This window comes from Lentzea sokolovensis (assembly GCF_033949975.1).
GTDB lineage: Bacteria > Actinomycetota > Actinomycetes > Mycobacteriales > Pseudonocardiaceae > Lentzea > Lentzea sokolovensis.
Window position 1 is genome coordinate 563,633 of record NZ_JAXAVU010000009.1, and the last position, 55,832, is coordinate 619,464.

The 55,832-nt window shown below is 68.8% G+C and carries 58 protein-coding genes (2 of these 58 running past the window's edge); 28 read left to right on the forward strand and 30 right to left on the reverse strand.

The genetic code is table 11. The annotated features are described in order from the left end of the window. On the forward strand, positions 1–381 hold the 3' portion of the coding sequence (gene arfB, locus SK854_RS20175; protein WP_319976647.1) for an alternative ribosome rescue aminoacyl-tRNA hydrolase ArfB. It extends 48 nt beyond the left edge of the window; 381 of the gene's 429 nt are visible here — the last part of the coding sequence; the start codon falls outside the window, past its left edge; the stop codon is at positions 379–381. Here the strand turns inward: arfB and SK854_RS20180 are convergent. Then, positions 364–1,035 (reverse strand): response regulator, encoded by a 672-nt coding sequence (locus SK854_RS20180; RefSeq protein WP_319976648.1) that lies wholly within the window; start codon positions 1,033–1,035, stop codon positions 364–366. The two genes, arfB and SK854_RS20180, sit on opposite strands and share 18 nt — an antisense overlap. Further along, positions 1,032–2,567, reverse strand: a complete 1,536-nt coding sequence (locus SK854_RS20185; protein WP_319976649.1) for a sensor histidine kinase — start codon at positions 2,565–2,567, stop codon at positions 1,032–1,034. Before SK854_RS20185 ends, SK854_RS20180 begins: the two co-directional genes overlap by 4 nt. Positions 2,568–2,697: 130 nt before the next feature. Here SK854_RS20185 and SK854_RS20190 point away from each other — a divergent pair, with 130 nt between their 5' ends. From SK854_RS20190 to SK854_RS20200, 3 genes are read left to right on the forward strand one after another with little or no spacing between them, the layout of a single operon-like run. After that, complete coding sequence (locus SK854_RS20190; protein ID WP_319976950.1) at positions 2,698–3,666, forward strand: Bug family tripartite tricarboxylate transporter substrate binding protein; 969 nt, start codon at positions 2,698–2,700, stop codon at positions 3,664–3,666. After that, positions 3,663–4,181: a tripartite tricarboxylate transporter TctB family protein gene (locus SK854_RS20195; RefSeq protein WP_319976650.1), complete on the forward strand. Its 519-nt coding sequence runs from the start codon at positions 3,663–3,665 to the stop codon at positions 4,179–4,181. The genes SK854_RS20190 and SK854_RS20195 overlap by 4 nt, the downstream gene beginning before the upstream one ends. Further along, positions 4,182–5,693, forward strand: a complete 1,512-nt coding sequence (locus tag SK854_RS20200) for a tripartite tricarboxylate transporter permease (RefSeq protein ID WP_319976651.1) — start codon at positions 4,182–4,184, stop codon at positions 5,691–5,693. It begins immediately after the preceding gene. A 51-nt stretch (positions 5,694–5,744) separates the two neighbouring features. On the opposite strand, the gene SK854_RS20205 is transcribed toward SK854_RS20200, so the two are convergent. Further along, positions 5,745–7,238, reverse strand: a complete 1,494-nt coding sequence (locus SK854_RS20205; protein ID WP_319976652.1) for a CoA-acylating methylmalonate-semialdehyde dehydrogenase — start codon at positions 7,236–7,238, stop codon at positions 5,745–5,747. Beyond that, positions 7,235–8,236 (reverse strand): LacI family DNA-binding transcriptional regulator, encoded by a 1,002-nt coding sequence (locus SK854_RS20210; protein ID WP_319976653.1) that lies wholly within the window; start codon positions 8,234–8,236, stop codon positions 7,235–7,237. The genes SK854_RS20205 and SK854_RS20210 overlap by 4 nt, the downstream gene beginning before the upstream one ends. 134 nt (positions 8,237–8,370) lie before the next feature. Between SK854_RS20210 and SK854_RS20215 the strand changes: the two genes are divergently transcribed. The 11 genes from SK854_RS20215 to SK854_RS20265 all read left to right on the forward strand — a co-directional run bounded on the left by SK854_RS20215 (position 8,371) and on the right by SK854_RS20265 (position 19,550). Next, entirely contained in the window at positions 8,371–9,366 is a 996-nt protein-coding gene (locus SK854_RS20215) for a Gfo/Idh/MocA family protein (protein ID WP_319976654.1), read from the forward strand. 2 nt (positions 9,367–9,368) lie between these two features. Beyond that, positions 9,369–10,229: a TIM barrel protein gene (locus SK854_RS20220; protein WP_319976655.1), complete on the forward strand. Its 861-nt coding sequence runs from the start codon at positions 9,369–9,371 to the stop codon at positions 10,227–10,229. Positions 10,230–10,243: 14 nt separating this feature from the next. Then, a complete protein-coding gene (locus SK854_RS20225; RefSeq protein WP_319976656.1) occupies positions 10,244–11,227 on the forward strand; it encodes a sugar ABC transporter substrate-binding protein in 984 nt (327 codons plus the stop codon). A gap of 75 nt (positions 11,228–11,302) precedes the next feature. Then, entirely contained in the window at positions 11,303–12,292 is a 990-nt protein-coding gene (locus SK854_RS20230; protein WP_406601805.1) for an ABC transporter permease, read from the forward strand. Then, positions 12,289–13,059 (forward strand): ATP-binding cassette domain-containing protein, encoded by a 771-nt coding sequence (locus SK854_RS20235; RefSeq protein ID WP_319976658.1) that lies wholly within the window; start codon positions 12,289–12,291, stop codon positions 13,057–13,059. The genes SK854_RS20230 and SK854_RS20235 overlap by 4 nt, the downstream gene beginning before the upstream one ends. Next, entirely contained in the window at positions 13,056–13,988 is a 933-nt protein-coding gene (iolC, locus tag SK854_RS20240; RefSeq protein ID WP_319976659.1) for a 5-dehydro-2-deoxygluconokinase, read from the forward strand. The genes SK854_RS20235 and iolC overlap by 4 nt, the downstream gene beginning before the upstream one ends. Further along, the gene (locus SK854_RS20245) at positions 13,985–14,890 is read left to right on the forward strand and encodes a Cgl0159 family (beta/alpha)8-fold protein (protein WP_319976660.1); all 906 of its coding nucleotides are present in this window, start codon (positions 13,985–13,987) and stop codon (positions 14,888–14,890) included. The genes iolC and SK854_RS20245 overlap by 4 nt, the downstream gene beginning before the upstream one ends. Then, positions 14,887–15,774, forward strand: a complete 888-nt coding sequence (gene iolB, locus SK854_RS20250; RefSeq protein ID WP_319976661.1) for a 5-deoxy-glucuronate isomerase — start codon at positions 14,887–14,889, stop codon at positions 15,772–15,774. The genes SK854_RS20245 and iolB overlap by 4 nt, the downstream gene beginning before the upstream one ends. Next, a complete protein-coding gene (gene iolD / locus SK854_RS20255) occupies positions 15,771–17,624 on the forward strand; it encodes a 3D-(3,5/4)-trihydroxycyclohexane-1,2-dione acylhydrolase (decyclizing) (RefSeq protein WP_319976662.1) in 1,854 nt (617 codons plus the stop codon). Before iolB ends, iolD begins: the two co-directional genes overlap by 4 nt. Positions 17,625–17,675: 51 nt before the next feature. Next, positions 17,676–18,470, forward strand: coding sequence for a pentapeptide repeat-containing protein (locus SK854_RS20260; RefSeq protein ID WP_319976663.1), 795 nt, complete (start codon positions 17,676–17,678; stop codon positions 18,468–18,470). Positions 18,471–18,554: 84 nt separating this feature from the next. Next, positions 18,555–19,550, forward strand: coding sequence for an NADH:flavin oxidoreductase/NADH oxidase (locus tag SK854_RS20265; RefSeq protein ID WP_319976664.1), 996 nt, complete (start codon positions 18,555–18,557; stop codon positions 19,548–19,550). A 72-nt stretch (positions 19,551–19,622) separates the two neighbouring features. On the opposite strand, the gene SK854_RS20270 is transcribed toward SK854_RS20265, so the two are convergent. Beyond that, positions 19,623–19,811 (reverse strand): DUF3073 domain-containing protein, encoded by a 189-nt coding sequence (locus tag SK854_RS20270; RefSeq protein ID WP_030477845.1) that lies wholly within the window; start codon positions 19,809–19,811, stop codon positions 19,623–19,625. A 173-nt stretch (positions 19,812–19,984) separates the two neighbouring features. Here SK854_RS20270 and SK854_RS20275 point away from each other — a divergent pair, with 173 nt between their 5' ends. Beyond that, complete coding sequence (locus SK854_RS20275) at positions 19,985–20,845, forward strand: hypothetical protein (protein ID WP_319976665.1); 861 nt, start codon at positions 19,985–19,987, stop codon at positions 20,843–20,845. On the opposite strand, the gene SK854_RS20280 is transcribed toward SK854_RS20275, so the two are convergent. From SK854_RS20280 to SK854_RS20300, 5 genes are read right to left on the reverse strand one after another with little or no spacing between them, the layout of a single operon-like run. Further along, entirely contained in the window at positions 20,788–21,969 is a 1,182-nt protein-coding gene (locus tag SK854_RS20280) for an MFS transporter (protein WP_319976666.1), read from the reverse strand. The genes SK854_RS20275 and SK854_RS20280 overlap by 58 nt on opposite strands. A gap of 43 nt (positions 21,970–22,012) precedes the next feature. Further along, entirely contained in the window at positions 22,013–22,582 is a 570-nt protein-coding gene (locus SK854_RS20285; RefSeq protein ID WP_093595856.1) for an RsiG family protein, read from the reverse strand. Positions 22,583–22,642: 60 nt separating this feature from the next. Further along, positions 22,643–23,467: a BKACE family enzyme gene (locus SK854_RS20290; RefSeq protein WP_319976667.1), complete on the reverse strand. Its 825-nt coding sequence runs from the start codon at positions 23,465–23,467 to the stop codon at positions 22,643–22,645. A gap of 18 nt (positions 23,468–23,485) precedes the next feature. Next, positions 23,486–24,547, reverse strand: a complete 1,062-nt coding sequence (gene ygfZ / locus SK854_RS20295) for a CAF17-like 4Fe-4S cluster assembly/insertion protein YgfZ (RefSeq protein WP_319976668.1) — start codon at positions 24,545–24,547, stop codon at positions 23,486–23,488. Then, the gene (locus SK854_RS20300) at positions 24,544–24,933 is read right to left on the reverse strand and encodes a Fur family transcriptional regulator (protein WP_177320500.1); all 390 of its coding nucleotides are present in this window, start codon (positions 24,931–24,933) and stop codon (positions 24,544–24,546) included. Before SK854_RS20300 ends, ygfZ begins: the two co-directional genes overlap by 4 nt. Positions 24,934–25,004: 71 nt before the next feature. Between SK854_RS20300 and SK854_RS20305 the strand changes: the two genes are divergently transcribed. After that, the gene (locus SK854_RS20305; RefSeq protein WP_319976669.1) at positions 25,005–25,847 is read left to right on the forward strand and encodes an aminodeoxychorismate lyase; all 843 of its coding nucleotides are present in this window, start codon (positions 25,005–25,007) and stop codon (positions 25,845–25,847) included. A gap of 1 nt (position 25,848) precedes the next feature. On the opposite strand, the gene SK854_RS20310 is transcribed toward SK854_RS20305, so the two are convergent. From SK854_RS20310 to SK854_RS20355, 11 genes are all read right to left on the reverse strand, one after another. Then, the gene (locus SK854_RS20310) at positions 25,849–28,383 is read right to left on the reverse strand and encodes a glycosyl hydrolase family 18 protein (RefSeq protein WP_319976670.1); all 2,535 of its coding nucleotides are present in this window, start codon (positions 28,381–28,383) and stop codon (positions 25,849–25,851) included. A gap of 84 nt (positions 28,384–28,467) precedes the next feature. Further along, on the reverse strand, positions 28,468–29,334 hold the full coding sequence (locus tag SK854_RS20315; protein ID WP_319976671.1) for a 5-oxoprolinase subunit C family protein: 867 nt from the start codon (positions 29,332–29,334) through the stop codon (positions 28,468–28,470). Further along, on the reverse strand, positions 29,331–29,918 hold the full coding sequence (pxpB, locus tag SK854_RS20320) for a 5-oxoprolinase subunit PxpB (protein WP_319976672.1): 588 nt from the start codon (positions 29,916–29,918) through the stop codon (positions 29,331–29,333). Before pxpB ends, SK854_RS20315 begins: the two co-directional genes overlap by 4 nt. A gap of 215 nt (positions 29,919–30,133) precedes the next feature. Beyond that, on the reverse strand, positions 30,134–30,745 hold the full coding sequence (locus SK854_RS20325; protein ID WP_319976673.1) for an FABP family protein: 612 nt from the start codon (positions 30,743–30,745) through the stop codon (positions 30,134–30,136). A gap of 934 nt (positions 30,746–31,679) precedes the next feature. Next, on the reverse strand, positions 31,680–31,979 hold the full coding sequence (locus SK854_RS20330) for a DUF1416 domain-containing protein (protein ID WP_319976674.1): 300 nt from the start codon (positions 31,977–31,979) through the stop codon (positions 31,680–31,682). 4 nt (positions 31,980–31,983) lie between these two features. After that, the gene (locus SK854_RS20335) at positions 31,984–32,829 is read right to left on the reverse strand and encodes a sulfurtransferase (RefSeq protein ID WP_319976675.1); all 846 of its coding nucleotides are present in this window, start codon (positions 32,827–32,829) and stop codon (positions 31,984–31,986) included. Between the two features lie 30 nt (positions 32,830–32,859). Further along, the gene (locus SK854_RS20340) at positions 32,860–33,297 is read right to left on the reverse strand and encodes a DUF4395 domain-containing protein (protein ID WP_319976676.1); all 438 of its coding nucleotides are present in this window, start codon (positions 33,295–33,297) and stop codon (positions 32,860–32,862) included. Positions 33,298–33,369: 72 nt separating this feature from the next. Next, positions 33,370–33,447, reverse strand: a complete 78-nt coding sequence (locus SK854_RS48250) for a putative leader peptide (protein WP_360045477.1) — start codon at positions 33,445–33,447, stop codon at positions 33,370–33,372. Positions 33,448–33,526: 79 nt separating this feature from the next. Next, complete coding sequence (locus tag SK854_RS20345; protein WP_319976677.1) at positions 33,527–33,934, reverse strand: thioredoxin domain-containing protein; 408 nt, start codon at positions 33,932–33,934, stop codon at positions 33,527–33,529. Further along, positions 33,931–34,764, reverse strand: coding sequence for an LmeA family phospholipid-binding protein (locus SK854_RS20350; RefSeq protein WP_319976678.1), 834 nt, complete (start codon positions 34,762–34,764; stop codon positions 33,931–33,933). The genes SK854_RS20345 and SK854_RS20350 overlap by 4 nt, the downstream gene beginning before the upstream one ends. Further along, positions 34,761–35,468, reverse strand: coding sequence for an alpha/beta hydrolase (locus SK854_RS20355; RefSeq protein ID WP_319976679.1), 708 nt, complete (start codon positions 35,466–35,468; stop codon positions 34,761–34,763). The genes SK854_RS20350 and SK854_RS20355 overlap by 4 nt, the downstream gene beginning before the upstream one ends. 189 nt (positions 35,469–35,657) lie before the next feature. On the opposite strand from SK854_RS20355, the gene SK854_RS20360 reads away from it, so the two are divergent. The 7 genes from SK854_RS20360 (at position 35,658) to SK854_RS20390 (ending at position 42,600) form a co-directional block, all read left to right on the forward strand. Continuing rightward, positions 35,658–36,419: a response regulator transcription factor gene (locus tag SK854_RS20360; RefSeq protein ID WP_319976680.1), complete on the forward strand. Its 762-nt coding sequence runs from the start codon at positions 35,658–35,660 to the stop codon at positions 36,417–36,419. Between the two features lie 10 nt (positions 36,420–36,429). After that, the gene (mshD, locus tag SK854_RS20365) at positions 36,430–37,305 is read left to right on the forward strand and encodes a mycothiol synthase (RefSeq protein WP_319976681.1); all 876 of its coding nucleotides are present in this window, start codon (positions 36,430–36,432) and stop codon (positions 37,303–37,305) included. A gap of 196 nt (positions 37,306–37,501) precedes the next feature. Continuing rightward, a complete protein-coding gene (gene pstS, locus SK854_RS20370) occupies positions 37,502–38,614 on the forward strand; it encodes a phosphate ABC transporter substrate-binding protein PstS (protein WP_319976682.1) in 1,113 nt (370 codons plus the stop codon). Between the two features lie 35 nt (positions 38,615–38,649). Next, entirely contained in the window at positions 38,650–39,714 is a 1,065-nt protein-coding gene (gene pstC, locus SK854_RS20375; RefSeq protein WP_319976683.1) for a phosphate ABC transporter permease subunit PstC, read from the forward strand. Continuing rightward, on the forward strand, positions 39,711–40,625 hold the full coding sequence (gene pstA / locus SK854_RS20380; RefSeq protein WP_319976684.1) for a phosphate ABC transporter permease PstA: 915 nt from the start codon (positions 39,711–39,713) through the stop codon (positions 40,623–40,625). Before pstC ends, pstA begins: the two co-directional genes overlap by 4 nt. 10 nt (positions 40,626–40,635) lie before the next feature. Beyond that, positions 40,636–41,412: a phosphate ABC transporter ATP-binding protein PstB gene (pstB, locus tag SK854_RS20385; RefSeq protein WP_319976685.1), complete on the forward strand. Its 777-nt coding sequence runs from the start codon at positions 40,636–40,638 to the stop codon at positions 41,410–41,412. 27 nt (positions 41,413–41,439) lie between these two features. After that, positions 41,440–42,600, forward strand: coding sequence for a hypothetical protein (locus SK854_RS20390; RefSeq protein ID WP_319976686.1), 1,161 nt, complete (start codon positions 41,440–41,442; stop codon positions 42,598–42,600). A gap of 21 nt (positions 42,601–42,621) precedes the next feature. On the opposite strand, the gene phoU is transcribed toward SK854_RS20390, so the two are convergent. The 6 genes from phoU to SK854_RS20420 all read right to left on the reverse strand — a co-directional run bounded on the left by phoU (position 42,622) and on the right by SK854_RS20420 (position 50,094). Further along, positions 42,622–43,287: a phosphate signaling complex protein PhoU gene (phoU, locus tag SK854_RS20395; RefSeq protein ID WP_319976687.1), complete on the reverse strand. Its 666-nt coding sequence runs from the start codon at positions 43,285–43,287 to the stop codon at positions 42,622–42,624. A 72-nt stretch (positions 43,288–43,359) separates the two neighbouring features. Then, on the reverse strand, positions 43,360–46,461 hold the full coding sequence (locus tag SK854_RS20400) for an LCP family glycopolymer transferase (protein ID WP_319976688.1): 3,102 nt from the start codon (positions 46,459–46,461) through the stop codon (positions 43,360–43,362). A gap of 298 nt (positions 46,462–46,759) precedes the next feature. Next, positions 46,760–47,608: a GGDEF domain-containing protein gene (locus SK854_RS20405; RefSeq protein ID WP_319976689.1), complete on the reverse strand. Its 849-nt coding sequence runs from the start codon at positions 47,606–47,608 to the stop codon at positions 46,760–46,762. Between the two features lie 141 nt (positions 47,609–47,749). Continuing rightward, the gene (locus tag SK854_RS20410; RefSeq protein WP_319976690.1) at positions 47,750–48,202 is read right to left on the reverse strand and encodes a hypothetical protein; all 453 of its coding nucleotides are present in this window, start codon (positions 48,200–48,202) and stop codon (positions 47,750–47,752) included. After that, complete coding sequence (gene dusB / locus SK854_RS20415; protein ID WP_319976691.1) at positions 48,195–49,319, reverse strand: tRNA dihydrouridine synthase DusB; 1,125 nt, start codon at positions 49,317–49,319, stop codon at positions 48,195–48,197. The genes SK854_RS20410 and dusB overlap by 8 nt, the downstream gene beginning before the upstream one ends. Positions 49,320–49,329: 10 nt before the next feature. Further along, on the reverse strand, positions 49,330–50,094 hold the full coding sequence (locus SK854_RS20420) for a macro domain-containing protein (protein WP_319976692.1): 765 nt from the start codon (positions 50,092–50,094) through the stop codon (positions 49,330–49,332). A 122-nt stretch (positions 50,095–50,216) separates the two neighbouring features. Between SK854_RS20420 and SK854_RS20425 the strand changes: the two genes are divergently transcribed. Beyond that, a complete protein-coding gene (locus tag SK854_RS20425) occupies positions 50,217–50,897 on the forward strand; it encodes a DUF4241 domain-containing protein (RefSeq protein WP_319976693.1) in 681 nt (226 codons plus the stop codon). Here SK854_RS20425 and SK854_RS20430 read toward each other — a convergent pair. Continuing rightward, positions 50,894–51,439 (reverse strand): superoxide dismutase, encoded by a 546-nt coding sequence (locus SK854_RS20430; protein ID WP_319976694.1) that lies wholly within the window; start codon positions 51,437–51,439, stop codon positions 50,894–50,896. The two genes, SK854_RS20425 and SK854_RS20430, sit on opposite strands and share 4 nt — an antisense overlap. A gap of 80 nt (positions 51,440–51,519) precedes the next feature. On the opposite strand from SK854_RS20430, the gene SK854_RS20435 reads away from it, so the two are divergent. Continuing rightward, positions 51,520–51,996 carry a DUF6328 family protein gene (locus SK854_RS20435; protein ID WP_319976695.1) on the forward strand — a complete coding sequence of 159 codons (477 nt, stop codon included), beginning with the start codon at positions 51,520–51,522 and terminating at the stop codon, positions 51,994–51,996. Here SK854_RS20435 and SK854_RS20440 read toward each other — a convergent pair. Further along, positions 51,961–52,656 carry a hypothetical protein gene (locus tag SK854_RS20440; protein WP_319976696.1) on the reverse strand — a complete coding sequence of 232 codons (696 nt, stop codon included), beginning with the start codon at positions 52,654–52,656 and terminating at the stop codon, positions 51,961–51,963. The two genes, SK854_RS20435 and SK854_RS20440, sit on opposite strands and share 36 nt — an antisense overlap. A 60-nt stretch (positions 52,657–52,716) precedes the next feature. Next, positions 52,717–53,679, reverse strand: coding sequence for a serine hydrolase domain-containing protein (locus SK854_RS20445; RefSeq protein ID WP_319976697.1), 963 nt, complete (start codon positions 53,677–53,679; stop codon positions 52,717–52,719). 192 nt (positions 53,680–53,871) lie between these two features. Here SK854_RS20445 and SK854_RS20450 point away from each other — a divergent pair, with 192 nt between their 5' ends. Both SK854_RS20450 and SK854_RS20455 read left to right on the forward strand, forming a co-directional pair. Further along, positions 53,872–55,317, forward strand: coding sequence for a DHA2 family efflux MFS transporter permease subunit (locus tag SK854_RS20450; RefSeq protein ID WP_319976698.1), 1,446 nt, complete (start codon positions 53,872–53,874; stop codon positions 55,315–55,317). After that, positions 55,301–55,832, forward strand: the 5' portion of a protein-coding gene (locus tag SK854_RS20455) for an acyl-CoA thioester hydrolase/BAAT C-terminal domain-containing protein (protein WP_319976699.1). 344 nt of this gene lie beyond the right edge of the window; 532 of the gene's 876 nt are visible here — the first part of the coding sequence; it begins with the start codon at positions 55,301–55,303; its stop codon lies off the right edge, out of view. The genes SK854_RS20450 and SK854_RS20455 overlap by 17 nt, the downstream gene beginning before the upstream one ends.

Sequence of the window (55,832 nt, forward strand, 5' to 3'; positions counted from 1 at the left end):
CTGCGCGAACGTTTTTCCAGGTCAGGTGGGCCGGGCGGGCAGGGAGTGAACACGGCGGACAGCCGTGTGGAGCTCTCGTTCGACCTGGCTGCCTCGCCGTCGATCCCCGCTCACCTCAAGCAGCGGATGCTCGACCGGCTGGCCGGCAGGCTCGTCGACGGCGTGCTCACGATCGCCGCCTCCGAGCACCGCGCGCAGCTGCAGAACCGCGCCGCCGCCCGCGAACGCCTCGCCGTGATCCTGCGTGAGGCCGCTGCGCCACCGCCTCCGATGCGCAGGGCGACCAAGCCCACCAGGGGTTCGCAGGAACGCCGCATCGCCTCGAAGAAGCGCCGTGCGGACACCAAGCGCGGCCGCGGCCGTTCAGGCTCCTGGGACTAGCGCGTAGATCCGTTCGGGCCGGCCGGTTCCGCCGTACCGCAACCGGACCTCGGCCCGTCCCGTCGACACGAAGTGCTCCAGGTACCGGCGCGCGCTGACCCTCGCGACACCGGTCGAGGAAGCGCATTCCGACGCCGACAGCCCTTCCGGGTGCGACCGCAGCGCGGTGTCCACGAGCCGCGCGGTCTCCGGTGTCAAACCCTTGGGCAGCAACGGTTTCGAGGTGGGTCGCGCGCCGAAGACCTGGTCCACGTCCGCCTGCCCGGCCGAGTCGAGCCGGTGCAGCTTGTCCCGCAACGACGCGAAGTGCGCGAGCTGGTCGCGCAGGGCCGAGTAGTCGAACGGCTTGATCAGGTAGTGCAGCACGCCTCCGCGCATCGCGCTGCGCACGGTCTCGACGTCGGTCGCCGCCGTGATCACGATGACGTCCACGTCCTCGTTGGCGCGCAACGACTTCAGCACGTCCAGCCCGCTCTGATCCGGCAGGTAGATGTCGAGCAGAACGAGGTCCGGCTTCAGCGAGGCGGCCAGTCGCAACGCGTCCCCGCCGGTGTGCGCGACCCCGACGACCTCGAACCCTTCGGTGCGCGCGACATAGCCGCTGTGCACCTTGGCCACCATGAAGTCGTCGTCGACGACCAGCACCCGGATCACCAGGGCAGCCTTGCCGTGAACACCGAACCGGACACGCTCACCGAACCGCCGCGCCGCAGGCACGCCCGCCTGATCAGCGCGAGCCCGATGCCGCGTTCGCCGTGCGATGCCGCCTTGGTCGTGAACCCGTGCCGGAACACCTCTTCCGCGAGTTCCGGCGCCACACCGGGACCGGAGTCGCGCACCACGACCTGGACCTCGTCGTCCAACTGCATCACACCCACCTCGATCCACTTCCCCGCGCCGTTCGTGTGCAGCGAACTCAGCGCGTCCAACGCGTTGTCGACGAGATTTCCCAGCACCATCACCAGATCCGCCGACAGCGCCTCGTCGACCCTGCCCAGCACGCTGTCCGGGCCCAGCCGCAGCGCCGTGCCGCGTTCGGCCGCGAGCGACGCCTTGGCGATCAGCAGCGCGGCCACGGCGGGGTCGCCGATCGACTCGCCGACCTCGGTCCGCCACTGGTCCTGCGCCGAGCTGATCTGGTGAATGTAGTTGGTGACCTCGTCGTACTCCTTCAACGAGATCAGCCCGGCGATGGTGTGCAGCCGGTTCGCGAACTCGTGCGCCTGCGCCCGCAGCGTGTCCGTCGCGTGCTGCGAGGCGTCGAGTTCGTGTTGCAGCGCAAGGAGTTCCGTGCGGTCTCGCAACGTCACGACCGCGCCCGCGCCGTCGATCGGCATGCGGTTCAGGGTCAGCACCACGCCCTGCCGCAGCACCAGCTGGTCGACACCGGTCGCGCGGCCGGTCAGCACGTCGCGCAGCCGGTCGTTGAGCTCCAGCTCCTCGACCGAGCGGCCGACCGCGTCCTCCGGCAACGCCAGCAGGTCGCTCGCGTGGTCGTTGACCAGCGTGATCCGGTTCTGCCCGTCGAGACCGACGACGCCCTCGCGGATGCCGTGCAGCAACGCCTCGCGGTTCTCGACCAGTGCGGTGATCTCGTGCGGCTCCAGCCCGAGTGTCTGGTTCTTCACCCTGCGGGCGAGCAGCAACGACCCGGTGACGCCGATGAGCAGCGCGATCGCCAGGTAGCGCAGCACGTCGACCGGCTGCTCCAGCGCGCCCGCGAAGATCCCCGGTTCCTCGGCGCCCGCGATCACCATGCCGTTGACCTGGCGGCTCGTCGGGTCGAACACCGGCACGTGCGCCTCGATCGAGTCGCCGATGGTGCCCGTCCAGGACCGGCCTTCCAGCGCGGTCCCGCGGGTGTCCAGAGTGGACCCGATCTGGGCCGGGTCCGGTGAGGCGATCACGAGCCGGTTCTCGTTGAGGATCAGCACGTAGGAGGCGCCGGACAGGCTGCGGGCCGTCTCCGCGGGCGCGGACAGCAGGCGCCAGTTGCCCATCTCCTCCTGGACCAGCGAGTTCGCGGCGACGGTCTCGGCGACCGAGAGCATCCGCCGTTCCTCGTTGGAGCGAAAGTTGCTGCCCGTCTGGACGACAGTCAGCGCGCCCACCGCGCCCAGTAGCAGGGTGACGACTACGAGTTGCCATGCGAGGAGCTGACTGGCCAGGGAACGGCGGCGACGCATGTGACCTCCCGTGACCAGAAAGACCGAAAGAAACCTTAGAAGCGCAAGAGCGACATCAAGGTTTACACGAGAGCAACATGTCCAACCACGCGGACGAGAGGCGGGGATCACAGTGTCGGTGAAGGTGTGGGTGGCGGTGGCGACGGCGTTGCTCGCCGTCCTGCTCGTGCCGCCGCTGCTGACGCCGGGTGCGGACAGCGGCGAGACGAGCCAGGTACGAGCACTGCGGGTGCTGGTGCCGAACGCTCCTGGCGGCGGTTACGACATCACGGCACGCACGGCGGCGAAGGCCATGGAGGACGCTGACCTGCTGCGCAACGCCGAGGTGTTCAACCTCCCCGGCGCGGGCGGCACGGTCGGACTCGGGCGCACGGTCGGTGAGCGCGGCAACGGCAAGCTGATCATGTCGATGGGTCTGGGCGTCGTGGGCGCGGTGTACACGAACAAGTCGCCGAACTCGCTGCTCGACACCACCCCGATCGCGAAGCTGATCGAGGAACCGGACATCGTCGTGGTCGCGAAGGACTCGCCGTACACGTCGATGCAACAACTCGTCGACGCCTGGAAGGCCAACCCCGGCACGGTGACGGTCGGCGGCGGCTCGGCTCCCGGTGGCCCCGATCACCTCGCGCCGATGCTGATCGCGAAGGCCGTCGGGCTCCAGCCCAAGACCGTCAACTACATCCCGTTCGACGGCGGTGGCGAGCTGCTCGCCTCCGTGCTCGGCGGCAAGGTCGCGTTCGGCGTCTCCGGCGTCGGCGAGTACCGCGACCAGATCCAGGCCGGCACGTTGCGGGTGCTCGCGGTGACGAGCAAGGACCGCATCCAGGGCATCGACGCGCCGACGTTGCGGCAGTCCGGTGTGGACGTCGAGTTCACCAACTGGCGCGGCATCGTCGCTCCTCCCGGCATCTCGGCGACCGACAAGGCGAAGCTGGTCGAGGTGTTCCAGAACCTCCAGAAGACGCCGCAGTGGAAGGAAGCGTTGCAGCGCAACGGCTGGACGGACGCCTTCGCGCCGGGAGACGAGTTCAGGACCTTCCTGGAGAACGAGAACAAGCGGGTGGCAACGGTGCTCAAGGACTTGGGGCTGGCATGACGACCGTGACGAAACCGGAGCGGAAGAACTGGCTCCGCGAACACTCCGAGCTGGGCATCTGCGCCCTGCTGGTCGTGCTCGGCGTGCTGGTGCTCACCGACGCGCTGCGCATCCCCACGGACTTCGCCCAGCGCGGCCCCGTCGGCCCGAAGGCGGTGCCGATCCTGGTCGGCTCGCTGCTGCTGATCGTCGCCGCGCTGCTGGCCCGTGACGTGTTGCGCGGCGGTAAGGGAGAAGCGGAGGCCGGCGAGGACGTCGACCTGTCCGCACCCGCCGACTGGCGCACGGTTCTCCTGCTGTGCGGCGCTTTCCTCGCGAACGCCGCGCTGATCGGCGTGGTCGGGTTCCCGATCTCCGGCGCGATCCTGTTCTGGGGTGCGGCCTACGCGCTCGGCAGCCGCAACCTGGTGCGCGACCCGTTGATCGCGGCCGGCCTGTCGATCTTCACCTTCGTCGTGTTCAACAACCTGCTCGGTGTCCCGCTCCCCGGTGGCCCGTTGATGGAGGTGTTCTAGGTGGAACAACTGCTCGACGGCTTCGCGACCGCGCTGACGCCGACACACCTGCTGCTCGCCGCGATCGGCGTCCTCCTGGGCACCGCGATCGGCGTCCTGCCGGGCATCGGCCCGGCCATGGCGGTGGCCCTGCTGCTGCCCGTCACCTACGGCATGGAGCCGACCGGCGCGTTCATCATGTTCGCGGGCATCTACTACGGCGGCATGTTCGGCGGTTCGACCACGTCGATCCTGCTGAACACACCGGGTGAGAGCGCCGCGGTCGTGGCCGCCTTCGAAGGCAATCCCATGGCCCGCAAGGGACGCGGTGCGCAAGCGCTTGCCGCCGCCGCCATCGGCCACTTCACCGGCGGCATCATCGGCACGATCCTGATCGTCCTGCTGGCGCCGTTCGTGGCCAAGCACGCCGTCGACATCGGCGCGCCCGACCTGTTCGCGATCATGGTCCTGGCGTTCATCGCCGTGACCTCGGTGCTCGGCGCGTCCCGGATCCGCGGGGTCGCCTCGCTGCTCATCGGTTTGACCCTGGGGTTGGTCGGCCTGGACGAGATGACCGGCCAGCAGCGCCTGACGTTCGGCTCGCTGCACCTCGCAGACGGCATCGACATCGTCATCGTCGCGGTCGCCCTGTTCGCGGTCGGCGAGGCCCTGTGGGTAGCGGCCCACCTGCGCCGCAAGCCGTTCGAACCGATCCCGGTCGGCCGCCCGTGGCTGTCGCGCGCCGACCTCAAGCGCACCTGGAAGCCGTGGCTGCGCGGCCCGGTGATCGGGTTCCCGTTCGGCGCGATCCCGGCCGGCGGCGCGGAGATCCCGACGTTCCTGTCGTACGTGACGGAGAAGCGGCTCTCCAAGCACAAGGACGAGTTCGGCAAGGGCGCCATCGAAGGCGTGGCTGGCCCGGAGTCCACGGCCTCCGCCTCCGCCGCGGGCACCCTGGTCACGATGCTGACGCTGGGCCTGCCGACCACGGCCGTCGCGGCGGTCATGCTCGCGGCGTTCCAGCAGTACGGCATCCAGCCGGGCCCGCTGCTGTTCCAACGCGAGTCCGGCCTGGTGTGGGCGCTGATCGCGTCGCTGTTCATCGGCCTGACCCTGCTGCTGGTGCTGAACCTGCCGCTGGCACCGCTGTGGGCGAAGCTGCTGCGCATCCCCAGGCCGTACCTCTACGCGGGCATCCTGTTCTTCGCCTCGGTGGGCGCCTACGCGGTCAACGCGGACATCTTAGACCTGCTGCTGATGTTCGTGATCGGCCTGCTGGGCTTCGGCATGCGCCGCTACGGCCTGCCGGTGCTGCCCGCGATCATCGGCGTGATCCTCGGCCCGGCCGCGGAACAGCAGATGCGCCGCTCGCTGCAGCTCTCCGACGGCTCGCTGACGGGCCTGGTGAACAGCCCGATGGCGATCGTGGTCTACGTGATCATCGTGGTGATCCTGTTCTTCCCGCTGATCAAGCGCTTCCTGCCGAAGCCGCCCGCCGCGGCGGAGCCGGAACGCGAGAAGGTCGACGCCTGATCGCACGCGAAAGCCCCCGCTCTCCCGGCGGGGGCTTTCGCGTTTCCCGGCTCAGCCGTGGGTGGGGAAGCCCAGGTTCACGCCGTGCTGCTGCGGCCACCGTGCCGTGACGGCCTTGGCGCGCGTGTAGAACTTCACGCCCTCAGCTCCGTGCACGTGCGTGTCGCCGAACAGCGAGTCCTTCCAGCCACCGAACGAGTAGTAGGCCATCGGCACGGGGATCGGCACGTTGATGCCGACCATGCCGACGTGCACACGCCGCTGGTACTCGCGGGCAGCGAGGCCGTCACCGGTGTAGATCGCGGTGCCGTTGCCATAAGGATTGGCGTTCACCAGTTCCAGCGCGTCCTCGAACGTGTCGGCGCGCACGACCGTCAGCACCGGCCCGAAGATCTCGTCGGTGTAGATCGTCATGTCGCGGGTGACGTGGTCGAACAACGTCGGAGCGAGCCAGAAGCCATCCGAGTGTCCTTCGGGCGCGTGGCCGCGGCCGTCCACGACCAGCGACGCACCGGCCGCCTCGCCCGCGTCCACATAGGACCGGACGCGGTCCCGGTGCACGCCGGTGACGAGCGGGCCCATCTGGGCGGCGGGATCGGTGCCCGGCAGCACGGACGGGTGCAGGTCGCGGGTCCGCGAGGCGATCTTCTCCACGAGCGCGTCGCCGGTCTCGCCCACGGCGACGACGACCGAGATCGCCATGCAACGCTCGCCGGCAGAGCCATAGCCGGCCGAGACAGCGGCGTCGGCGGCCACGTCGAGGTCGGCGTCGGGCAGCACGACCATGTGGTTCTTGGCGCCGCCGAGGGCCTGCACGCGCTTGCCTGCCGCGGTGCCGCGCGAGTAGACGTGCCGTGCGATCGGGGTCGAGCCGACGAACGACGCGGCGGCGACGTCCGGGTGGTCCAGCAGCGCGTTGACCGCGAAGGCGTCGCCCTGCAGCACGTTCAGCACGCCGTCGGGCAGCCCGGCCTCCTTGAACAGCTCGGCGAGCCGGAGAGAAGCCGACGGGTCGCGTTCGGAAGGCTTCAGCACGAAGGTGTTTCCGCAGGCGATGGCGATGGGGAACATCCACATCGGCACCATCACGGGGAAGTTGAACGGCGTGATGCCTGCGACGACACCCAGAGGCTGCCGGAACGAGTACGCGTCGACTCCGCGTGAGACCTGCTCGGAGTGCTCGCCCTTCAGCAGTTGCGGGATGCCGCACGCGAACTCGACGACCTCAAGGCCGCGCTGCACCTCACCGGCCGCGTCCGACAGCACCTTGCCGTGCTCGGACGTGATGATCGCGGCGAGCTCGTCGCGGTGCGTGTGGAGCAGGTGGCGGTACTCGAAGAGGATGCGCGACCGCGTCGACAGCGACGACTCCGACCAGGACTGCGCTGCCTTCGACGAAGAAGCGACAGCGAGGTCGACGTCGGCCTGCTCCGCCAGCACGACCTGCGCGGCAACGGAGCCGGTAGCCGGGTTGAAGACGTCGGACTTGCGAGACGACACCCCCGTGGTGCGGGCGCCGTCGATCCAGTGGGGGATGGTGCTCAACGCGTGCCTCCTGGTGGGGCGGTCGTGTTCCGAACGACGAGCGAGGGATTGAGGAGATGGCGCACGGGTTCGGTGCGCTCTTCACGAACGCGCTGCAGAAGCGCGTCAGCGGCCAACCGGCCGAACTCGGCACGGGGCTGGTCGATCGTGGTCAGCGAGACGTGGCGCAACGCTGCCAGTGAGGTGTTGTCGTACCCCACAACGGAAACATCGTCGGGAACGCGCAGTCCGGCGTCTTCCAGAGCCGAGATGGCGCCGACGGCGTTGAAGTCGTTGCAGGACAAGATGGCTGTGGGCAAAGCATCGTCGTCGATCAACGAACGGATCGCGCGCGCTCCAGCCGCGTCGGTGTACTCGGACGGCACGACCTGCGGCACGAGCCCGTGGGCTTCCATCGCGGCGACGTATCCGCGCCGGCGAGGTCCGGACTGACTGCCTTCGCCGCCGTCCAGATGCGCGATGCGCTTGTGTCCCAAGGAAACCAGGTGGTCAACGGCCAGTCGTGCGCCCTGCTCGCCGTCGTCGTTCACTGTATCCACAGTGGACACACGAGACGACCGGGCGACCAGCACCACAGGAAGTTGTTCGGCTGCTTTGCCGATAGCGGTCGCCGGCACGACGGGCGACAGCAGGATCAACCCGGCAGGGCGGAAGGACAGCAGCGATTCCAGGGCACGGCGTTCGCGAGCGGGCGAGCGGCCGCCGGTGTTGATGATGATGTCGAACCCCTGCTCGCGCGCCACCTCGTCGATGCCGTCGACGACCTCCGCGAAGAACGCGTTGTGCAGGTCGGACACCATCACGCCGAGCACCGTCGACGTGCGCGAGGCCAGCGATCGCGCCATGGCGTGCGGGGAGTACCCCAGCTCCTCCGCGGCCTTCAGAACAGCGGTGCGTCGCAGCTCGCTCACCTTGGGTGAACCGCGCATCACCAGTGACACCAGTGCGCGGGACACGCCCGCCCGCAGAGCGACGTCTTCCATCGTCGGCCTGACCACCTGGAACCACCTCCCCTCACGTCACGGAGTGGAAACCCACCCTTGACACCCGTGTGATGGAAGCTACAGGGTTAGAGCGCTCCAACCAATAGAGCGCTCTAACACATCTCGGCGATGAACAGGGGAAACCTGCGATGCGGATCGGAGTAGCGGGTGTCGGCAGGATCGGCACCATGCATGCGACCAACCTCGCCGCACTGGATCGAGTCGACGAGGTGCTTCTCTTCGACCCGGTACCCGGCAGGGCAGCGCAGGCGTCGGCCGAACTCGCCGGGACCAAGGCGGTGGACGACCTCGACACCCTCCTGGGCAACGTCGACGGCGTACTGCTCGCCACCCCGACGAACACCCACCCGGACATGCTCCGCGCGGCCATCGCGCAGGGCGTCCCCACGCTGTGCGAGAAGCCGATCGCGAGCGACGTCGCCGAGATGGCCGCGCTGATCGCGGACGTCGAGAAGTCCGGCGTCGAGGTGCTCGTGGGCTTCCAGCGCCGGTTCGACCCGGCCGTCTACGAGCTCCACCGCCGCATCCGCGCGGGCGAGGTCGGCGACATCTACCTGGTCAGGGCCGTCGGCAACGACGCGAACCCGCCGGACTTCTCCTACCTGCCCGCCTCCGGTGGCATCTTCCGCGACTTGCTGATCCACGACCTGGACTGCGTGCCGTGGCTGGTCGGCCAGCCGGTGGTCGAGGTCTACGCGAGCGGCTCGGTCCTGGTGCACCAGGCGTTCGCGGACGCCGACGACGTGGACAACGCCGTCGTGATGCTGAAGTTCGAGGGCGGCGCGCACGCCACGCTGGCCGGCGGACGGCACGACCCGGTCGGCTACGACCACCGCATCGAGGTCCTGGGCAGCAAGGACTCCCTGGTCGCGGGCGTCGACGCGCGCACACCGCTGAACTCGCTGGAGCCCGGCGGTCACGTGGCCGGACCGGACGCCTACCCCGGCTTTCCCGAGCGCTTCCACCGCGCGTACGTCAACGAGATGAACCTGTTCACGCAGGTCATCAAGGGCGAGGTCGCGAACCCGTCGCCGGCGCGAGAGAGTTTGATCAGCCTCCGCCTGGCAGAAGCTTGTGAGCAGTCGCGCCGCAGTGGCGCACCGGTGAGGATCGAGGGGAACTAGGCATGGCGAAGATCGCTGGGGCACCGATCTCCTGGGGCGTGTGCGAGGTTCCCGGCTGGGGCGAAGTGCTGCCCTCGGACACGGTTCTCGCCGAGATGCACTCCCTGGGCCTCACCGCCACCGAACTCGGCCCGCCCGACTACCTGCCGGCCGACCCCGAAGCGTTGAAGACCCTGCTGGCGGGCCATGAGCTCACACTGGTCGGCGGCTTCCTCGCGGTCACCCTGCACACCGGCGTCCAGTCCACTCTGGACGAAGCCGATCGCGTCGCCGCGATCCTCAAGGCCGGTGGCGCCGAGGTCCTGGTGCTCGCCGCCGCGACCGGGCTCGACGGTTACGACGAGACACCGAAGCTCACCGACGACGAGTGGAACACCCTCGTCGCCACCTGCGCGAAGATCCGGGAGATCGCCGCCGGGCACGGCCTCAAAACCGTGCTGCACCCGCACGTGGGCACCCACGTCGAGCGGGAGGCGGAGGTCGACAGGTTCCTCGCGGACTCCGATCTCCAGCTCTGCCTGGACACCGGCCACCTCCTCATCGGTGGCACGGACCCGGTCGAGCTGGCGCGCCGCTACCCGGACCGGATCGGTCACGTGCACCTCAAGGACGTGCGTGACGAGATCGCGGCGAAGGTGCGCAGCGGCGAACTCAGTTACACCGATGCCGTGGAACAGGGCATCTACGTGCCGCTCGGGGACGGCGACGTGGACGTGGAAGCGCTGGTGAAGCTCGTTCAAGAGGCGGGTTACACCGGTTGGTTCGTCCTGGAGCAGGACACCCAGCTCAAGGACGGAAGTCCAGTGGACAAGCCACTGAAGGACACCGGGCGCAGTCTCGCGCACCTCAGCAAGATCCTCTGAAGGGACTGGAGACGATGAAGTCTCGTCTGGTCATCCGCGCGGGCGTTGCTCTCGCCGGTGTTGCTCTACTCGCCGCCTGCAGCGGTCCCACGGGAACCAACACCTCAAACACGCAGAACAACAGCGCACCGGCCACCGGGGACCTCAAGGTCGCCGTCATCACGCACGGCACCGCGGGTGACGCGTTCTGGAGCGTCGTGAAGGTCGGTGCCGAGGACGCGGCCAAGCAGCTCAGCGTCGGCGTCACCTACAACTCCGACGGCGACCCCGGCGCCCAGGCCAAGCTGATCGACAACGCCGTGTCGCAGAAGGTCGGCGGCATCGTGGTGTCGATGGCGAACCCGGACGCGCTCAAGACCTCCATCGAGAACGCGGTGAAGGCCGGCATCCCGGTCATCACGATCAACTCCGGCAGTGCGAAGAGCGCGGAGTTCGGCGCCATGGCGCACGTCGGTCAGGAGGAGTCGATCGCCGGTGAGGAAGCCGGCAAGAAGCTCAAGGCCGCGGGCAAGACCAAGCTCCTCTGCGTGATCCACGAGGCCGGCAACTCGGGCCTCAACCAGCGCTGCGACGGTGCCCGCACCGGCTTCGGCGGCGCGGTGGAGAACCTCCAGGTCGACATCTCCAACCCGACCGACATCGAAGCCCGCATCAAGGCCAAGCTGCAGTCCGACACCGCTGTCGACGGCGTGCTGGCGCTCAACCCGCAGGTCGCCGTGAACGCGGCCTCCGCGATCAAGGGCGCGGGCTCGAAGGCGCAGGTCGCGACGTTCGACCTGAATGCCGACGTGGTCAGCTCGATCAAGGCCGGCGAGGTGCTGTTCGCCGTCGACCAGCAGCAGTACCAGCAGGGCTACCTGCCGATCGTGATGCTGAAGCTCTTCAAGGACAACGCCAACACCCTCGGTGGCGGCAAGCCCGTCCTCACCGGTCCCGGCTTCGTCGACAAGTCCAACGTGGACAAGGTCGCGGAGTACGCCAAGAACGGCAAGAGGTAAGGGAGAGGCGGGGAGATGACCGTGACGGCCACAGCTCCACCGGCTGCAGACGAACGGCTGAGCAAACCCAGGGCGATGGATCAGCTGATCAAACGCCCGGAGATCGGCGCCATGCTCGGCGCACTGCTCGTGTTCCTGTTCTTCTCCGTGGTCACCGAGCAGTTCCTGAGCGTGGGTGGTGCGGCCACCTGGCTGGACGACGCCTCCATGCTCGGCATCATGGCGGTCGCGGTGGCGATGCTCATGATCGGCGGCGAGTTCGACCTGTCCGCCGGTGTCATGACCGCGTCCACCGCGCTCGTCACGGCTCTCCTCGCCACCCAGCTGGGACTCAACGTCTGGCTGGCGTTGCTGGTGTCGCTCGCCTTCGCACTGGCGGTGGGCGCGCTGAACGGCTGGCTCGTGATGCGCACGGGTCTGCCGAGTTTCATCGTGACGCTGGGAAGTTTCCTGGCGTTGCAGGGCCTCAACCTGGGCATCACGCGCCTGGTGACGGGAAGCGTGCAGGTGTCGGGCATGCGGGAGGCGGCCGGCTACGAGTCGGCCGGCTTCCTGTTCGCCTCGACGTTCCAGATCGGCGGACAGAGCTTCTACGTGTCGATCATTTGGTGGGTCCTGTTCACCGTGATCGCGTCAACGGTGTTGATGCGCACCAAGTTCGGCAACTGGATCTTCGCGATCGGCGGTGCCGCGGTGAGCTCACGCGCGGTCGGTGTGCCGGTCGTGCGGTCGAAGATCCTGCTGTTCATGACGACGGCGTTCGCCGCGTGGCTCGTGGGCTCGATCAACATCCTGCGGTACGCGAGCGTGCAGGCGAACCAGGGCATCGGCCTGGAGTTCCAGTACATCATCGCGGCGGTGATCGGCGGGTGCCTGCTCACCGGTGGCTTCGGTTCCGCGGTGGGTGCGGCGATCGGCGCGCTGATCTTCGGCATGGCCCGGCAGGGCATCGTCTACGCCGGCTGGAACAGCGACTGGTTCCAGCTGTTCCTCGGCGTGATGCTGCTGGCCGCCGTGCTGGTGAACAACATGCTGCGCCGCCGAGCGGAAAGGGTCAGGCGATGACGTCCCTCATCGAGACCGAGAACATCGGCAAGACCTACGGCAGCGTCATCGCGCTGAGCGATGTGTCCACCGTGGTCAACGCGGGTGAGGTCACCTGCGTGCTCGGCGACAACGGTGCCGGCAAGTCGACCCTGATCAAGATCCTGGCCGGTGTCCATCAGCACGACCAGGGCTCGTTCAAGGTCGAGGGCGAGGAGATCCGCTTCTCGTCGCCCCGTGAGGCCCTGGACCACGGCATCGCGACCGTGTACCAGGACCTCGCGGTGGTGCCGCTGATGTCGGTGTGGCGCAACTTCTTCCTGGGCTCGGAACCGACGACCCGCTTCGGTTTCCTGGACCGCAAGAAGGGCAAGGAGATCACCAAGAAGGCGTTGTCCGACATGGGCATCGACCTCCGTGACGTCGAACAGCCGGTCGGCACGCTGTCCGGTGGCGAACGGCAGTGCGTCGCCATCGCCCGCGCCGTGCACTTCGGCGCCAAGGTGCTGATCCTGGACGAACCGACGGCCGCGTTGGGCGTGAAGCAGGCCGGAGTGGTGCTCAAGTACGTGGCCCAGGCACGTGATCGTGGCCTCGGCGTCGTGCTGATCACCCACAACCCGCACCACGCCTACCCGGTCGCCAACCGGTTCCTGCTGCTCAAGCGCGGCCGTGCGCTGGGCAGCTACGAGAAGAACGAGATCGACATCAACGAGCTGACGCGCCAGATGGCCGGCGGTGCCGAGCTGGAAGCGCTGGAGCACGAGCTGCGGGGTGCCGAGGCGTGACGTCTCTCGAAGTGCTGACCGTGGGCCGGGTCGGGGTGGACCTGTACCCGGAGCAGTCCGGGGTGCCGCTGGCCCAGGTCAGCACGTTCGCCAAGTCGCTCGGCGGGACCGCGACCAACGTCGCGGTCGCCGCCGCGCGGCTCGGCCGTCGTGCCGGTGTCCTCACGAAGGTCGGCCCGGACGGCTTCGGCACCTACGTTCGTGAGGCGCTGGAAGGCTTCGGGGTGTCGTCGAAGTACGTCGGCACCTCGCCGGACCTCCTGACACCGGTGGTGTTCTGCGAGCTCAACCCGCCCGCCGACCCGCCGTTGCTGTTCTACCGCTCGCCGATCGCGCCGGACCTGACCATCGGCGAGGACGACGTGCCGTGGTCGCTCACGCGCGAAGTCCCGTTGTTGTGGGTCACCGGCACGGGTGTTTCCGCCGAACCCGCGCGTGCTTCGCAGCGGATGATGCTCGCGAACCGGGCTCGCAGCGGGCACACCGTGCTGGACCTGGACTACCGGCCGATGTTCTGGCCGGACGTCGAGACCGCGCGCGCCGAGATCAGCTGGATGCTCGACCACGTCACGGTCGCCGTGGGCAACCGGACCGAGTGCGAGATCGCGGTCGGCACGTCCGACCCCGACGAGGCCGCCGACCGGCTGCTGGCGCGCGGAATCTCGTTGGCGCTGGTCAAGAAGGGCGCAGAGGGCGTTCTCGTGGCCACGCCGGAAGATCGCTGGACGGTCGAGCCGAACCCGGTCGAGGTCGTCTGCGGACTCGGCGCCGGTGACGCGTTCGGCGGCTCGGTCGTGCACGGCCTGCTGTCGGGCTGGGACCCGGTGAAGATCGCCCGCTACGCCAACGCGGCCGGCGCGATCGTCGCCTCCCGGCTGGCCTGCGCCGACGCGATGCCCGACCAGGAAGAGATCGAGGAAATGCTGTGATCACCGACGGCCAGTGGCGCGAACTGTTGTGGCGGCGGGCTGAGGATCCCGGCTCGATCAGACGGGCCTACCAGGCGCGCAAGCGGCGCAACTCGTTGCTGAACGGCAAGTCCACGCTGTTCCTGGTCGCGGCGGACCACCCGGCGCGCGGTGCGCTGGGCGTCGGCGGTGACCCGATGGCGATGGCCGATCGGCGCTCGCTGCTGGCCCGGCTGCTGACGGCGCTGGCGAACCCCGACGTCGACGGGGTGCTCGGCACGCCGGACGTGATCGAGGACCTCCTTCTGCTGGACGGCCTGAACGACCGCGTGGTCATCGGCTCGATGAACCGCGGCGGCCTCGCCGGTGCGGACTGGGAGATCGACGACAGGTTCACCGCGTACGACGCCTCGTCGATCGCGACGTTCGGGCTCGACGGCGGCAAGATGCTGCTGCGCCTGGTCGACTCGGACCCCGGCACGATCCCGACGCTGGAAGGCTGCGCGCGAGCCGTCACCGAACTCGCCGAGCACGGCCTGATGGCGATGGTCGAACCGCTGCCGTACAAGCGTGACCACAACGACAAGCTGGTGCTGCAGAAGGATTCCGCGGCGCTGTCCCGCGCGTCGGCCGTGGCTGCCGGGCTGGGCTCGACCTCCGCCTACACCTGGCTGAAGCTGCCCGCGCCGGAAGAGCCGGAGATCGTGCTGGACACCACCGCGTTGCCCGCGCTGGTGCTCGGTGGTGTGCCGTCCGCGAACCCCCAGGACGACCTCGCGTCGTGGGGCCGATCGCTGGGCCATCCGACCGTGCGCGGCCTGGTCGTCGGCCGGGCGTTGCTCTACCCGCCGGACGGTGATGTCGCTTCCGCCGTTGCCGCCGCCGCCGAAATCCTGCGCACCGCGAAGGGAGTCACGGAATGAGCCTGCACCGTCCACACGGGACTCTCTCGACCTCGACCGACGTCATCCACCTGACGCCAGAGGACGCGAGCTGGACGTACACCGGTCTGCGCGTGCTGCGGATCGAGGCCGGCTGGGTGCGCACGATCGAGACCGGCGAGTTCGAGGCGTTCGTGCTGCCGCTCGCCGGGTCGCTGACGGTCGAGGTCGACGACGAGCGGTACGAGCTGCAGGGCCGTGAGTCGGTCTTCACCCGCGTCACGGACTTCGCGTACGTCCCGCGCGACGCCTCGGTCAAGCTGTCCTCTGTGGACGGCTGCGAGGTCGCGCTCCCGATGGCGCGCTGCGAGAACCGCCTGACGCCGAAGTACGGACCGGCCGACGGCGTTCCCGTCGAGGTGCGCGGCTCCGGCAACGCGACCCGCCAGGTGACGAACTTCGGCGTGCCGGGCGTGTGGGACCACGCGGACAAGCTCAACGCGTGCGAGCTGATCACCCCGGACGGCAACTGGTCCTCGTACCCGCCGCACAAGCACGACGAGTCCGAGCCGTGCGAGGTGAACAACGAGGAGATCTACTACTTCCGCATCGCCGACCGGGACCAGGTCACCCCGTCCCGCACCGGCTTCGGTTTCCACCGCACGTACACCGACGACGGCGCGATCGACGAGGACGTGACCGTGCGGGACGGCGACGTCTTCCTGATCCCGCGCGGCTATCACGGTCCGTGCGTGGCAGCGCCGGGATATCCCATGTACTACCTGAACGTCCTGGCCGGTCCCGGCGACGAGCGTTCGATGGCGTTCTGCGACGACCCGGCGCACACCTGGATCCGGGACAGCTGGGCGACGCAGGAACTCGATCCCCGTTGTCCCGTCACGACTGCCGAAGGGCGGGTCAAGTGAAGCTCACGACCACGCAGGCACTGGTCCGCTGGATGCTGGCCCAGCGCACCGAACTCTTCGACGGCACGCAGGCGCCGCTGTTCCCCGGCGTGTTCGCGATCTTCGGCCACGGCAACGTCCTCGGCCTCGGCAACGCCCTGGAGGAGGTCCGCGACCGCATTCCGGTGTGGCGCGGGCACAACGAGCAGGGCATGGCCCTCGCCGCCGTCGGCATCGGCAAGGCCACCCACCGCCGTCAGGTGGGCGTCGCCACGTCGTCGATCGGTCCCGGAGCCCTGAACATGATCACCGCGGCCGGTGTGGCCCACGCCAACCGGCTGCCACTCCTGCTGCTGCCGGGCGACACCTTCACCGGCCGCGCGCCGGACCCCGTTCTCCAGCAGGTCGAGCACTTCCACGACCCGACGGCGACGGTCAACGACGCGTTCCGCGCGGTCAGCCGCTACTTCGACCGGATCACCCGCCCCGAACAGCTGCTGTCCACGTTGCCGCAGGTGGCGCGCGTCCTGACCGACCCGGCCGACTGCGGCCCGGTGACCTTGGCGCTGCCGCAGGACGTCCAGGCCGAGTCCTACGACTTCCCCGACGCGCTGTTCGTCCCCGTCGTGCACCGCCCGCTGCGCCAACGTCCCGACCTGCTCGCGCTGGCCGAGGCCGCGTCGGCGATCCGCGAATCTTCCCGCCCGTTGCTGGTCCTGGGCGGCGGAGTCCGCTACTCGGGTGCGGCAGGCCGAGCCCTGCGGTTCGCCGAACAGCACAACATCCCGGTCGTGGAGACCACGGCGGGCCGGACGCTGATCCCGCACGAGCACCCGCTGCACGCCGGTCCGCTGGGCATCACCGGCTCGACCTCGGCCAACGTCCTGGCAGGTGAGGCCGACCTGGTGATCGCCGTGGGCACCCGCCTGCAGGACTTCACCACCGCGTCCTGGACCGTCTTCTCCCCGGACGCCCACCTGCTCTCCCTGAACGCGGCCCGCTTCGACGCCGTGAAGCACGGCTCGTTCGCCCTGGTCGCCGACGCCGACGAGGGCCTGCGCGAACTCACCGACGTCCTCGGTTCCTGGCAGGCCCCGGCGGACTGGTCGGGCCGCGCCCAGTCCGAACGCACGAAGTGGGACGCCCACATCACCTCGCTGCGCACACCGTCCACCGCTCTCCCGACGTACGCCCAGGTCGTCGGCGTCGTGAACGACGTCAGCGAACCCACCGACTACGTCATGACGGCATCAGGCGGTCTCCCCGGCGAACTGATCGGCGGCTGGCGCGCCACCGGCGAGTCCACAATGGACGTCGAGTACGGCTTCTCCTGCATGGGCTACGAACTGGCCGGCGCCTGGGGAGCCGCGATCGCGCACACCCAGGGCGTCGTCACGACGCTGCTCGGCGACGGCTCGTACCTGATGCTGAACTCCGAACTCTTCTCGGCGGCCTTCGCGGGCCACGGCTTCGTGGCCGTCGTCTGCGACAACGACGGCTACGCCGTGATCCACCGCCTGCAGACGGGCCAGGGCGGCGCGGGCTTCAACAACCTCTACGCCGACTGCACGACCGGCCACTCCGAACCCCCGCGCACCGACTTCGCCGCCCACGCCGCGGCGATGGGCTGCGCGGTCTTCCCCGCCGACTCGCTGGCCGATCTGGAAGGCGCTTACCGCAAGGCCCGCGAGGTGGCCGTCGCCGAGAAGCGGCCGGCCGTGGTCGTGATCCGCACGCACCCGTCGTCGTGGACCGAGGCCGGAGCCTGGTGGGAGGTCGGCGTGCCGGAGGTCTCGCACCGGTCCGAGATCGCCCAGGCCCGTGAAGAAGTGCTGGAGGGCAAGTCCAAACAGGTCCGTTACCTGAGCTGAACTCCAACAGCGGATACCGCTGGACGGATGAGATCACGAGGATGACCCTCCGTGAGCAAGCGGATGTTCAGGCTCGGCGCGTTCGCCCTGGTAGCACTCGGCGTCGTCCTGGTGCTGCCGCAGACCGCTCCGCGATCGGCGGCGCTGCTGCTCCTCGGCGGGGTGCTGATCGTCGCGGGTGGTGCGCTGGGCTGGTATCAGGTCAGGGACGGCCAGGTCGTCGACCGGTACCGCCTCGCCGTCGAGCACCTCGGCAGTGACCAGGCCGAGGTCAGGCTCGGCGGCCTCGACGCGCTGGAACAGATCGCGAAGGACTCGCCGAAGAGCCGGCAACTCGTGGACGACACCCTCGGGGACTTCCTGCGCGAGCGATCTCCCTGGACGGCCGCGGAGCCGTCCGGCCCGGTCGTCAGGAGCCAGGACGTCGAAACGGCTCTGGCGATCCTCACCCGGCGGCCCGGTGTGCAGGTCGACCTGTCCCACGTCGATCTTCGCGGTATCGACCTGGGCAAACAGGTGCTCGCGGGGGCGGTGTTCCGCCGGTCGAACCTCGCCGGCGCCCGGCTGCTCGGAACGTGTCTGGACCGAGCTGTCCTCGACGCCACGGACCTTCGTGACGCGAACCTGCGAGGAGCCTCCCTGCGTGAGGCGTCGCTGCGGGTCGCCTGCCTCGAAGGCGCCGACCTCCGCGCCGCCGACCTCACGGACGCGGACCTGCGCGGCGCGGACATGCGCGCCGTCAACCTGGACAAAGCCGTCCTGACCGGGGCCAGGGTCAACCGCGGGACGCTGTGGCCGCCCGACTTCACTCCCGCCCGTGTCTCTGCGTCGCTGTTCAGTGACTGAGATGCCTCACATCCGGGAACAACACGCCGACCCGCACCCCTTGAATGATTCGTAGCCCTACGAAACGTTCTGAGGGAGCTTCCCGTGAGCTTGCTGTTCTCCCCGCTGACCCTGCGCTCGGTCACCCTGCCCAACCGCATCGCGGTCAGCCCGATGTGCCAGTACTCGGTGACGAAGGAAGACGGCGTGCCGACCGAATGGCACCTCGTCCACCTGGGCTCTCGCGCCGTTGGCGGCGCCGGGCTGGTCATCGCCGAGGCCACCGCAGTCGAGCCGCGCGGCCGGATCTCGCCGCAGGACGTCGGCATCTGGAACGACGAGCAGGTCGCGGCCTGGAAGCGGATCACCGCGTTCATCAAGGAGCACGGCTCGGTGCCCGGCATCCAGCTCGCGCACGCCGGCCGCAAGGCGATCGGTGACTGGGTGCCGGTCGCGCCCACGACAGAGCCGTTCCCCGGCGGTAACACGCCGGAGAAGCTCGAGAACCACACTGGGATCGTGAAGGCGTTCGTCGACGGCGCGCTCAGGGCGATCGAGGCCGGTTTCGAGGTCCTGGAGATCCACGCGGCCCACGGCTACCTGCTGCACGAGTTCTACTCGCCGCTGACGAACGAGGGCAGCATCGAGGAACGCATCGCCCCGGCCGTCGAGGTCACGGCTGCGGTGCGTGCGGCGGTCGGCCCAGACGTGCCGGTGATCGTGAGGATCAGCGGCACCGACTGGGTCGACAACGGCTGGACCGCCGACGACAGCGTTGTGCTGGCACAGGCGCTCAAGGCCGCGGGTGCGGACCTGATCGACGTGTCCAGCGGCGGCAACACCGCGCAGGCGGACATCCCGATCGGGCCCGGCTACCAGGTGCCGCTCGCCGAAGCGGTGCGACGCAAGGCAGACGTGCCCACGGGTGCGGTCGGCCTGATCACCGAAGCGAAGCAGGCCGAACAGATTCTGACGGACGGTTCCGCCGACCTGGTCCTGCTCGCACGCGAACTGCTCCGCGACCCGTACTGGCCGCTGCACGCGGCACAGCAGCTGGGTGTGGAGATCCTCGCGCCGAAGCAGTACGCCAGGGCGTTCTGAAAGAGCCCTCAGAGTTCAAGGGCTGGGTGCCGGCGAACCGGCCACCCAACCCTTGAACTCCGAAGGCTGAATTCAGCGACGGTAGTCGTCGTAGTCGTCGTACGGGTCGTCGTGTGGCTCATCGCCACCACTACTCCCGTTCGGCGACCTTTCATCAGTCGACAGCTCGCGCTGCAATGCAGCGAAGTCGGTCTCATGAGAGCTGTATTTGAGCTCCCTGGCGACCTTCGTCTGCTTGGCCTTAGCTCGGCCGCGCCCCATGGCTCGACCCCCTCGCACAGGGACGGGGGCGGCCGGGGGAACGGCGGCCCCACTCGTCTCGACAACTGATTCCTGGTAACTACCGTACCGTGCCGATGGGGTTCCTCGCGACGCGGTAGGCGTGACACGTACCGCCAAATCTCGTGGCCCCCCTCGCGTGGAAGGATGCACACGTGCCCAGACCGTTCGTCGCCTACCTACGGGTGTACGAACCGTTATCGGTATTGGACGCACCGCTAGCTTCCAAGGTCGAAAAAGCCCTGGAAGAGGGCCCTGTGCCCCGGTCGGAGGTAGGTGACCGGGAACGGGAGCTGTGGTTGCGATCACAGTTGGGACGAAAGCTCCTCCCGGGCGAGTCCTTCGACGTGATGACGATCAGTCCGGCCGAGGTTCCGACCTCTGAAGCGGCCCGTGTCGGCCCGGGGCCGCTCGTCTGCCCCCTTGATCTCCGGGCGAGGTCCGCCGCCGCTCTGGTGGGCTTCCTGGCCACCGCGCCGCCGATCCTGCAGGACGCGGCCCTCAACCTCTCGCCGGAGACGGTCCGGGCGCGCGCGTCCTCCGTGATGGCCGAACTCTCCGCGGGCGCGGTCCACGTGATCTCCACGACCTGGACGGTCCCGCTGCCGTGGTTCGCCCTCGTCGACCCCGCCCAGCGCCGCGTGGTGCTGGCCAGCGCTCAGGACGACCCGGAACGGCAGGTGTCGTGGCGCGTGGCGATGGCCGACGCCAGGCGACGGGTCGCGCGGGCGCTCAAGGTCGTGAAGGGCTCACTGGGCGAGGACGGCCCCGCCAAGATCCTCTCCGACACCGGCCGCTGGCTGGAGCACTTCCACCCGCACTCGGCCGTCGAGCTCGACTACGGCGGCCTGGTGCAGCTGCTGGAGGACAAGGACCTGCTGGAGGACACCTCCGCGGCCGACGTGAACGCCATCGTGGACGCCCTCGAGGCGGACGACGCCGAGGAGGTCGCGCTGCGCTACGAGACGCTGCGTGAGTTCTGGGGCGAGCTGGCTCGCAGAGAACGCCACGGCTGAATCAACACCCGCGCGACCACGGCTGCCACCGCCGCCAGGAGCATCGCCGCAGGCCATGCCACGTGCACCGCGACGAAGCTCGCGACGAACGGGGTCACCGCCGCGCTCAGGTAGTTCGCCGAGTTCTGCATGCCGATCGCGGTGGCACTGCGGCCTTCCGGGGCGAGCTCGCCTGCCTCGGTGACCGCCAGCCCGTTCCAGCACAGCGCGAACAGGCTGGTCGGGACGAGGGCGGCGATCAGCAACGGCAACGGCGCCTGATCCAGCGCCGCGACCAGCACGAACCCGCCCGCCGTGGCCACAGAGATGATCTTCAGCGGTCCGATCCGGCTGCGCGCCCGGTCCGACCACACGCCGACGGCCAGCCGTCCGGCCCCGCCGAGCAGCTGGGCGACGGCGAAGACGGCCGCGGCCGCCGTGACGCTCATGCCGCGGTGTCCGTGCAGCAGAGGCACCAGCAGGGCCGTGGCGGTGAACTGGGGCACCACCAGCAGTCCGCTGGCGAGCGACAGCCGCAGCAGCTTCGGATCCTTGAGCACCAGCCCGTGCTCGGTGCTCGCCCGGATCGCGCCGGGCGGTTCCCTGACCAGCAGAGCCACCGCCAGCGCCACGAAGGCGGTGACGCCGGCGAGCACGACGAACGCCGTGGGAATCCCGGCCGAGATCGCGATCCCCGGCAGGACGGCCGCGGTGAGGGCCGCGCCGAGCGGGGTCGCCGTCTGCCGGACGCCCATCGCGAGGCCGCGCGACTCCCGGCTGAACCAGGACATCACCGCCCGGCCGCTGGCCGCGTTGACGCTGGCACCGAACAGCCCGGCGCCGAGCAGCGCGAGCCCGGCGATCCACGCGTTGCCCAACGCCACGGAGAGCAGGCACGCGGCGGCACCCACACCGCCGATGGTCATCACGAGGCGTTCGCCGCGTCGATCCGCGACGACTCCCCACGGCACGAGAGCGATCATCGTGCCGAGGTTGACCGCACCGAGAAGCAGCCCGACCTGGGGCAACGTCAGTGAGAAGTGCTGCTGGAGCTGCGGGCTGATCGCGGGCAGGCCGAGGAACACGGCCGCGTTCGTGCCCTGAGCCAACGCCCCGACAGACAGAACGACCCAGCGGTACCCCATGAGGGCACGCTAGGTCGGCTGCTCAGAAAGTGGAACGCTCGTCTTACCTCTTGGGACGGTGGTGTCCGCGCTCGGCAGCCAGCAGCTCGTCCACCGAGGCACTCCCGCGCTGGTAGCGCGCGGCGATCTCGGCGTTGAGCCGGTCCACGACCACCTGCACCTCGCGCCGGCGCACCGACACGGACGCCTCTTCCGAGATGAGGGTCTCCAGCACGTCGCCGAGGCGATCGTCGGCCAGCGAACTCACGTCGGAGAGGTCCACGTCGGAGATGAGCGCCTCGACGTGCCGTTGATGCGCATCAGCACGTGACGGCTCATGGGTCTGATAGCGACCCAGACCGGTCGCGGGCCCCACGGCGTTCGTGGAGAGGATCGTGGCCAGTTGCTCGACCACGGCCGAGCCACCGGAGCTGCGGCGCTCTTGCTCCGCACGCACGATGTCGATGCGCGCGTGCAACAACCGCCGCAGGTAGGACAGATCTGTCTCTTCCTGCGCGGCCTCGTCGCGAAGTTCGCGCACCTCGACGAGCGGGCGCTGCTCGACGCCCTCCGTGTAGTCGGGGGCGAGCACCCGGTCGATTCGGCGGCGCCCGCCAGGACGCACCTCGATCACGTGTCCATCCTGCGGTAGATCCTCCCTACCCGCCAACACATCCCATGCACCAAACTTGTCTCAAATGTGCACGCCCAGCAGCTTTCGCGCCTCATCAGGTGTCAAAGCGGGTCGCTGGGCGATCTTGGAGAGACCTGCGGCACGTGCCACGAGCTGTGCGTTGTCCCGCACCGGCACCCCCCGCGAGTAGCTGATGGTGTCTTCCATACCCACTCGGAGGTGGCCACCCGCACCCAAAGCGGTGAACATCACGGGCAGGGTCGTCCGGCCGATCCCGGTGGCGGAGAACGTTGCTCCGTCCGGCAGAGCGTTGACGGCCGCGACCAGCGTCGCCGCGTCACCGGGCATGCCGCCGGGCACGCCCATCACGAAGTCGACGTGCACGTGGCCGCCCGCGGGCAGGCCGTGCTGGTCCAGCAGGCGCTTCAACGACGCGAGCTGCCCGATGTCGAAGATCTCGTACTCCGGGACGATCGAGCGCTCCTGCATGCCCTTGTGCAGGGAGACGATGAACTCCCAGCGGTTCATGAACACGTCGTCACCGAAGTTGACCGTGCCCATCGTGCAGGACGCCGAGTCCGGCATCGCCTCCAGCACGCGCAGCCGGTCCGACTCGGGGTCGTGCACCGACCCGCCGGTGGAGAGCTGCACGACGAGGCTCGTTTCAGACCGCAAGGCCTCGACGGTGGCCTTCAGACGACCGAGGTCCAGCGACGGCTTCGCGTCCTCGCCACGGATGTGGACGTGGATCATCGCCGCGCCGACCTGTTCACACGTCTGCGCCGTCGAGACCAGCTCTTCCAGGGTCACCGGAAGCTGCGGGACGTCGGCTTTCGCGTGCTCCGCTCCGGTGGGAGCGACAGTGATCAGCGTGCCCAGGGACATAGGCGCGACTCTAGGGGGTCATCCCCGCAGGTTGCGAACAGCTTCCCGGCCCAATCCGGGCGTGTCCGCGGGCACCGAGTCGGGATCGATTCGTGCCGGAACCTCCCGTTCGGGTGCTCCGGCGACGAGTTCCGCCTCGACCGGTACGGACCGCTTGACCAGCGCCAACGCGATCGCGCCGAGCTCGTGGTGCAACACCACGCTGCCCACCCGGCCGACCACGCGCCCGTCCAGCGTCACCGGGTCACCGGTCTCCGGCTGGGCATCGGCAGAACCATCCAGGTGGAGTAGGAGCATTCGCCTGGGCGGGCGTCCCACGTTGTGGACCTTCGCGACCGTCTCCTGGCCGCGGTAGCACCCCTTGCTCAGGTGCACGGCCGGGTCGATCAGGCCGACCTCGTGCGGGATCGTGCGTTCATCGGTGTCGATGCCCTGGCGCGCCCGCAGCGACTCGACCCGCAGCGCTTCGAACGCGTAGCTGCCCGCGGGGCGTGCGCCGGCGTCCGTGATGCGCTGCCACCAGTCCGCACGTTCGGCCCGCGGGACCAGCAGGTCGACCGCGTTCTGGCCGGGCCACGACGTCCTGCGCACGAAACCCTCGCCGAGCGCGTCCACGTTGGACGGCAGCGGGATGCCGAGCTTCTCCAGGATCGCGGGGGTGTCCGGGCCGACGAGCGTCAGCAGCGCGAACTCCCCGGTGGCGTCGCGCGGTTCCACCTTGGACCAGAAGACCATCTTCTTCAGGTACGCCAGCAGGTCGTCGACCTTCTCGACGTCGAGGAACACCGTGCCGCCGACGTTCGCGACGACCATGTGGTGCTCCAGGCGGCCCTGGGCGTCGAGGATCAGCGCCTCGGTGGCTTCACCCTCGTGCAGCTGTTCGAAGTGCTGGCTCGTCAGCTGGTGCAGCCACGTGAGCCGGTCCTCGCCAGGGATCGCGATCACACCGCGGTTCGAGCGGTCGAAGACGACCGCGGAACGGACGGCGGAGCGTTGCTCGGCGAACGGGTCGCCGTAGTGCCAGGCGACGCCGGCATCCGTGGAATCGTCGGGCGGCGGGACGGCTCCGGGGAGGGTCACTCGGTCTCCTGCTCCTGCGTCAAACAGTCTCGGCACGTGCCGGACAGCGCGAGATGGCTTGCATCAAGTTCGAACCCGTCGCGCTCCCGCAATGTTCCGACCAGAGGGTCGAGAAGCTCACACGGGATTTCCTGGATCGAGCCGCAGACGTGGCACACCAGGTGAACGTGCTGGTGGTCGTCGACCGAGTAGCTCGGGGCGCCGTGACCCAGGTGCGTGTGCCGCACCAGCCCGAGCCGGTCGAGCAGGTCGAGCGTGCGGTAGATCGTCGTGATGTTGACCGTCGGCGCCGTCTCCTGGACGCGCTGACAGATCTGCTCCGGCGTCGCGTGTTCGAGCGACCTGACCGCGTCCAGCACGAGCTGACGCTGCGGCGTCATCCTCATGCCGCGGTCGTGCAGGGTTTTGCGCAGCCCTCTTGCGGTCTCCACATCACTGATGTTAGTAGGCTCGTTCCATGCGCGTGCTGGCACTGCTCGACGGAACCCTCGCTGACCCCGACTCGCCGCAGATCCGCGTCGACGACCTCGGACTCATGCGCGGTGACGGCGTGTTCGAAACGATCCTCGTGGTCGACGGGAAACCCCGCGAACTCACGCCGCACCTGGACCGGCTCGACCGGTCCGCGGCCATGCTCGACATGCAGCCCCCTCCGCGAGCGGAGTTCGAGCGCGCGGTCGAGCTCGTCATCGGCAACTGGACCGGTGGCAGGGAGTTCGCCCTCAAGCTCGTCTGCACCCGCGGCGTCGAGGGCGGCGACGGCACGCCCACCGGTTTCGCGCTCGGCATGGAGATCGGCGCGAAGGTGCTCAAGCAGCGCACCGAGGGCCTGTCCGCGGTGACGCTGGACCGCGGCATCGACGCCGACCTGGCCGACCGCGCGCCGTGGCTGCTGCTGGGCGCGAAGACGTTGTCGTACGCGATCAACATGGCCGCGCTGCGCGAAGCAGAGCGCCGCGGTGCTGCCGAGGTCATCTTCACCACGTCGGACGGCTCGGTGCTCGAAGGCCCGACCTCGACGCTGATCCTGGTGCGCGGCAAGACCCTGGTCACGCCGCCGTCGAAGCTCGGCATCCTGCCGGGCACCACGCAGTACGCGTTGTTCCGCGCCGCCGAGCGCGCCGGCTGGACCGTGCTCGTGGAGCCGATCCAGACCGGCGAGCTCTACGACGCCGAGGGCGTGTTCCTCGCGTCCAGCGTCCGCAAGATCACGCGGGTGAACGTGCTGGACGGCAAGCAGCTGCCCGACTCGGCGGCCCTGCAGGCGGAGTTGCAGGGCCTGTACGAGTCCGAATACTGAGTTAGCGGAGTCCGGCGTCGACCGCGGCCATCAACGGGCCGCGGTCGCCCGACATCTCCCAGAACATCGCGCCCAGCAGGTTCTTCGACTTGAGCCACGCGGTCTTCTTCTGGATCGACCAGGCGTCGTCGAAGGTCCACCACTGGTTGCCGGTGTAGCAGGACGTCGCCACGGCCACCTCGTCGTGGAAGACGGTGCAGTTCGGCACGGACGCGACGAGGTTGGCGTACCCGCGCGTGCCCGACTCCTCCGGGAACTGGCCCGGCGCCGCACCACCCGCGGTCTGCCACTCGCCGTTCTTGCCGCCGTTGGCCACGTTCTGCCAGCCGCGGCCGTAGAACGCGAGCCCGAGCGTGATCTTGCGCGAGGGCACCCCTGCGTCGAGGTAGGCCTGGACGGTGCTCTCCACGCTGAACTTCGTCGTGTAGGGGTCGTCCGGGTCCGGGTAGAGGTTGCCCTGGTGGCCGGTCCGGTTCGGCTCCCACGAGTTGTCGCTGCCGGAGCCGTGGAAGTCGTAGCCCTGGACGTTGAAGATGTCCATCGACTGCGCGACCCGCCCGAGCTCCCAGCCCGCCGCGATCTTGCCGGGGTCGGCCGGGGTGAACGCCGTGAGCTGGTAGCGCTTGCCCGTGGTGGTGCTGTACGCGTCCATCTGCCGGCGGAACTCCTCGATCAACAGGGTGTTGTTGACCTTGTCCTGCGGGCCGAAGTGGTTGCCCGCGTGGCCTTCCGCGCCCGGCCACTCCCAGTCGAGGTCGAAGCCGTCGAAGATGCCCGCCGCGGTGCCGGGACCGCCGGCGCCGTTGTACACGGGCAGGTTGCCCTTGAGGTAGACGTCGATGCACGACGACACGAACTTCTTGCGCGCCGCGTCCGTCGCCGCCACGTCGGAGAAGTACTTGGAGTACGTCCAACCGCCGAGCGAGATCAGCACCTTGAGGTTCGGGTGCTTCGCCTTGAGCTTCTTGAGCTGGTTGTAGTTGCCGCGCAACGGTTCCCAGCCGCTGTCCGCGACGCCGTCGACGGACTGCGCCGCACTCATCGGCCTGCTGTAGTCGGCTTCCGCGTCGCCGGCGCCGTCACCCTGGTTCGGGTCCTGCGGGTTCGGGCTCGTGCCCTTCGTGACGCCGTGCAGACACGTCAGGTTGACCGGGTCGATGTTGCCGAACGCGTAGTTGACGTGCGTCATCTTCGCGGCGTCCATGTCCTTCACGAAGTACTGGCGTCCGTAGATGCCCCACTGCACGAAGTACCCGACACGGGCGTAGCCGCCGACGATGTCACCAGTGCGCTCGTTCAGCGCGTTGCTGGCCGCGGACACGTTGTCGTAGAGGTCCCGTGCTTTGACGGTGAAGGTGTAGTCCGTGGACGGCGAGAGGCCGCTGACGACCGCAGTGGTGCCGGAGACCGTCTGCTTCACGGTCGAACCCACGTAGACGTCGTAGTTCGCGACCCCGCTGTTGTCCGTGGAGGCGTTCCAAGCCAGCGTGACACTGCCCGCGTCCTTCGCCGTCGAACGCAGGTTGCCCGGCGCGGTCGGAGGCGTGGTGTCGTTGGCGGGGTTGTTGGTGGTGACGCTCAGCGCGGCGCTGGGGGCGCTTTGCGTTCCCTTGGTGTCCTTGGCCCGCACCGTGAAGGAGTACGCGGTGTTCGGGTTCAGGTTCGTGATGATCGTGGACGTCGTGGTGGAGCTGCCGACCGGCGTGGAGCCGTTGTAGACGTCGTAGCCGGCGATCGGCAGCGAACCCGGCGTGGAGGCGTTCCACTGCAACGTCACCGTGCGCGTGGTCTTCGTCGGTGCGGCGAGACCCGTTGGCGTGCTTGGCGGAGTGTCCGCGCTGCCGTCGCAGTTCGCGTTGTTGATCCGGCACGTCACCGGGTCGACGTTCGAGCTGATCGAGAACGCCGGGCTGTACGGCTCGGTGCTCGCACCGGCGTTGATGGTCTTGTTGTAGTGCGCAGGAGTGATCGTGACCTGGTTGCCGTTCTGGGCGACGGTGCCGTTCTGGCCGTTGCTCGCCGTGACGCCGTTGGGGAGCGTGAAGGAGATCGACCAGTCGGAGACCGCGGCGGCGGAGTGGTTGCGGACGACGAACTTCGCCGCGCCACCGGCCACCGAGTACTCGGCCGTCAGCCCGGTCGGCGCCGGCGGTGCGGTGCCGCTGCCGTCGCACGCCATGTTGTTGATCGTGCAGGTGGTCGGGTCGGCCGCGGCGCTCAGCGTGAACGTCGGGCTGTACGGCTCGGTGTTGCGTCCGGCGGGAAGGTTGTTGATGTAGAAGGCCGGAGTGAGCGTCACTCTCGTGCCGTTCTGGGTGATCGTCGCGTTCTGGGGACTGCTCGCCGTGACACCGGCGGGCAGGTCGAACTTGACCGACCACCCGTTGAGCGCGGCAGTGCTCGCGTTGGCGACCACGAACTTGCCGGTCGTACCGGTGCGGGAGAAGGTCGCGGTGATGCCCGTGGCGGCGTTTGCAGGGACCGCCAGGGCTAATGCCGCTATCAGAACTGCCAGGAGGGCAGGGATCCGGCGCATGCGGAACTCCAGTTTGGTAGAGATTCCGCGGCGGCTGGGAGTTACGGTATTTGGTCTGGACCACTTCCGTCAACGGCGTGATCCTCAGTCGATCGGACGGAACCTGACCTTCGTGCCCGGCCGCGCCTGCCCGAGAAAACGCAGGTAATCGTTGTCCACCACACCGATGACGGGGTAGCCACCGGTTGTCGGATGATCGTTGAGGAAGACCACCGGCTGCCCGTCCGGCGGCACCTGAACCGCACCGGTGATCATTCCCTCGCTGGGAATCTCCCCGTCACGACGATTCAGTGCCGTGCCCTGCAGTCGCGCGCCGACGCGGTTGCTGCGGTCCGACACCGTCCAGGACCCTTGCCGCAGCTGGGTTTCCGCCTGCTCGAACCAGTCGTCGCGCGGCCCGAGCCGGATCGGGATGACCAACGTTTGCAGTGCCTGGACGGGCGGCACGACATCGGCGCCGTTGGGTGTGTTCGGCTTCCCAAGATGCAGGACGTCGTTGTCCCGCAACGGGTCTGGACCGATTCCGGAGAGCAGGTCGGTCGAGCGGCTGCCGAGTTCCTCCGGTACTTCGATGCCGCCGGAGATGGCGAGATAGCTGCGCAGACCGGTTCGCGGGGTGCCGATCTCCAGCGCTTGGCCGGGTTTGAGGTGGATCGGCTGGTGGGAGTCGGCGAGCCTGCCGTCGACCTCGAGTTCGGTGGACGGCCCGGTGACGGCGATCGTGCAGCTCGTGTTCGCCTTGAGCGCGAGGCCGCCGAGCAGGAGTTCCAGCCCAGCCGCGTCCTCGGGGTTGCCGACGAGGCGGTTGGCGAGCTTGAGCGAGTCCTGATCGAGGGCACCCGACGGTGGCACGCCCAGGTGCGCGTTGCCCGGCCGGCCGAGGTCCTGGATCAGTGCCTGGGGGCCGGTTCTGATGATCGTGACGCTGCGGTTCGTGTCACTGCGGCTCATGCGACCACGAACCTGACCTGGTCGCCCGGCTGCATCAGTGCGGGGGTCTCGGCCTTGGCGTCGAACAGCGTGATCTCGGTGCGGCCGATCAGTCGCCAGCCGCCCGGTGTCGGCCTCGGGTAGGCGGCGGTGAACTCGCCCGCGATGCCGACCGAGCCCTGCGGGACCTTCGTGCGCGGGGAGTCGAGCCTGGGCTGCTGGAGGTTCTGCGGAAGGCCGGTGAGGTAGGCGAAGCCCGGTGCGAAGCCGCAGAACGCGACCTCGTAGGTGGCCTCGGTGTGGAGCTTGACCACCTCGTCCGGGGTGATGCCGGCCGTCTCGGCGACGAGGCCGAGGTCGGGGCCGTCGTAGCTGACCGGGATGGTGATCTCGCGCGGGTGCGTCGCGGGGGCCTTGGTCAGGTCGATGGTCTTCAGTGCGTCCCTGACCTGGTTCAGGGCGCCCTTGACCAGCACCGTTCGGGCGGCCGGAACGAGTTCCTCGATGCCGTCGAGTCGTTCGAGGGCGGCGCGGACGGCCGCGACCTCGCCCAGTGAGTCGACCTCGACCAGGAGCGCGTCGGTTCCGCAGCGCCGCAGAAGCATGCACCCATGTTACGGGGAATCGTGGGATTGTTGAACAATCCGACACGCGAATCGTTCAACAATCCGGCAATCCAGCTGTACGGCGGCCCGATCGTTCAACGATCCGGCAACACCTCTGTCGGATCGTTCAACGATCCAACGATCCTCGCGTCGGATCGTTCAGCGTCACCTGCGTGCCGTTCGGCAACGTCGTGGGCGCCTTGCGCCGCGACCAGTCAGCCGACGATGCGCTTGAGGTGCGCCGACGCGTGCGGCTGCATCTCCTGGCCCATCATGGCGCGCTCCTCGACGTACGCGAGGTCGCCGTTCACCACGCCGTACAGCCGCTGCGCGCCCTTGACCTCCTTGGCCGTGGCGGAGCGGATGATCGCGTCCGTCGCGAACTCCCAGGACGTCTGCGTGCGCACCTTGCCGTAGTACAGCTCCACGATGCCCGTGTTGTGCGTCAGCAGGAGCTCGATCGTGTCGTCTTCCTGCGGACGCCAGAAACCCTGTTCCCTGGCCGCCGGCCGGATGACCTCGCCTGCCTCGTTGAGCAGCCACGACCGCGCCTCGTAGACGAGGAACGGACGGCCGTCGTGGGCGAAGGTGATCTGCTGGCCGAAGCGGAACGGGCCGTCGATCGTCGGGTAGACGATCTCGCCTTCGCCACGCCACACGCCCACCAGCGGGAGGACGCCCAGGAGGGCGTCGTTCAGGTCAGCGCCTTCTCTGAGGTTCGCCGTGTCTGCCGGGATCGGCATGTCGGTGAACTGGGGGAGGTTGCGCTGCTTCGTGGCCGCCGCACGTTCCTCGGCCAGGCGGATGGCCTCGTCGCCGCTGGTCATCGCTGGTCGGAGTAGAGGCGGTAGACGACGTAGGCGGCGAACCACATTACGGCGATCGTCACTAGCACCAGGAGTCCGGTGAAGATGTGTTCCACGGTGGAGAGGATATCTCCCTGGTTGGGACGTGCAGGGTTGTGGTGGTGGAGGACACCGGGGGGTGCGGGCCCTGCCCCGCCTTCGGTGTGCGCGTTCGTTGCGTGGGCCGTCCCCCGGTTGCGTTGGCGGGCGGCGGTTTGTTGTTCGTAGGTGGGTGACCTTGCGGGCGTGTGTGGCGGTTGATTCCTGGGGCTCCGCCCCAGACCCCGCCAATCTGATCAAAAGCCGGGGTCTACGCCACCGGCGGGTTGATGGCACGCCTGTTGCGTTGGGCGGAGTTGCGTTGGTTTGGTGGTTGCGTTGGTGGGGTGGCTTCGTCACGAGTCGAGCCAAGAGCGGGCCACATCAGGGAAGGGGTGTCAACTCGACGAAAAGCGTGTCGAGTTGACACCCCTTCCCTGATGCAGCAAGAGCTGTGGCACGACTCGTGACGAAGCCACCCCACCCAGGCCGCGCGGTAAGGACGGCTCGCCTTCGGCATCGCGTGCGATCGGGGCTTGCCATGACCGCACGCCCGGGCCGTCCGCCCTCACCTTCCCTGCCCCGCAGCCTTCACCCCGCCTGCCTTCCCCCACCTCCCCTTTTCCCCGCCCCGGCCCCGCCCCCGGTCCCGGCTTCGGCCCCGGTCCCGGCTTCGGCTTCGGCTTCGGCTTCGCGGGAGTGTCAGACCCCGTCGCTAGGTTGGGTCGCGGGGGACTCCAAATCCAAGGGGACCCCTGCGCGAGCGTGCGCCGAGACCGCGAGCGCGTGCCGAGACCGCGAGCCTGCCCGAGACGCGGAAGGCCCCGGCGGTGCGAAACCGCCGGGGCCCTCGTCGTACCAACCAGGTCTTGCCTGCCTAGGCGACCGCGATCTCCACCGCGTGCACGCCCGGACCGGAGGCCGACACGGCGGCCTGGCCGTTGCCGGTGCGGTGCAGCGCGCGGACGGTCCAGCTGCCCGGTGCCGCGAAGAAGCGGAAGTCGCCCTCCGGGGAGGTGACCACCTCGGCGGTGAACTCGCCGGTCGAGTCGAGCAGGCGGACGAAGGCGCCGCCTACCGGGGTGCCGTCGGCGAGGACCTTGCCCTCCAGGACGGTTTCCGTGGTCGAAGCGTCGATCGTGCCGCCCTGAGCAGGGGCGCCGCAGCCGTTGGTCATGAGATCAGGCCTCCTTGCCGGAACCGAGCTCGATCGGCACGCCGATCAGCGAGCCGTACTCCGTCCAAGAACCGTCGTAGTTCTTGACGTCTTCGTGGCCGAGCAGCTCGCGCAGGGCGAACCAGGTGTGCGAGGAGCGCTCGCCGATGCGGCAGTAGGCGATGGTCTTGCGGCTGCCGTCGAAGCCTGCCTCGGCGTAGAGCTCGCGGAGCTCCTCGTCGGACTTGAAGGTGCCGTCCTCGTTGGCCGCCTTGGACCACGGGACGTTCACCGCGGACGGGATGTGGCCGCCGCGCTGGGCCTGCTCCTGCGGGAGGTGGGCGGGGGCGAGCAGCTTGCCGGAGAACTCGTCGGGGGAGCGCACGTCGACGAGGTTCTTGTTGCCGATCGAGTCGACGACCTCGTCGCGGAAGGCGCGGATCGAGAGGTCCTGCTCCTGGGCGGAGTAAGAGGTCGCCTCGCGGGTGACCTCCTCCTTGTCCAGGGGACGGCCGTCGAGTTCCCACTTCTTGCGGCCGCCGTCGAGGAGCTTGACGTTGGTGTGGCCGTAGAGCTTGAAGTACCAGTACGCGTAGGCCGCGAACCAGTTGTTGTTGCCGCCGTAGAGGACGACCGTGTCGTCGTTGGAGATGCCCTTGGCCGAGAGCAGCTTCTCGAAGCCCTCGCGGTCGACGAAGTCGCGGCGGACCGGGTCCTGGAGGTCGTTCTTCCAGTCGATCTTCACGGCTCCGGGGATGTGTCCGCCGTCGTACGCGGTGGTGTCCTCGTCGACCTCCGCGAACACGACGCCGGGCGCCTGGAGGTTTTCCTCGGACCAGGCGGCCGAGACCAGCACGTTCTCACGGCTCATGGGAAGTTGCTCCTGTAGTAGTGCGTGTCGTTATTGCGGTCGAGCGAAGGCTGGTACGTACCGGCGCAGCACCAGGTACATCTCGCACCCGAGGCACAGGCCCAGCGCCGCGTTGAGCAGTGCTGCCACCAGTGCGAAGCCGGTCGCGACCATGCCGAGCGTGGTGAGGCCCGTGGCGTAACCGAGGGTGCCGATCAGAGCGAAGACGAATCCGACACCCTGCGCGAACCGCAGCGGGGCTGCTTCCTCGCGTTCGGTGGTCGGGGTCAGGCGAGGCTGGATCGCGTAGCGGTAGACGTGACCCCACGGGTTCAACTTCAGCGAGATGAACGCGCACATCGCGAAGAGCACCGTCTGCGCGGCGAGGAGACGCCACCAGCCGGTGAGCAACACGATCGCGAGGATGACGGTCGTCATCCAGGCGGAGAAGCGCGGTCCGCGCGGGTCAACAGGGCGGTCTTTGAGCACGACGACCTCCGGGCAAACGGACGAGGGCATTCAGTCCGGCAGAGGTGGCTGATGGGCGTCAAGCAGCCCAGTTCAGCTCGTCGTGCGACACAGGCTGCTGCGCGTGCGGCACAGGTCAACCGCGCGTCGCTTCGTGAGCAGCAAGGTCATGCCAGCGAGGGTAGCCCTCAATCCCTCGGTGCGGGAGGTATGTCCATCTGGTGGAACAACGCAGGTTCACCCGACCGGATTAGGGCAAATGCGGGCGCAGGGCCTCGATCAACGAGTCGCGTTTCGGCACTCCGCCGACTCGCAGAACCTCGGTTCCGTCGGCCGTGAGGGCGAGCGTCGTCGGGGTGCGCATGACGCCGAGCTTGGTGGTGACGTCCGGGAGGTTCGTGACGTCGAGCTCGGCGTGCGTGAGGCCGTCCGTGCGGTCGGCGAGGTCGCGCAGGATCACCTTCGCGTGCCGGCACGGCGCGCAGAACGTGGTGGAGAGCTGGACCAGCGTCACCCCCGGCGCGAGCAGGTCGCGCACGGGGGCGGGCAGGTCGGCTGAAGCTTCACCACGAGAGATGCGGCCCTCGCGGACCTTGAGCAGCACACCGATCGCGCCGGCCACGGCCAGCGCGCCCAGCAGCGCCCACACACCAGTCATCGTTGGACCAACGGTACATCCGCGATCTGGCCGCTGAGCTTGAACGAACCGCTCTCCACCTCGACGGCGGTCGGCGTGGCGTTGAACGGCAGCGTGCCGGGGTCGATCTTGATCGCAAGCGCCTGGCGCAGCTGCGGGATGATCTGCTTGAGCGAGGCGTCGTCCAGCTCGATGTCATCGATGTTGATCTGGATGGCACCGCTGACCAGCGCGATCTGGCCGTACGCGGTGAGCGTGATGACCTTGCCGGCGACGTTGGTCTGGCCGGAGAGCTTGATCGCGGCGGTCGTCTTGGGCGCCTGGGGGTCGACCGGCGCCTGGGTCGCGGCGCGGTTGTCCGGCTCGATCGAGAGCTTGTCGAACGGCGTCACCTGGTTCGCGAGCCGGTTCAGGTCCGGCGCCTTGATCCGGACGCTGCCCTCGACGGTGTCGATGGTCGCCTTGGAGACGTTGCCCGCGAGCAGGTCGGCCAGCTCGACGCGGGTGTGCCGCAGGTCGGCGCCGACGTCGAGGTCGCGCAGGTCGACGCCCTGCTGCTCGTCCTTGATCGGCACGCCGTACGCGTCGATCCGGACGTGCGTGTAGTCACCGCGGATCGCCTGCAGGATGAACGGGAACCCGTTGATGCGCACCGACGGGTCCTCGTTGAGCTGCAGCTTCTCCCGCATCCGCTGGGCGATCTGGTACTCACCGGCCGCCGCGAGCGCGAAGTCGGCCGCGACGAGCAGCACGCCCAGCACGATCACCGCGATGATGAGGAACTTCCCGCGCCGCGACTTCTTCTTCGGCTTGGCGCGCGCCGGGTTCTGGCCGGAATACCCTGCAGTCATTCCTCGTCCTCGATCTTGGCGACGATCCATGCCGCCATCCGGTCTACCAGGTCTGGAGTCGCGGCCGATTCGGCGTGCCGCATGCCGGGTTCGATCCACAACTCGGCATGTCCTGAGGACGCGCGGTGCAGCGACCTGGCGTGGTCCACGGAGAAATAGTGGTCCAGGTCACCGTGCACGATCAGCAGTGGGGTGGGCGTGATCCGTCCGACCACCTCCAGCGGACTCTCCGGCGCTTGTACCCAGCTGCCGCCGAGCCGAACCCCGAGCGCCCGTGCCGCGAGCTTGCCGTGCGGCTGCTCCAGCAACCAGTGCACCCGGCGCATGGGAGCGGTCTCGCGCGACCACCACCGGGCGGGTCCGCTGACGGAGGCGACGGCGTCCGGCCTGGTCTCTCCCAGCACCGCGTGCCGCAGCACGATCGAGGCGCCCATCGAGAACCCGACCGTGGCGACCTTCGAGTAACCGAGCTCGCGGGCCTTCAGAACGGCCGCCTCGATGTCGTGGATCTCGTCCGCGCCGACCGTGGAACGGCCTTCCGAACGTCCGTGGCCGCGGAAGTCGAACGCGACGACACCGGCTTTCCTGGCCATCCGGGCGAGCACGCGCGAGACGTACGGCCGGCGCACGTTGTTCGTGAACCCGTGCCCCACAACGAAAGCGAGGTCGCTTTCACTCTTGTAGTGGACGCCGTGCAGACGCACCCCGTCATGTGACATGGATGTAACAGGCATGACGCTTGTGGAAACAAGTGTGAGCACGGCTTCTTGACCTGGGACTTTCTCGGGGTGCACCGGTATTGTCTCCGTCATCCGCAGGCAACGGGGCCCGGTCACCGTACGCCGCTGGTCTGGTCCAGGTGACCGACCACGGCCGATTTGGAGGGCGCCGCGATGAGCATCGACGTGCTTCTGCTGACGACAGACCCGGACCCGGAGGCAGTGCTTCCGGCGCTGGCTCTGCTTCCCCACGCCGTACGTCCCTTGCGCCCGGAGGTCTCCGCGCTTCTCGAGGCCGGACCGCACGACATCGTGCTGATCGACGCTCGCACCGACCTGGTCGGCGCGCGTTCGCTGTGCCGCCTGCTGGACTCGTCCGGTGTGGACGTGCCCGTGGTGGCGGTGGTCACCGAGGGCGGCCTGGTCGCGGTCAACTCCGACTGGTCGGTCGACGAGATCCTGCTGCCGAACTCCGGCCCCGCCGAGGTCGACGCCCGCCTGCGGCTGGTCCGCTCGCGCCGCGGCACGACGCAGCCCGGTGGCGACGGCGCGATCCAGCTCGGCGACCTCGTGATCGACGAGGCCACCTACACCGCGCGGCTCAAGGGCCGCCCGCTCGACCTCACCTACAAGGAGTTCGAGCTGCTCAAGTACCTCGCGCAGCACGCGGGCCGGGTCTTCACCCGCGCCCAGCTGCTGCAGGAGGTCTGGGGCTACGACTTCTTCGGCGGCACCCGCACGGTCGACGTCCACGTGCGACGGCTGCGCGCCAAGCTCGGCCCCGAGCACGAGGCGCTGATCGGCACGGTCCGCAACGTGGGCTACAAGTTCGTCCGCCCGCCGCGTCCCGGATCGTCCCGCCGCCCGTCCGACCTCGCCGAGGTGGAGATCGACGACTCCGCCCGCGTCCTGGATGAGCGTTTGATCGCGCGGTAGGTTCGCCTGTGTGGCGCAACTGAGCTGGTTCGAGGAGCTGACGGCCGACCAGGCCGCCGAGGTGACCGGGTTGCTGGAGGCTGCCCGGGGCACCGACGGCGTGGCCCCGGTCGGCGAGGCCGTGCGACTGCGGATGCGCCCCGGCGCGACAGGCAGCAGGCACCTCTTGGCGCACCTGAACGGCGAACTGGCCGGGTACGCGCACGTCGACCTGATCGGTGACTCCGGCGGGAACAAGGTCGCCGAACTCGCCGTGCACCCGAAGCACCGTCATCAGGGCGTCGGCGAGGCACTGGTGAAAGCGCTCCCGCAGGAGTCGCTGCGGATCTGGGCGCACGGCGGCCATCCGGACGCCGAGAAGCTCGCGGAGAAGCTCGGCTTCCGCAAGGTGCGCGAGCTGCTGCGGATGCGGCTGCGCGTCGAGAACGACCTGCCGGAGCCGTCGGTGCCCGAAGGCATCACCATCCGGCCGTTCGTGCCCGGCAAGGACGAGGCCGCGGTCGTCTACGTGAACCACCGCGCGTTCGACTGGCACCCCGAGCAGGGCGCGATGTCGATCGAGGACGTGCGCGCGAAGGAAGAAGAGCCCTGGTTCGACCCCGAGGGCTTCCTGCTCGCGTTCGACGCCGACGGCGAGCTCGCGGGCTTCCACTGGACCAAGGTGCACACGCCAGAGCTGGGCGAGGTCTACGTCGTGGGCGTCGACCCGGACCGTCAGGGCGGCGGCCTGGGCAAGGTGCTGACCCTGGCCGGCCTGCGTCACCTGCGCGAACAGGGCGTCAAGGAAGTCATGCTCTACGTCGAGTCGGACAACACCGCGGCGGTCCGCGTGTACACGAAGCTCGGCTTCACCCTTTGGGACGCCGACGTCCAGTACGCCCGGTAGTCAACGTACCGTCACAAAACGCATACGCGCTGGTCACGCGGTCACTCTTTTGGCCGTGTGACCCGTCACTTCCCGTTCGGTGTTCACCTCCCGTTCACCCTGACTAGGTGGTCTGTCCATTCTGGCTACCTACCTTCCGTAGCAAGCGGCGGGTTCGTCGCGAACCGCTAATGCTTCCGCAAGGTGGAGGACCCAGGTGAAGATCCAGCGGCACGGTGCCGTTCTCGGCCTCGTCGCGGCCAGCGCGCTGCTGCTCGGTGCGTGTGGCAGTGACAACAACGCGCCGGCAGGTGGCAACGACACCTCGTCGAACGCCGCCTCCGTCCCGGTCGAGTGTGGCGGCAAGACCAAGCTCAACGCTGAGGGCTCCTCCGCGCAGAAGAACGCGGTCGACGCGTTCGTGCAGGCCTACCAGGCCGCCTGCCCCGGTGTGGACCTCGCGTACAACCCCTCGGGCTCCGGCGCGGGCGTGAAGAACTTCAACGCCGGCCAGGTCGACTTCGGTGGCTCGGACTCCGCGCTCAAGGAAGGCGCCGAGACCGAGGCGGCCGCCAAGCGCTGCCAGACCAACCCGGCCTGGAACCTGCCGCTGGTCTTCGGCCCCGTCGCCGTCGGCTACAAGGTCTCCGGTGTCGACAGCCTCGTGCTGGACCCCAAGACCACGGCCGCGATCTTCTCCGGCGCCGTCAAGAAGTGGAACGACCCGGCCATCAAGGCGCTGAACGGCTCCGCGACCCTGCCGGACAAGGACATCTCGGTCATCTACCGCTCGGACGAGTCGGGCACGACCGACAACTTCCAGAAGTACCTGAAGGTCGCCGGCGGCTGGACCAAGGGTGACGGCAAGCAGTTCAAGGGTGGTGTCGGCGAGGGCAAGGAGAAGTCCGCCGGTGTCGCGCAGGCCGTCGGCTCCATCGACGGTGCCATCACCTACGTCGAGTGGTCGTTCGCGCAGGACAACAAGCTCTCGATCGCCAAGATCGACTCTGGTGCCGGCGCCGTCGAGCTGACCGCCGAGTCGGCCGGCAAGGCCATCGACGGTGCGAAGGTCAAGGGCGAGGGCAACAACCTCATCCTCGACCTCGACTCGATCTACGGCTCCAAGGCCGCCGGCGCGTACCCGCTGCTGCTCGCGACCTACGAGATCGTGTGCTCGAAGGGCTACGACGCCGACACCGCGAAGGCCGTCAAGGCGTTCCTCACGGTTGCCGCCACCACCGGTCAGGCGCAGCTCGCCGACGCCGGTTACGTGCCGCTGCCGAAGGCGTTCCAGGACAAGCTCCTGACCGCCGTGAAGGCGATCGCCTGAGGTTGATGCGAAACTTCGGCTGACACACAGACGCGATGAATGATCCCGTCGCGGCCTTGCGCCCCGCCGGCTCCGGTGACACCGGGGCCGAGCGGGGCGTCGCGGCTGCTCCCACCGCCTCGGAGGCTCCGATTCCCCCGACACCGGAAGCTCCAGAAACGACCAAGGCACCTCACGTCCGGCCTGGTGACCGCATCTTCCGCGGCCTGGCGACGGGGTCCGGTGTCTTCATCGTCGTCCTCATCGGCGCGATCGGCCTGTTCCTGATCCTGCAGGCCATCCCGTCGCTCGGGCTGGACAACGTCAACTTCCTGACCAGCCGCGAGTGGAACACCACCGACCCGACGAACCTGCGGTTCGGCATCCTCGACCTGACGCTCGTCACGGTCGTGGTCGCACTGGTCGCCCTGCTGATCGCCATGCCGATCGCGCTGGGCATCGCGCTGTTCCTCACGCAGTACGCGCCGCGCAACCTGGCCCGGCCGTTCGCCTACGTCATCGACCTGCTCGCGGCCGTGCCGTCGATCGTCTTCGGCCTCTGGGGCCTGTTCGTGCTCGGCCCGGTGCTCTACCCGTTCTCCGAGTGGCTGATCGCGAACCTCGGCTGGATCCCGATCTTCGCCAAGGGCAACGTCAACGTGCAGCTCGGCGGCACCATCTTCACCGCGGGCATCGTCGTCGCGGTGATGATCCTTCCGATCATCACGGCCGTCAGCCGCGAGGTCTTCGAACGCACGCCCACGATGCACGTCGAGGGCGCCATCGCACTCGGCGCGACCAAGTGGGAGGTCGTGCGCACGACCGTCCTGCCGTTCGGCAAGGCCGGTTACGTCAGCGCCTCGATGCTCGGTCTCGGCCGCGCACTCGGTGAGACCATCGCCGTCGCGATCATCCTGAGCACCGCCACCAGCTCGTTCGGCTGGTCTCTCTTCGACGGCGGCTCGACGTTCGCGTCGAAGATCGCGCTGGCCGCGCCGGAGTTCAACGACGCGCGCTCGGCCGGTGCCTACATCGCGGCCGGTCTGGTGCTGTTCGTGCTGACCTTCGTCGTGAACGCCATCGCGCGCTCGATCGTCGCCGGCCACAAGGAGTACGAGTGAGCACCAATCTCGCGGATCCTCAGCGCCTCGCGACGCCGCCGACGTTCCAGTCGGTCAGCGTCAGCCGCCGGATCAAGAACGGCATCGCCACCGCACTCGTGTGGGGCGCGTTCCTGATCGCGATCATCCCGCTGGTGTGGGTGCTCTACACGGTGATCCAGCGCGGCTTCCCGGTCATCCTCGACGGTGACTGGTGGCAGAAGTCGATGTCGGGCCTCCTGGCCCGGCAGCAGGGTGGCGGCGCGTACCACGCGATCTACGGCACGCTGGTCCAAGGCCTCGTCTGCGCTGTGATCTCCGTGCCGATCGGCATCATGATCGCCATCTACCTCGTCGAGTACGGCGGCCGCTCGCGGCTGTCGAAGGCGACGACGTTCATGGTCGACATCCTCACCGGTGTCCCGTCGATCGTCGCGGCGCTGTTCGTCTACACCGTGTGGATCACGACGTTCGGTCTCGGCCGCAGCGCTCTGGCCGTGTCGCTCGCGCTGGTGCTGCTGATGGTGCCGGTCATCGTGCGCACGACCGAGGAGATGCTCAAGATCGTCCCGGACGAGCTGCGCGAGGCCTCCTACGCGCTGGGCATCCCGAAGTGGAAGACGATCGTCAAGATCGTCATCCCGACCGCGCTGTCCGGCATCCTGACCGGCATCATGCTGGCGCTCGCCCGCGTCATGGGTGAGACCGCACCGGTGCTGGTGCTGGCGGCGTACGCCCCGTTCATCAACTACAACCTCTTCGACGGCCCCATGGCATCGCTGCCGTTGATGATGGTGAACGAGCGCAACAACCCGACGGCGGCGGGCTTCGACCGCATCTGGGGCGCGGCGATCACGCTCGTCGTCCTCATCACCCTGTTCAACCTCCTGGCGACCGTGATCTCGCGGGCGCTGGCGCCGAAGACGAAGTGAGCGGGCGGACATGGCCAAGCGACTCGACATCAAGGACCTGAACCTCTTCTACGGCAAGTTCCACGCCGTGGAGAACGTCTCGCTCGCGGTGCCGCCGAAGAACGTCACCGCGTTCATCGGCCCCTCCGGTTGCGGCAAGTCGACCGTGCTGCGGTCTCTGAACCGCATGCACGAGGTCGCGCCCGGTGCCCGTTGCGAGGGCAAGGTGCTGCTCGACGGCGAGGACATCTACGCGTCCACTGTGGACCCGGTCGAGGTGCGCCGCACCATCGGCATGGTGTTCCAGCGGCCGAACCCGTTCCCCACGATGTCCATTCGCGACAACGTGGTGGCGGGCCTGCGGCTCTCGGGCGTGAAGGACAAGAAGAAGCTCGACGAGGTGGCGGAGCGCTCGCTGCGCGGCGCCAACCTCTGGAACGAGGTCAAGGACCGCCTCGACAAGCCCGGCGGCGGCCTCTCCGGTGGTCAGCAGCAGCGTCTGTGCATCGCGCGCGCCATCGCGGTGCAGCCCGACGTGCTGCTCATGGACGAGCCCTGCTCGGCCCTGGACCCGATCTCCACGCTGGCGATCGAGGACCTGATCACGGAGCTGAAGAAGGAGTACACGATCGTCATCGTGACTCACAACATGCAGCAGGCCGCGCGCGTGTCCGACCAGACCGCGTTCTTCAACCTGCTGGGTGTCGGTCAGCCCGGCCAGCTGATCGAGGTCGACGACACGGAGAAGATCTTCTCCAACCCCAGCCAGAAGGCGACCGAGGACTACATCTCCGGCCGGTTCGGCTAAATTCGCGGGTTGGACTATCTTGCTGGCGTGAGCCCGCAAAGCAAGCCCCGCAAGAAGAAGCAAGGCAAGGCGCCCGGCCGCAGGCCCGAGCAGCAGTCCCCGTACGGGGCGTTGCTCGAGTCGGCGGCCGCGCTGCGTTCGGAGTCCTGGTTGCTCGCGGACGCCTGGGCGAGCGAGCTCTACGCGACGCTCTGGCTCGCCGGGTCCGGCACCGACCCGCTGGTCGAGGCGTTGCGGAAGATGGACGACCCCGCGGCGCTCACCGCGTTGCGCGCGCTGGCCGGTGTGGGCACGGAGGAGAGCAGGTCCGCCGCGTTCGCCGCCGCGGAGACCGTCGCGGCACGAGGTGTCGCCGAGCCGTCCTGGTACGTCGCCGGCACCGTGCCCGACTTCCGCGACGCCTTCCTCGTCACGAACCTGTTGGGGGACGTCGAGGTCATCGCGATCACCCAGGAACGCGCGGGTCTCGGTGAGACCGTGCTGTTCATGCGGCAGCCGGTGCTCGGGGCCACCGCGATCGAGCTGTTCGCGACGCCGGCCGAGGGCACCGTGGCGCTGCTGGAGGACATGATCGCCTCCACGCCCGAGGCGTTCCGCGACGAGATCACGCCGTTGAGCGCCAGCGACGTCTACGACCGCGTGTGGCCGGACGTCGAGCAGTTCTGGGAGGACGGCCCGGACGAGGAGGCCGAAGAGGGCCTGATGGGCGAGGAGGACGTGCGGCACCCGGTGCAGCTCATCGCCCTCGCCGACGCCCGCGTGAGCCTCCTGGTGCCCAAGGAGTACGAGATCCCCGCCGTCAGTCCGGAAAGGACGGACGAGGTCGTCGAGGCGTTCCTGGCCTCAGAGCACGGGATCGCGGACGTCGAGGCCGCGCGGGCGTTCGCGCGGATCGTCGTTTCCGCCGCGGTGGAACAGAACCGCGACCCCGTCGTCTACGGACCGGCGTCGCTGACCGCCGTGCTGATTCTGAACGTCGCCGCCAAGCTGCACGTGAGCGACGCGGATCTGGCCCTGCTGCCCGAGATCGTTCGGGCGTGGGCCTACTTCACCGTGGACGCCCGGGATCTGCCGCGCGACGAGGCGCGAGCGGTGTGGGACGAAGAACTGCCCACCGTGCTCGCCGAGTTCTCCGAGGCCTACGCCGATCCGGAGCTGGTGGCAGAGCGCGATGGGCAGTTTCGCTGATTCCTGAAGGATCTGGAAGATCTAGAGGTTCTCGTCGTCGCCGTAGCCGGGCATCCGGCCGGTGACGACGAAGACCGTGCGCTTGGCGACCGACACGGCGTGGTCGCCGTAGCGCTCGTAGAAGCGGCCCAGCAGCGTCACGTCCACCGCGGCGGGGACGCCGTGCTGCCACTCCTTGTCCATGATCACGGAGAACAGGTGGCGGTGGATGTCGTCCATCGCGTCGTCCTCGTCCTCGAGGCTGCGCGCGCGGTCGACGTCCTTCTCGCGGATGATCGACGCGGCCTCGTTCGCGAGCTTGACCGCGATCCGGCCCATCTCGGAGAAGTACGGCTGCACGTCCTCGGGCAGCGCCGACGCCGGGTGCCGGCGACGCGCGGCCTTGGCCACGTGCAGTGCCAGGTCGCCCATGCGCTCTACGCTTTCGGCGGCGTGGATCACCGCGAGCACCGTGCGCAGGTCGGTCGCGACCGGCGCCTGCAGTGCGAGCAGTGCGTACGACTGCTCCTCGATGCTGGAGCGGACGTCGTCGACCTTCTGGTCGCCGCCGATGACCTGCTCGGCCAGGCCGAGGTCGGCCTGCAGCAGTGCCGTGGTCGCGTTCTGCATCGCCTCGGCGACCATGCCGGTCATGTCGGCCAGCTGGTCGGCGAGCTGTTCAAGCTGGTCGTGGTAGGCCTCGCGCATGGCGCTCAGCCTACGTCCCGACCATCGCGGCAGCGACATGCCAGCATGAACCGCAGATGAACCCCAGGCGAATCACTTCGCCGCGCAGGGGTCCTGTGCCGCGTTCACAATGGACAGACCGTCGCCCGGCTGACCAGCTGCCTGACCCTGCGGAGTGCCCTGCTGAGTACCCGCCTTGGGCGACTGGATCTTCTCGTCGAAGCCCGCGCCGATCGTCAGCTGGATCGCCCCGCCCATCTCCGGTGCCTCGACCATTTCCGCGCCGGGCACGGCGGCCTTGAGCGTCACCGCCTTGTTCTCGTTGCCCTTCGCGAACTTGATGATCGTCTTGGGGGCGTTCTCCGGTGCGTTGCCCCGCTGCGCGATCTTGAACCCCTGTTGCTCCAACGCGTTCGCCGTCCTGCCGACCGCGCCGTCGTTGGTCGGGTCCCCGTTGAGCACCTGGATGGTGACGTCCTTGGGGTCGATCACCGTGCCGGGCTGCGCGGGAGCGTTGGTCTCGCCGGGCTTGCCCTCGACGGGCTTCTCCTGCGGCAGCGGCGTTCCGTCGATGATCGTCTGGAACAGCGCCTTGACGTCGTCGTCCTTGAGCCGCTCGATGTTGTCGTCGTTCGACTTCGTCGGGCCCTCGTCGGTCCAGTGCGGCATCGTCACGAACGAGACGCGACCGGCGTCGAGGCTCTGCAAGGAGTTCGCGAGCTCCAGCAACTGCGCCACACCGACGTTGTCGCCGGCGGTGGACTTGGTGAGAGCGTTGATGAAGTTGTTGAGCTTGGTCGGGCTCAGCAGGACCTCGTTCGACAGCGCCTGCCGCAGCATCGCCGACAGGAAACCCTGCTGCCGCTTGATCCGGTCGAAGTCCGTGCCGCTGTCGCCCTGGGCCTGGACCTTGCGAGCGCGCACGTACTGCAGCGCCTGGTCGCCCTTGAGCGTGTACTTGCCCGGCTTCTCGAGGATGACACCGAGCTCGTCGTCCTTGATCGCGGTCGGCGAGCAGATCTCCACGCCGCCGATCGCGGTCGACATCTCGCGGAAGCCGACGAAGTCGATGCTGACGAAGTGGTTGATCTTGAGGCCGGTCAGCTGGGTCATCAGGTTGGCGACGCACTCGGGCCCACCGTCGTTGTAGACGGAGTTCGCCATGACCTCGTTCGCCGGCTCCAGCGGGCCCGCGTACTGCCCGTTGTCCGGGTTGTAGGTGCGGCAGGCAGGCCGGTTGACGCGCACGTCACGCGGCAGCGACACGACGACCATGCGCTTCCGGTCCGCGGGGATGTGCGCGAGCATGATCACGTCCGACCGCGCGCCACCCTCCTGCGCCTGGGTGCCGACGTTGTCGCCCGCCTTCGCGCCCGCCCTGGTGTCCGAGCCGACCAGAAGGAAGTTCTCGTCACCGAGCTGCTTCTCGGCCTGTTGCACGGCCTGCGAGTTGCCGCCCAGCGCGTCGATCTTCGTGAACCTGGAGTCGGCCCACTGCATCGCGGCCCAGCCGATGCCCGTCGACGCGAACACGACGGCCGCGGCGGCGATCGCGCCGATCCGGCCGGCGCGCATCAGCTTGCGCTGCTGGGGCGTGCGACCGGGGATCCGCTTCTCGCCGGCTTCCTGGCCGAGGGCGACCGGCTCGGCGAACTCGGTCGCCTCGTCGACGAGGTCGTCCTCGTCGCCGTCCTTGACCCACGGCATGAGCTTGGCGCGCCGTTCCTTGCGCTGGCGCTCCTGCTCCAGCAGTTCGTCGTGCACCGCCGAGAACCGCGCGAGAGTGTGGTCGACCTCGCGACGCTTCTTCACGTCGTCGCCGATGGCCTCCATCTCGGTGGTGAGGCTCAACGGGTCCATGTCTTCGCGCTTCTCGACCTTGGCCACACCCGCCGCCGAGGCGATCTGGGTGGCCTCGGGGCCGGGAGCGTCGGCCTTGGGCTCGTCCACGGGCTCGGCGCCGAGCCGGTTGGCGAGGCCACCGGGAATCGGCCGCGGACCACTGGATTCCGCCCTCGGGGGCATCGGCCGGGGACCGCTCGACTCCGCGCGCGACGGCATCGGCTGCCTGCCGGTCACGTCCCCGTTCGGGGGCATGGGGCGGCGGCCGGTGTTCTCCGGTCCCTCGCCGGGGACGGGAGGACGCGGAATGCCGTTGGACGACGGTGCTTCGCCTGCCAGGAGGCGGCGAGGCGCGGGGCCGTCCGGCGTCCCGCCTGGCACGGGGGGCCGCTGGAGACCGTTGGGCTCGCCGGGGACCGGCGGGCGCTTGAGGCCGTTGGGCTGCGAGATCTCGCCGGGGACCGGAGGGCGCGGGATGCCGTTGGACGACGGGGGGTCGCCGGGGCCGGGCCTGCGCGGCGGTACTCCGCCGACCTCGGGTCCTGGCCGGCGGACCGTGCCGGCGGGCATGCCGTTCGCCTCGGGCACGCCAGGCGTGGGACGCCGGGGAATGCCGTTCGAGGAAGGCGCGTCGCCGGGAGGCATGCGCCTGGGGTCGCCGGGAGCCGGCGGCCTGGGCATGCCGTTCGAGGTGGCGTCGGGTGCCGGCGGGCGCGGGATGCCGTTGGACGACGGAGCGTCGCCGGGGGCGAGCCTGCGCTGCGGAGCGCCGTTGGGCGGCATCTCACCCGGCACGGGACGCCGGATCTGGCCGCTCGGCGGCTCGCCGGGGACCGGGCGGCGCTGCATGCCCGTCGCGTCGGGCCTCGGGCGCTGGCCGGTCTGCTCGACCCGGTAGGCGCCGCTCTGTTCCGGATTCGGGATCGGAATCTGGGCAGGCCTAGGCCGTGGACCGGTCTGCTCACCAGGAGCGGGACGCGGGCGCGCCGGAGGCTGCTGAACGCCGTTCGGCTCAGGCGGAACGTCCGCCCTGCGCCGCCTGCCGGTCGGGTCGCCGGTGAAGTTCTGCGGGGCGGCCTGCTCAGGCCGCGGGCGCGTACCCGTCTGCTCACCAGGCCGGTGAGCTGCGGGTGGCTGCTGCCGCGGTGCCTGTGGAGGCTGCTGTGGCGGTGGTGGCTGGTGCACCGGGGGATCAGGCAGAGCACGCCTGCCGGTGGGCGCGGGTGGGTCGGGCAGGGCACGCCTGCCTGTCGTGGGTTCTTCGGGCGAGCCTGGCGGGACGGGTCGGGGGATGTTCGTCCTGCTGTGCTGCTCGATGAGGTCCGAGACGCTCAGGCCCCCAGAGCCTTCCATCGAGCGACGTCTACGGCCGGTCGGCTGGTCGTGCTGGGGATCCTGATCACCACGGGAAGAGGGGCCGCCACGTCGGGGGTCGTCGGGCACCCAATCTCCCTTCTGGGTCAGAAGCAAAAGCGGTTCGTCATTACGAAGTGACGTCGACCGGGACACAAGGGTTGCATCACCGGCGTGTCAGTTGCGCCCGCGATACTACGGATGTAGGCCACTTCTGACGACCACTCCGGGTGATAGAGCTGCGATCTGTACGCGATTACGAGCAGTCCGCTTGCCCTGAACGGGTGAGCCAGGTCACTCAGTAGTAACCGAGAACACGTGTCTCAGTGATCGCACGCCTGCCAGCGGCAGCACCTGCGAGGCGAACCCGTCCATCGGCACGGTACGCCACCGCGTTGCGTCCCGACTGCTTAGCTGTGTAGAGGAGGCTGTCGGCGCGGAGCAACTGCTGCTCGGCGCTGACGGCCGGACGTTCCGGCGCCTCGTCCGCGGGCGGCTCGTACGCGAGGCCCGCGCTGACGGTCACGCGCAACCCTGGCGCGATCTCCTGCCACGGGTGACGCTCGACACGTTCCCGGGCCTTCTCGACGATCTCCAGGGCGCTGGAGGCGTCGACACGAGGCAGCACGAGCACGAACTCCTCGCCGCCGTAGCGGGCGCAGAAGGCGCCCTCGGGCAGGCCCTGCTGGAGCATCTCGACCACGCGCTGCAGCACCCGGTCGCCGAGGAGATGACCGAAGGTGTCGTTGACCTGCTTGAACCAGTCGAGGTCGATCAACGCGATGGCGAGCCCGTGCCGGCACGCTCCGTGCTCGGTCAGCAGGTCCATCAGCCGTTGGTCGAGGTAACGGCGGTTGTAGGAGTCGGTGAGGCTGTCGCGCAGGCTCTGCTCGCGTGCCTCGGCGTGCTCCCGGCGCAGCAGCTCGACCTCGCGGCGCAACTGCTCCGGAACGTGCGGCTCCTCGACCTGGTCCGCGTGGACGAGGTCGAGCGCGGAACGCAGGTGCAGGTACGCCTGGCGCCACTGGCCGCGGGAGGCGAGCAACGTCGCGATGGACTCGTGCAGCCCCACAAGGCCAGGACCCTGCTTGTCGACTGGGGCGTCGGCCTGCTGGGTCTCTGCGGTTTCGGGTCGCAGCGCGGTCATCGCGGTCACCTCCTTACTTGGCAGGTGTCGTCCCCAAGTAGGCGGCGCTTGAGCAAGAAGGACACGTGGGGGTGGGATTTCCCCCGTCCGGTTGACCGTCAGCTGCTCCGATCCAGTGAGCTTGGAAGATCAACAATCCGTTCAGCCACCGAGGCAGGGCGCGAACCCGTACACCTCGTCGTCCAGGAGCACGACGTGCAGTGAGCCGATCTGGCTGCCGATCGCCTGGTCCTCCTGGCGCAGCGTGATCGTGACGGCGACGACGTAGACGTCGCCGCGCGGATGAGCCTTTTCGCCCGGTGGCGCCCAGTCGGCGTCCGTCCGCAGCGTGGTCCACGTCGGCTCGACCTTGATCGTCGCGCCGCGCAGGTCGCACGTCTTCTGCCTGAAGTCCGGGTGCTGCGTGTCCTTCAGGAGTTGTGCCTGTTTGGACGCGCCCTCGTCGCCCGCCTTGTTGACCTGGGCGTAGTACTCCTTGAACTTGGCGCGGTCGCCGTCGCTCAGCCGGACCGGCTTCGCAGAGCCCGCGACCGGACCGCCGCAGCCCGCGACCAGCGCGAGCGAGGCCAGGAGGACCGCGACGCGTTCAGCCACCGGAGTGCATCACGTCCGCACCGGAGGGCACCGTGGCGTCCTCCGGGTCGTCCAGCCAGCCCTCGGGCAGCACGACCTTCGCCGACGAGCCCTGCCTGCCGCGCGGCCCCTCGGCGTTCTCGGGGAACGGCACCGACCGGTCGAGCGTGCCGATGAGGTCGTCCAGTTCCTGCAGGCTCGACACCATCGCGAACGCCCGCCGCGTGTCGCCGCCGACCGGGAAGCCGTGCCAGTACCAGGCCATGTGCTTGCGCAGGTCGCGCAACCCCTTGTGCTCGCCGTCGTGCGCCGCGAGCAACTGGGCGTGCCTGCGCAGCACGTCCGCGACCTCGCCGAGGCTCGGACCGTCGGGGATCGGTTCGCCCCGGAACGCCGCCTGCAGGTCCCGGAACAGCCACGGCCTGCCGAGACAGCCACGCCCGACGACCACGCCGTCGCACCCGGTCTCAGCGACCATGTCGAGCGCGTCCTGAGCGCTGAAGATGTCGCCGTTGCCCAGCACCGGAATGCTCGTCACGGCCTCCTTGAGCCGCGCGATGGCCGTCCAGTCGGCCCTGCCGGAGTACCGCTGCGATGCCGTGCGCGCGTGCAGTGCCACGGCCTGTGCACCCTCGTCCTGCGCGATACGGCCCGCGTCGAGGTACGTCAGGTGGTCGTCGTCGATGCCGATGCGGAACTTCACGGTGACCGGCATGTCCCCGGCGTTGCGCACCGCGGCCCGCACGATCTGCCGGAACAGCTCGCGCTTGTACGGCAGCGCCGCTCCGCCACCCTTGCGCGTCACCTTGGGCACCGGACAGCCGAAGTTCATGTCCATGTGGTCGGCGAGGTTCTCGTCCACGATCATCCTCGTGGCCTCGCCGACGTTGCGCGGATCCACGCCGTAGAGCTGCATCGACCGGGGGCTCTCCCCCTCGTCGAACGTGATCATGTGCATGGTCATCGCGTCGCGTTCCACGAGGGCGCGGGCGGTGATCATCTCGCAGACGTAGAGCCCGGCCCCGTACTGACGGCACAGCTGCCGGAACGCCACGTTGGTGATGCCGGCCATGGGGGCCAGCACAACGGGCGGGTCGACGGCGAACGGGCCGATCTTCAGCGTGGAGGGAACGGACACGCCCTTCAGGTTACGGCACTGACCTGCCGTGATCTTCACCGAGAGTGACCGTGAAGGCGTCCAGGACGGCTACCTGGTGGCGACGTTCGTCACGTTCGCCGTTGGTCCAGCGATGGCCGTTCGCGCATTCCCACTGCGGATCCGTGCCGTCGCCCTGGACTAGGCAGCCGCCGAGCACGAGAAGACCGGCGTCCGCCGCCTGCCTCGCTTGTTCGGCCGGGCGGCCGAACATGATCGGGACCGCCTCGGCTCCGCAGTCCGGGCACGACTCCTCGACCGGCCTGGCAACGTGCCTGGTCAGCGCTTCGAAGGTCTCCTGGTCGAACGCCACGAACCGGATCGTGTCGATGATCGCCAGCGAGCGGATCGTCAGCGCGGCGATCTCCGCCGCCCGTTCGGTGGGGAAGCCGTAGACGCCGGTCGCGATCGCCGGGAAGGCGATGCTCTCGGCCTCGAGCTCCTCCGCGAGCAGCAGTGAGCTGAGATAGCAGCTGGTGAGCACCTCGTCCTCGCCCTGCTCACCGTCCTCCCAGACCGGCCCCACCGTGTGAATCACGTGCTTGACCGGCGCGAGGTCGAAGGCGGGCGTGGCGACGGCCTTGCCCGGTTCGCACGGCGCCAGCCTGGACCCCGCCTCCGCGAGCCTCGGCCCCGCCGCGCGGTGGATCGCGCCGTCAACGCCACCGCCACCGAGCAACGACTCGTTGGCCGCCGTGACGATGACGTCAACTCTTTGTTGCGTGATGTCGCCGAGCACCACTTCGATCGTCCCCATGCTGACCAGCGTGGCAGCGGATTCCTTGCGGTATCGCAGACTTCACTGAACGCGAACACCCCCGGTGCCCCGATCGGGTGTCAGACCCTTCTGCCAACATGCCCTTGGAGGTGGCCTAGCTCATGGGGGCGGTTGCACTGATCAGGTCCGGGTTCGAGCGGTTCTTCGTCGACGGACCGGTCGGCATGCCGACCGGCGGCGGCGAACAGCAGGTCATCGCCGTTCAGCAGGTGGGTGAGCTGGCCCTGCCGACGGGCAGACTCGTGGCGGCGGACCCGTTCGTCGTGTGGCCGGAGGACGCCGAGTCGTTCGCCGACGAGGTCGAGCCGGGCACGTACCCGGTGTCGGTCTCGCTGGTCTCGTACATCGACGGCGACGGGTTGCCGGACGAGCGGCAGGGTTACCGGGTCGCGGCCGCCAAGGTGACGGTGAAGGACGAGCCCGCGTACTCGTGGCGTCCGGCGGTCGTGCCCGGCGAGCACGTGCCGATGCTGCCGGTGATGCCGGAGTTCGGCTACGAGGTGAAGTCGAGCACCGGCGCGTTCTTCGACCTCGCCGCCGCCTCGGCGCTGGACCGCCTGGCGGGCGACGACGCGTTGGGCAACTGCGCCCTGATCGACGCGCTCGGCGCCGTGGGCGGTGGCCGTGGCCCCGCCAACGTGACCGACGCCCGCACCGGCCTGAACGTCGTCGCGTTCTCGACCGGCTGGGGCGACGGCGTCTACCCGACCTGGGTCGGCCGCAACACCGCGGGCGACCCGGTCGCGTTCGTCACTGATTTCTTCGTGATCAACCGGATCTAGAACTCGACGTTCACGCACGCCAGTCGTGGCCCGGCGGTGCCTGCCTCGCCGGGCTTGGTGTGCGTGTGTTCGTTGTGCAGCACCACGGACTGCGCGTGGCGTTCGGTGAACTGCCAGTCCACAGAGGACTCTGTGTGGGCGAAACCGTTGCCATCGGTGTGCACGTCGAGCCAGATCTCGTTGCGGGGGTTGGCATAGGCGGGGTCGACGGACGGCTGCACCGGGTCGGCGATGTTCTGGAAGTGCGGCCCCGAATCCGCCGGCGCCGCTCCGCACTTCCTCACGTGGACGTGCGCGCCGTAGGCCCGGTGTGGTTGCAATCCGTTCAACACCAACAACACTGTCGTGCCGCCACGGACCGCCGGCACCCCGACGACGGTGACCTTGGCTCCGGCCGGGACCTTGGCGTCGTACGTGACGGCTTTCGCCGTGGCGCTGTAACTTTCGAACTTCGCGGACGTGTGAGCCACCTTCGCGGGGTCGGCGTGCGCGGTTCCGGTGAACACGAACGCGGCGGCGACCGCGACTGCAAGCGTCTTCATGGATCACCTGCTTAGTGCCAACGGCCCAGCCCCGCCATTTTTCGACGTTTCAACTGCTCAGAGGCGGGTAAGCGGATGTGGTGAGCGAAGCCGAGGAATCTCACCAGCGCAGACTCGCCCGCAACGTGAACGAGCTGCTCCAGGAGCTCCGCGTGGCCCAGGCCGGCGTGCAGATCCTGTTCGGTTTCCTGCTCTCCATCGCCTTCACCGACAAGTACACCGACGTGGGTGGCTACATCCGCGTCACCCACCTCGTCACGGTGCTGTGCGCGGCGGCGGCCGTCGCCTTCCTCACCGCTCCCGCAGCGTGGCACCGTGTCCTGTTCCGCCAGGGCCGCCGCGAGGACGTCGTCCGTTTCGGCAACACGTTAGCCCTGGTGGGCATGGCCTTCCTGGCTCTGGCGATGACCGGCACCGTCCTGCTGCTCGCCGAGGTGATCCTGGGCGGCTGGCCCGCGATCGTGGTCGGCGTGCTGGCGTTCGTCGTCTTCACCGGCCTCTGGTTCGCGGTGCCGTTCGCCTCATCCGAGAGTGCTCAGGACCGCGAGCGCCCCTAGCCCGAGCGCCACCGGCACTGCCGTCAACACGTTCTTCCGCGTCGGCCGCGGCTGCTCGCGCAGCACCAGAATCCCCAGCGGCACCAACGCAATGCACAACCCGGCCGTTCCGACGATCGACAGCACCTCGGTGCCCTTCAGAACCCCGAGCGGCAACAACCCCATGGTCGCCAGCGCCACCGATCTGATCTTGCCGAGCGCTCCGGACCGGTACGCCCCGAAGGCCAGCACGAACCAGCCGAACATGACCGTGAAGGACAGGAAGCTGAACAGGTGCAGCTCTCCATATCCCTTCGCCACCAGGTCCGTAGCTCCCTCGACGCCCAGCTGCCTGGTGGCGCTGAACGCCGCCTGATCCACCCCGGCGTGAAAGGTCCGCCCGAACAACCCGACCGTCACCAGCATCCCGCCCCAAGCCGCCCACCTGGGGTTCTTGGTGCCGATTCGCTGCGCCAGGCAGGCGACCGCGGCCCACATCACGACGTTCCCCGCCAGAAACGTCGTGTACGCCGCCCGCATCAACTCCGGATGCTCGGCCACCGCCCGCAGCTGGTCGGGGAAGAAGAAGTTGAACGGCGACCGCAACAGCGTGCCCACCAGCAACAGCACCGGCCCCAGTACGAGAGCCGTGCCACCCACCCACCCGTTCGGAAACCTCATGGTCGTTGACGCTGCCAGCGTCGCGACCGCCTGTGATCGGCCCGCGGTCCGACTCCACCCTCAGACCGTGGTCCGAGGCGCCTCGTCGTGCAGGAGCTCGGCGAAGATCCTGTGCGCCAACGGCTCGCTCCGCACGCTGTTGGTCAGCACGGCCACCGCGACCCCTTCGTCCGGCGCCACTCGAAGAAAAGCCTTCTGCCCCTTCGAAACCCCGGTGTGCCCGACAACGCTGTTCTTGTGGAGCATCCACCCGAGTCCCCAGCCGACCACGCCGATCCCGAGGTCCGGCACGGACTCGACCTGGGGCTCCCGCAACACCGCGAGCTTCGGGTCGTCGAGGTGCAGCCGCACGAACTCCAGCAGCTCACGCGCACTCATCGCGAAGTGCGACCCGCTCGGCGCCGTGCCGTAGGCGACCGCCCACTCGGTGACCGGTGACCCGTCCTCGCGGTGCCCGACCGCGGCCCGGTGCAGGATCGCCTCGTCCGCGTCGGTGACAACGGTCCGCAACCCCAGCGGTGTCACCAACAGCTCGCGCAGCACGTCGTGGAACAGCCGGCCGCGCAACACCTCCACCAGCCTGCCCAGCACCACGAACCCGCTGTTGGAGTACGAAAAAGCAGTGCCGGGCGGAACGGGATGCTCCTCTTCGGCGATGGCGTCGACGAATTTCTCGATCGCGTCGCCGTTGCGCCCTGTGTCGAAGAAGTGGTTGGCGGCGATCCCACCCGTGTGCGTGAGGAGATGACGAGCCGTGAGCGAAGCGGTGAACCCAGGCAAGTAGCGGCAAACCGGACTGTCGAGATCCAGCACCCCGTCGTTCACGAGCTGCTGCACGAGCGTGGCCGTCCAGATCTTGGTGATCGATCCGACCTTGAACACGGAGTCGTTCGTCACCTCGACCCGAGTGCGCGCGCTCAGCACACCCGCGGCCTCGTCCCGTACCTCCCCACGCGCCAGCACGGCCACCTGAGCACCCGGAACGTCGTATTCGTCGATCAACTCACCCAGCCTCGACCCCATCCGGAAAAACCTACGGACCGGCATGTCGATTCGCGGTCTGGCCGTTCGACGCATGAGTAGACGGACGAGAAACCGGGTGAGACCGGGGCGGCGATGAGGAACACTCGGGCGTACCGATGAGTTCCTACAGCGTTGCGGGTCTCCACCGGTGTCGCGAAGAACCTGATGCCAGCAACCTAGTGAGGGCCTGACATGCCTGCTGCGATCCAAGACCGGCCGACCGCACAAGCGGGCAAGACACCCCTGGTGGTGCGTCTGCTGGTGCTGGCCACGTTCGTCGTGATCCTGAACGAAACGCTCATGATCAACGCGATTCCGCGCCTGATGGAGTCGATGCACGTCACCGAACAGGCCGCGCAGTGGGTCTCCACCGCGTTCATGCTCACCATGGCCGCTGTGATCCCGGTCACCGGCTGGTTCCTGCAGCGCGTCACCACCCGCCAGGGCTACGCGATCGCGATGGGCGTCTTCCTGGCCGGCACCGCCATCTCCGCCGCCGCGCCGACGTTCACGATCCTGCTGCTGGGCCGCATCGTGCAGGCCGCGGGCACGGCCGTGATGATGCCGCTGCTGATGACCACGCTGATGACCGTCGTGCCGGAGCAGGACCGAGGCCGCGTCATGGGCAACGTGACGCTCGCGATCTCGGTGGCCCCGGCCCTCGGCCCGGCCATCTCCGGCGTGATCCTGCAACTGGGCTCCTGGCGCCTGCTGTTCGTGGCCGTCCTCCCGATCGCCGGCGCCGTGACCTACTTCGGCCTGCGCCACCTCGACAACATCGGCGAACCCCAGGTCAGCACCCTCGACTGGGCCAGCGCGGCCATGGCGACCCTCGGCTTCGGCGGCCTCGTCTACGGCCTGAGCCTCTTCGGCGAGGGCGAATCGAACCTGGGCCCGAGCATCGGCATCGTCATCGCTGGTGCCGCCACCATCGCGTTCTTCGTGCTCCGCCAGCTCAAACTGCAGCGAACCGGCGCGCCCCTCATGGACCTGCGCACCCTCACCCACCGCACGTTCGCGCTGGCGCTGGCCCTGATGTGCATCGCGTTCCTGGCGATGATGGGCTCGATGATCCTGCTCCCGCTCTACCTGCAGAACCTGCGAGGCCTCACCCCGCTGCAGACCGGCCTGCTCCTCATGCCGGGCGGCCTGGGCATGGGCCTGCTGGGCCCGACCGTCGGCCGCCTGTACGACCGCCTCGGCAGCCGTCCGCTGGTCCTGCCGGGCTCGATCGGAATCGTGCTCTCCCTCGCCGGCTTCACCCAGGTCTCGATGACCATGCCGTACTGGCAGGTACTCGCCCTGCACGTACTCCTGATGATCAGCCTGGCAGCGACGTTCACCCCGATCTTCACCCTCGGCATGGGCGCGCTCCCGCCGAACATGTACCCGCACGGCAGCTCGATCCTCGGCACGCTCCAGCAGGTGGCGGCAGCCCTGGGCACCGCCCTGGTCGTGACGGTGATGTCCGCCCGCACCGGCCAACTGGTCGCAGACGGCACCACCGCGGCGTTGGCGCAGCTGAGCGGCATGAAGCTGGCGTTCGTGATCGCCACCGTCCTGGCCGCGGCCACGATCGTCGTGGCGGTCATGCTGCCGAGCCGGACCACGAAGTCCGGCGATGTCATCGCCCACTGAGTTCTTGGACATCGTCGAGCAGGAGATCACCGGTGCCGTGCAGGGCGTGCTCGTGCGCCCGGCAACCGGAAGCCGTGCGGGAGTGCTGGTCCTGCACGGCTCCTACGGCCCAGGCACGCTCGACCGGTGCAGGCTCCTGGCCCGCGCCGGCCTGATGGCGTTGGGACTGCGCTGGTACGGCGGCGAGGGCCAGCCGCCAGGAATCTGCGAGGTCCCGCTGGAAACGTTCAGCGCGGGCCTGGACCTCCTCCAGACCGAAGGCGCCGGGAGACTCTCCGCGCTGGGCCTGTCCAAGGGCGCCGAAGCCGCACTGTGGCTGTCCGTCCTGGACCAACGCACCGCCGCTGTCGTGGCCCTGTCGCCACCATCCGTGACCTGGGCGAACCTCGGCGCGGGAACTGACGGCCAAAGCCACCCGTGGCGCTCGTCGTGGACCTGGCAAGGCGAGCCGCTCCCGTTCGTGCCACGCGACAAGACCTGGGAGCCGAAACCACGTGAGGACGGCCTCGTATCCC

What these genes read in the sequence shown, in the direction of transcription:
- SK854_RS20290 (WP_319976667.1), bottom strand. Translation starts at nt 23,467, where the DNA reads ATGTCCCTGGGCACGCTGATCACTGTCGCTCCCACCGGAGCGGAGCAC.
- SK854_RS20430 (WP_319976694.1), bottom strand. Translation starts at nt 51,439, where the DNA reads ATGAAGACGCTTGCAGTCGCGGTCGCCGCCGCGTTCGTGTTCACCGGA.
- SK854_RS20315 (WP_319976671.1), bottom strand. Translation starts at nt 29,334, where the DNA reads ATGAGCCGCAGTGACACGAACCGCAGCGTCACGATCATCAGAACCGGC.
- SK854_RS20350 (WP_319976678.1), bottom strand. Translation starts at nt 34,764, where the DNA reads ATGACTGCAGGGTATTCCGGCCAGAACCCGGCGCGCGCCAAGCCGAAG.
- pstB (WP_319976685.1), top strand. Translation starts at nt 40,636, where the DNA reads ATGGCCAAGCGACTCGACATCAAGGACCTGAACCTCTTCTACGGCAAG.
- pstC (WP_319976683.1), top strand. Translation starts at nt 38,650, where the DNA reads ATGAATGATCCCGTCGCGGCCTTGCGCCCCGCCGGCTCCGGTGACACC.
- iolB (WP_319976661.1), top strand. Translation starts at nt 14,887, where the DNA reads ATGAGCCTGCACCGTCCACACGGGACTCTCTCGACCTCGACCGACGTC.
- SK854_RS20445 (WP_319976697.1), bottom strand. Translation starts at nt 53,679, where the DNA reads ATGGGGTCGAGGCTGGGTGAGTTGATCGACGAATACGACGTTCCGGGT.
- SK854_RS48250 (WP_360045477.1), bottom strand. Translation starts at nt 33,447, where the DNA reads ATGACCTTGCTGCTCACGAAGCGACGCGCGGTTGACCTGTGCCGCACG.
- SK854_RS20330 (WP_319976674.1), bottom strand. Translation starts at nt 31,979, where the DNA reads ATGACCAACGGCTGCGGCGCCCCTGCTCAGGGCGGCACGATCGACGCT.
- phoU (WP_319976687.1), bottom strand. Translation starts at nt 43,287, where the DNA reads ATGCGCGAGGCCTACCACGACCAGCTTGAACAGCTCGCCGACCAGCTG.
- SK854_RS20220 (WP_319976655.1), top strand. Translation starts at nt 9,369, where the DNA reads ATGGCGAAGATCGCTGGGGCACCGATCTCCTGGGGCGTGTGCGAGGTT.
- SK854_RS20440 (WP_319976696.1), bottom strand. Translation starts at nt 52,656, where the DNA reads ATGAGGTTTCCGAACGGGTGGGTGGGTGGCACGGCTCTCGTACTGGGG.
- SK854_RS20185 (WP_319976649.1), bottom strand. Translation starts at nt 2,567, where the DNA reads ATGCGTCGCCGCCGTTCCCTGGCCAGTCAGCTCCTCGCATGGCAACTC.
- SK854_RS20305 (WP_319976669.1), top strand. Translation starts at nt 25,005, where the DNA reads ATGCGCGTGCTGGCACTGCTCGACGGAACCCTCGCTGACCCCGACTCG.
- SK854_RS20215 (WP_319976654.1), top strand. Translation starts at nt 8,371, where the DNA reads ATGCGGATCGGAGTAGCGGGTGTCGGCAGGATCGGCACCATGCATGCG.
- SK854_RS20270 (WP_030477845.1), bottom strand. Translation starts at nt 19,811, where the DNA reads ATGGGGCGCGGCCGAGCTAAGGCCAAGCAGACGAAGGTCGCCAGGGAG.
- SK854_RS20450 (WP_319976698.1), top strand. Translation starts at nt 53,872, where the DNA reads ATGCCTGCTGCGATCCAAGACCGGCCGACCGCACAAGCGGGCAAGACA.
- SK854_RS20345 (WP_319976677.1), bottom strand. Translation starts at nt 33,934, where the DNA reads ATGACTGGTGTGTGGGCGCTGCTGGGCGCGCTGGCCGTGGCCGGCGCG.
- SK854_RS20360 (WP_319976680.1), top strand. Translation starts at nt 35,658, where the DNA reads ATGAGCATCGACGTGCTTCTGCTGACGACAGACCCGGACCCGGAGGCA.
- SK854_RS20335 (WP_319976675.1), bottom strand. Translation starts at nt 32,829, where the DNA reads ATGAGCCGTGAGAACGTGCTGGTCTCGGCCGCCTGGTCCGAGGAAAAC.
- SK854_RS20310 (WP_319976670.1), bottom strand. Translation starts at nt 28,383, where the DNA reads ATGCGCCGGATCCCTGCCCTCCTGGCAGTTCTGATAGCGGCATTAGCC.
- SK854_RS20400 (WP_319976688.1), bottom strand. Translation starts at nt 46,461, where the DNA reads ATGGAAGGCTCTGGGGGCCTGAGCGTCTCGGACCTCATCGAGCAGCAC.
- SK854_RS20280 (WP_319976666.1), bottom strand. Translation starts at nt 21,969, where the DNA reads ATGGGGTACCGCTGGGTCGTTCTGTCTGTCGGGGCGTTGGCTCAGGGC.
- SK854_RS20325 (WP_319976673.1), bottom strand. Translation starts at nt 30,745, where the DNA reads ATGACCAGCGGCGACGAGGCCATCCGCCTGGCCGAGGAACGTGCGGCG.
- SK854_RS20230 (WP_406601805.1), top strand. Translation starts at nt 11,303, where the DNA reads ATGGATCAGCTGATCAAACGCCCGGAGATCGGCGCCATGCTCGGCGCA.
- SK854_RS20225 (WP_319976656.1), top strand. Translation starts at nt 10,244, where the DNA reads ATGAAGTCTCGTCTGGTCATCCGCGCGGGCGTTGCTCTCGCCGGTGTT.
- SK854_RS20405 (WP_319976689.1), bottom strand. Translation starts at nt 47,608, where the DNA reads ATGACCGCGCTGCGACCCGAAACCGCAGAGACCCAGCAGGCCGACGCC.
- SK854_RS20420 (WP_319976692.1), bottom strand. Translation starts at nt 50,094, where the DNA reads ATGGGGACGATCGAAGTGGTGCTCGGCGACATCACGCAACAAAGAGTT.
- SK854_RS20425 (WP_319976693.1), top strand. Translation starts at nt 50,217, where the DNA reads ATGGGGGCGGTTGCACTGATCAGGTCCGGGTTCGAGCGGTTCTTCGTC.
- pxpB (WP_319976672.1), bottom strand. Translation starts at nt 29,918, where the DNA reads ATGCTTCTGCGGCGCTGCGGAACCGACGCGCTCCTGGTCGAGGTCGAC.
- SK854_RS20235 (WP_319976658.1), top strand. Translation starts at nt 12,289, where the DNA reads ATGACGTCCCTCATCGAGACCGAGAACATCGGCAAGACCTACGGCAGC.
- SK854_RS20300 (WP_177320500.1), bottom strand. Translation starts at nt 24,933, where the DNA reads ATGAGGATGACGCCGCAGCGTCAGCTCGTGCTGGACGCGGTCAGGTCG.
- SK854_RS20195 (WP_319976650.1), top strand. Translation starts at nt 3,663, where the DNA reads ATGACGACCGTGACGAAACCGGAGCGGAAGAACTGGCTCCGCGAACAC.